Below are 54,896 nucleotides of genomic sequence, written 5' to 3'. Positions count from 1 at the left end.
AAGTGAAGAATTATTTATTCAAACATATCTGCCTTTTGCTGACGACCATACGAAAGCAATGTTCAAAAGCACTCTTGAAGTAGTCAAAAAGCAAAATGAAGTTATTCAGATCATGAAACCAAAGGCAGACTACTTTGATGATCTAGTTGAAAGAAACCTTCTTACGAATTTCAGGGATACGGCAAAGGAGCTAAAGGTAGGTCAAAACGCTTTTATAGACTGGTTGCTGGAAAAGAGATATGTCTACAGGGATGCCAGAGGTAAGCTTAAGCCTATTGCAGATTATACTCCATCGTTGTTTGAGCTAAAAGAATTTACCCGCAATGGCAAAGCAGATAATCAGACGCTGATAACTCCAAAGGGAAGAGAAACATTTAGACTGTTACTCATAAGGGATGGAAAGATAAAGAAGGCGGTATAGATGGCAAGATTTTTATGCGGAATAGTACAATCTTGAATCAACATAAAAATCTACAGAGAGGGGGAGTTTTGATGAAAAAACAAGGATACGTAGTTGAAGTAAATATACCTGATGAAGAAATATTTAGGGATAGGTTAGCAGATGCTGTAACAGATATCGTAATAAGTCGGATCAACAAACTCCCTGCAGAAGTGAGGATGCCTGTATACGAAGAGGTGCTTCGTAAGATACAAGATCACGAGAAAGGGAGGTGAGATCATGAGTAAGGATTTAACCCCTGCAGAACAAAGGCTAGAAGAACTCGTGCTTGAGCATATTAGCCTAGCCAAAGAATATATAGAAATTATTAATCAGCCCGACATGGATGAACGCAGGGAAGAAATTAAAATGCTTATCAACGAACTCAGAAATGAGAGAGATGTGCTGTTAAGGGAGGTAAAGGCATGAATTACTGGGGCATAGGTTTCATGTTTATTTGCACCGTTGGGCCCATTGCCGGAATGTATGCATTCAGAAAGGAGCTGGAATGATGTGAAAGATGGATTGCCTTTTGAGGTTCAAGTTATGGCTAACAATTTGGATGTATGTAGGATAATCGGTAGAAATCGACACGTAGCATCAATGGTTAAAAGAGAGGATGCAGAGTTTATTGTTAAAGCTTGTAACAGTTATTTTAGGTTAATCCAACAGCTTGCAGAAGTCAGGGAACTAATCAGTCAGGTTAACCTGATGTTCGTAGATTCAAATGAAAAAGCCCCTGCAGGACGGCAATCCGAGCAAGGGCCAGAAAAAAATATTGTTACCTGTAGTATATCAGAATAACACAGGATTATTCAAGGGGGAGAAGGCATGAATGAATTTATCGAAGCCCTAACCAATTGGGCTCAAGCAGAACAGGACTTTCAATATGCAGAGCCAGCGTATGTGGATATAGCGATACACAAGCTTAAGGCGGCAGAATTGCAGCTGTCATTAGTAATACGAGAGAGAAAATATGAGGAGGTAGCGTAGGATGAAACTAATCATGTTAACTTTAAGGAATTTCAAAGGAATCAAGCATTTTGTTTTAAATGCTTTCGGCGGAAATGTAAATGTATATGGCGATAATGCCACTGGAAAGACAACTGTATTCGATGGATTCAACTGGCTGCTCTTTGATAAGGATAGCCAAAACAAGAAGGACTTCGAGATCAAGACATTAGATCAGAATGGACAAGTTCTCCATAACCTAGAGCATGAGGTAGAGGGAGTCTTTGAGGTAAACGGATCAGAACTAGTACTTAAGAAGGTTTACAGTGAAAAATGGACAAAGAAGCGTGGCTCTGTAACCCAAGAATTTAGTGGGCACACGACAGATTATTACATCGATGGTGTACCGGTTAAAAAGAATGAGTACACCGACAAAGTATCTGCCATTGTAGATGAAAATATTTTCAAGCTGCTGACAAGCCCAGCTTACTTTAATGAGCAGATTCACTGGCAGGATCGAAGAAAAACGCTTCTGGAAATCTGCGGTGATATATCGGATGCAGAGGTCATTGAGGCCAATGAGAAACTTAAAAAGCTACCTGAAATATTGAAGGGTAGAAAGATTGAAGATCATCGAAAGGTTATCGCAGCTAGAAGAACAGAGATCAATAAGGAACTAGAGAGAATCCCGGTTCGAATTGATGAAGCTAATAGAAGTTTGCCTGATATATCGGACCTAGATGCAGAAACCATATCATCAGAGATCAAGAGGCTGAAAGAGGCAGTACAGGATAAGCAAAGTGAGATCATTCGTGTGAAAAACGGTGGACAAGTTATTGAAAAGCAAAACCTTCTACGTCAGCTGGAAGGTGAGCTACTACAGCTAAAAAATGAACTGCGTGGACAGATCGACCTACAGTTAAATGAAAAGCGGAGAGAGTTGAACAAGTCAAAGGAATCAGCTTTTGACATTCAAGGGAAAATATCTAACTGCAGAAAGACCATTGAGAAAAATAAGAATGCAATACAGTCTATAGAAAATGAATTGCCTGCCCTTAGATCTCAATGGGCAGAAATTGATGCTAAGAAATTTGAATACCACGATGATTGTAACTGCCCAACCTGCGGACAGTCTCTACCAGAATCAAAGATCGAAGAAGCCAGAGAAAAAGCCCTAGCAAAATTCAACCAAGATAAATCTGAGAAGCTAGAAAAAATCACTGCAACTGGTAAAACTAAAGCAGCTGAAATAGAGAAGCTTAAAGCAGAGAACATAGAGCTTGAAGAGAAGTTTTTTAGCCTTGGAACTCAGTTAGCAGATGAAGAAAAGGTATCTGTCAAGCTTCAGGATGAAATGAAAGACCTCCAGAAGCAAGTAGAAGAGGCTTCTAATAGTCCGGCAATCATTGCAAAAATCAAAGAAATCGAATCAGTAAAATCAGAGATCGAAACCTTGAAAGCTAACACCCTCGGAAGTGTCCAGGTTATAGAGGATGAGATCAGTGAACTGGAAGCCTATATTGATGAGTATGAAGCTAAAAAGGCAAGGCTTGAACAGTTTGATAGAACACAAAAGCGTATCGATGAACTGAAACAGCAGGAGAAGGAACTGGCAAAAGAATTTGAACGGTTAGAAAATGAGCTTTACCTGACAGAAGAATTCATCCGGGCAAAAGTTTCCATGCTGGAAGAGCGGATCAATTCAAAATTCCAATATGCGAGATTTAAGTTGTTTGATGTACAGATCAATGGCGGTGTCGTTGAATGCTGTGAAACCACGTACCAGGGTGTACCATACAGCAGCGGCCTTAACAATGCAGCAAGAATCAATGTAGGACTAGATATCATCAATACACTGTCAGAGTACTACGGATTTAGCGCCCCAATATTTATCGATAACCGTGAATCTGTTACAAAACTGATCGAAACTAAGGGCCAGCAGATCAGCCTGATTGTATCAGAGCAGGATAAAGAATTAAGAGTGGAGGTAGAGGGAGAATGGCAGATAAAAACAGCTTAGCGCTAATTAAAGAAGAGACCTTATCAAAGGTAGAGGCAATGATCAAAGAGTATCAAGGGGATGGATCCTTACACTTCCCAGAGAACTATTCCCCACAAAATGCAATGAAAGCAGCATGGTTGGTTCTTCAAGAGACAAAGGATAAGGATGGAAAGGTTGCCCTTGAAGTTTGCACAAGAAATTCTGTAGTCTATTCGCTTTTCGATATGGTGTGCCAAGGCTTATCCGTTGCTAAGAAACAGGGATATTTCATTGTACGGGGTAATAAACTCACCTTTATGCGATCCTATTTTGGTACAATGCACGCTACCAAAAGACTAAAAGAGGTAAAAGATGTTGTTGCTCAGGTTATTTATGAGGGAGATATCTTTGAATACACCATTGAGAATGGTATAAAGAAAATCCTAAAGCATGAACAAGCACTGGAAAATATAGATCCTGAAAAAATCAAAGGAGCCTATTGCACCATTATCAAAGAGGATGGAACGGTATTTACAGATATCATGAATAAATCTCAGATCATGAACTCATGGAGCAAAACTTCAATGAAAAATAATACGGTGCAAAAGGAGTTTCCAGATCAGATGGCCCTAAGAACTGTGATAAATAGGGCATGTAAATACTATGTAAATACTTCTGATGATAGTGATCTTATCATAAATGCATTCAATAATTCTGAAAGAGCTGAAAGAGAGTCACCAGAAGATGCAGTGGAGCAAGAGATCAAGCAAAATGCTAACAATGAAATGATTGATGTAGAGTATGAGGTTGTTGAAGACCATAAGGAAAATCAGGCTAAGGTTGAAAACTCTGAGCAAATGAGTTTCAGCGGAGGGCCTGGGTTTTGATAGAGATTAAGGTACTAGCATCCAGCAGCCGCGGGAACTGCTATCACATAACCGATGGCAGTACCCAACTCCTCCTGGAGTGCGGAATATCCTTCAAAGAGATTCATAAGGGCATCGATTTCAAAATATCAGATATAGCTGGGTGCTTAGTATCACATGAGCATAAAGACCACTGTAAGGCCATCAGGGAGGTTATGAAGACCGGAATAGATTGCTACATGAGTAAAGGCACTATGGATGCAATAGGGTGTGATGGACATAGAGCAATCGCTGTAGAACCTAAGAAACAATTCAGGATAGGCACATGGACCATACTACCTTTTGATACACAGCACGATGCTGCAGAGCCACTAGGATTCCTTCTGGCGAATAGAGATGGAGATAAACTGCTGTTCGCTACAGATACCTATTACATCAAGTATAAATTCGAAGGATTAACCCATATCATGGTTGAGTGCAACTATGCATCAGATATACTTGGGGGCAATGTGGAAGCAGGGAGAGTGCCAGAGGTAATGAAAAACAGACTACTTAAATCACACTTTAGTTTAGCAAACGTGAAAGAGTTTTTCAGATCAAACAATTTGGACAAGGTGCAAGAGATCTGGCTGATACATTTATCCGATGGCAACAGTGATGCTGTGAGGTTCAAACGAGAGATCATGGAGTTAACCGGGAAGGTTGTTTATATAGCAAATCAATAAGGGGGATTGAAAGATGGCTTTTAAAGCGTGTCCTATTCAGCGAGGGCCTATAACTCGCTTACTAAAAAAACAGCGTTTTCTAAATTGGGTCATATTTCTCCTAGTATTAGGATTAGCAGCTTCATTCATTCTTATACCTGTTCAGAAAATAATTCAGAAAAGAAAAATCGCTGATCTTAATAATCGGTGCATAGCAGTACTTGAACATAAGCAAGCAAGAATATCGGAATTAGAAGTGTTACTGGAAGATGTAGAGTAGACCCCCTTGGAGATAGGGGCGAAAGCTCCTTCTCCTTCTTTATACAAAGGTAGGTGATCAGATAGATGGCAAGTCCCCAAAAGGAGAATGGCTATACAGCTATAGCCAATGAGCTATTAGAGCAAATATACCAAGCTAATTTTAATGCAACGCAGCTAAAAATCATTCTTTTTATAATGAGATACACCTACGGATTTAATAGAAAGCAACATGAAATTTCTATCGGGTTTATTGTTAAGGGGACAAGCATCAGTAAAAGATATGTCTCCAGTGAGTTAAATAAACTTGTTGAGAAAAAAGTTGTGGTTGTAGTACAGGAGCATACAGATACTCAAAGTAGGGTTTTAAAGATTAATAAGAACTATGATGAGTGGGATATAGGAACAAAACTTCAACAGGTGAAGAATTGTTCTACAGATGAAGAAAAACAGGGCACAACAGATGAAGAACTGTTCACCACAACAGGTGAAGAATTGTTCTACCAAGAAAGCAAAAATAAAACAAATATTAAAGAAAGTACTATTACTACTAAGGAAATTGATGTGAAAGTCTATGAAGAAAATGGATTGGACTTGATTGAAAGATTTTACATGGAAAAAGTATTAGGATCTTCAAATATAGGCACCAAGGATATGCAGTTAATTTTAGAAGCATATCAAACATATCCAGCAGATTTTATAGTCAAATGCATGGGGCAAGCCTGTAATAGATACAGAGAAAAAAACGGAGAAATGAATATCAAATCTTTCAAGTACTTTGAATCAGTTTTCAAAGATGAATGGACAAAATTGAAGATCAGAGAACAGGCTGAGAGCGTGGTTCCAGAAGAACCAGTAATAGATTTTAGCAAACGCAATGTACAAAAGCAGCAGAAACAAATATCTGGAAAGCCTAATAGATTCCACAACTTCGAGCAGCGGACAGCAAAGTACTCTAAAGAAGAACTGGAAAAGATGGTAAAAGAAAAAGGGTAGATAGGGGTGGATTAGATGAAATCTGAGTACAATGCGAGCGTTAATCAAGAGCTAACTAAACGGGAAATTGAGGTTGTTCAACTCATAGCAGATGGGTTAACAAATACTCAAATGGCAGAAAGACTCTTTATTGCAGTAAGTACTTTGAAAAATCATATATCGAACATTTATAAAAAACTTGGATGCCATAATCAAGGGCATGCAGTGGCCTACTGCTTTAGAAAGGGGCTGATTAAGTAATGGGAGTGTTATTAGGGATAGTAGAACTAAAGATGAGGCGGGATCAGCTATTTGAAAAGTACCGCCAGCTCAGGGACAAGAAGGATAAGACCACGGAAGAAAAGATGCTGCAGGGGCGATTGGTGGTCAATATATCTGACATTGATGATCAGATTAGGGACATGGAGAAAGTTAAGTGATGAGGTGGACTAAGGAGCAGTATCAAGCGTATTTAGAAAAGCAGGAGAAAAAGAGTAAGTACGGGGCTAAGAAGACTGAAGTCGATGGAATTGTCTTTGACTCCCAGAGAGAGGCGAATTACTACTGCGAACTAAAGATGCTTAAGCAAGCGGGGGAGATCAGGGACTTCGCACTACAGCCAAAATATATTCTTCTTCCAAGAGATGACAAGAGCAGGGGAATCACTTATAAAGCTGACTTTATTATAACCCACAACGATGGCTCAAAAGAAATTATTGATGTAAAAGGCTTTGAAACAAAGGATTTTAAACTTAAGAAAAAGCTATTTGAGCACAATTATCCAGATTTAAAGCTCACAATAGTTAAATAAAAAGGAGGGAATAAGGTGAACAATGGAATCAATTTCAATGAATTTGCGGGAGGGGCACTAGCAGAGCAGCTTAATAGTGAACTTACAAGAGTATTGGAAAACATTGCTGATCCAAATACAGATGCTAGAGCAAAGAGAAAGGTAACTTTGACACTAACCTTTAAGCCGGATGAGGACAGGGAACTTTCGATTGTAGACATAAAGACGCAGGCAAATCTTGCGCCACCAAGACCACTCAGTACAAAGATGCTTATCGATAAGGACCTTAAAACCGGAAAGGTTGTAGGAGCAGAGTATAGGAAGCAGGTACCAGGACAGATTATTATGACCGTTGATACAGAAACTGGTGAGGTCCTGAAAGAAGAGCCAGCCAATAACAGTGCGGACTTAAAGATCATAAAAATTAGTAAATAAAAAACGGGGAGGAACAAGAAATGATAAAAGATGCATTGCAATATCTAATTGGATTAAAGGAAACTGAGGTTTTAGAGATTGATGGGCATACATATACGACTAAGCGACTTGAAATGGTGGACGAGCCATCGCCGGCACCACTAAAAACTAAAACGCTGACATCTTTAGTAGATTACTTGAAATCCCAAGTTGATGTAAAAGCAAGCAAGCACCTGATTATCCATATAGTAAGCCCAACCTGCGTATCTCTTCAATCAGAATTACGCAAGGACAAGGACAGAGAAAACTATATGTTATGCGAGGTGCTACTTCCATCAAACATAAACTATGGCAGATTCATGGAAGTGGAGCAGTTTAATATCATGCTGCAGTCTAGTTTTGTAGACACAGCTGATAGAAGGAAGCTACTAAAGGTAACTGGAACGATCACAGATAAGGCTGTAAAAGAAGTTGGTGACGATGGCGTGAGTCAGGCTGTAACAATCAAGACGGGGGTTGCCACAGTAAATGATGTATTAGTTCCAAACCCAGTGATACTGGCACCATACAGAACATTCCCTGAGATTGAGCAGCCAGAGAGTGCTTTCATCTTCCGCATGCAGAGTGGCCCAACTGCAGCATTGTTTGAAGCTGATGGTGGAGCCTGGAGGAACGAGGCAATGGCAAAGATTAAGAAGTATTTACAAGAAGAGCTTAAGACTATGAGTTTCATCAAGATAATCTCATAAGAAAATCTTAGGGTGCTAGGAGAACATTCCTAGCACCCTCAATAAAAGGATGTGGATACTGTGGATATTGGGGATAAAGTGTTCATATTTGACCTAGGTAGTGACCTGTACTGTAAGACAGGGGTCATTATCGCTATCGACGGAGAGACCGCAGTAGTGATGGTACAGCAGCGACAAAGAAGAGGTAAGGACTGCATAGTTGATCGGTTTAGGATGGACAAGTTGTACAGGAAGATGGCGTAGTAAAAGGGGGAGTAATATTTTGACTACAGTTATTGAAGCAGAATTTGAAAAAGCAAGACTTAAAATCTGGTTCCAGGGAATGAGCACCAGTAGAAACATTGAGAATGTTGTAATGATAAGGCATGCAGGAAACGTCATGACAATAAAAACATCTGAGGGAAAAGAGTTATTTGTAAACTTTGATTTTGAAATCGTCCAGAGGTTATTATTGCAGAAAACTTCTCACAGTGGAGGAACTTCAACTAGGAAAAAATGCGAACAACTAGGGTTTGATAGCTATGAAACAATTATCATTGGAGAAAGCGAGGATTAATAATGAGAATAGAAACAGTTACCAAAACTATTACTAAAGATGTATATATAGCTAATGATGGTACAGAGTTCAATAGCGAAGATGATTGTATTTATTATGAAGAAGAAAAGGAGCAAGAAAACCTTGAAAAAAGAGTTGAAAAAGAATTAGGTATTAAAACACAGGCAGATTTTCCTGCAATGCTTAATCTTAGACACAATCATGAGTATAAACTGTTTTTAATTAAAAATGAGCAGGATTTAGACTTGTTTATAAAAACATATGAGTATTGGTTTACAAAGTTAGAAACCTATTGGCAAGTAAATAAAGAAACCTTTGTTTATCCAGAGGTGCTTTGTATATTAGATTTTCCAAGAGGTGGAGATGAACATAGGCTATACAAAATATCGCAATTATGCAATCAATTTAATGCATTTGTAGGTGAAATTTCGATGAAAGCAGAAGAAATGTTAAAAGAGGTTTAAGACGCATTTTGGTGATTATGCGAAATAAGGAAGGGTGATTAAATGTTTATAATAGCTGAATATGGCAGTATAAATCATTTTGGAACAGATTATTTTATAGGAAAAATGTATACAGTTCGTGGCGAAAAATACCCATGTACTGCTTACTCTAAGGATAAAGCAAAAGTATATATGTCTAAAGCAAGGGCGGAAAGAGCTTGTGACAAATTAAACAGTAATACGGGAAGAAATTTTACAGTTATTGATGCTTAATTACACAACACAAGAATTATGCGACCATAATGCCGGGGTCAACAAATTGGGGGCATATTGTTGACTCTGACAAAATGATCATAGTGAATGGCCTGATAGAGGTAGAGTATGACAGTCATGGAGCAACATCTACAATCACACTGATGTTTCCTAAGAAAGATGCTCCAGTAGTAACAGTTGGATATAAGTTCTCAGCTTAAATTATGTTTTAGCGAGAAAGGAGAATGAGGATGAAAGTTTACAGAATGGATGATTATGATTGGGTAGCTGCTAATAGTGCTGAAGAAGCAAAAGAGTTTTACATCAAAGAAACAGGTGTCAGCGAAGAGGAGTTAGAGGTCGAAGAATGCAATTTAAAAAAAGAAGGAATGTATGTTGAAGTAGAGATAGATGATGCAAAGCTTATGTTAGATAAGATTGCTAGTGGTGAAAAAGTAAATGGTCGAAACGTTGTAAAATTCAGCCGTGGTGATTGCGGCTTATGTGTATGGATTACTTTTGAGGAAGTATTGAAAAAAGATGGAGAAAGCCAACCATACATAATTGCGTCTTCAGAGTGGTAATATCTTTAAATTTATTATATATAAGCTTATGCTGTTTGGGTAAAGGGGGGATGTCATGCACGAGTATGCTGAGATTGTTGGATATAGAGAAAATGAAGATAACACCAAGCTGGCAGTCATTATCCCTAAGAAAGACATTGGTGAATACCTGAAACGATTTGCAATGAATGGGAAGGTCCCGGCAGAGATCAGGATCGATGATGGACGGTCTATATCAGCAGATCAAAGGAAGAAGATTTATGCAACGATAAAAGATATCTCCCTCTATACCGGTTATATGCCAGAGGAAACAAAAGAAATTATGAAATATTATTACATAGCAGAAACTGGGGGAGATTACTTTTCTCTCTCCAGCTGCAGCATGACGACAGCAAGATTGTTCATCAATTACCTGATAGAGTTTTGCTTCGAGTGGGACATACCGCTCCTAGATCATGGACTCGATAGGACGGACGACATAGGAAAGTATCTGTGGCTGTGTCTCAAGTATAAACGGTGCGCCATCTGTGGGAAAGAAGCAGATCTACATCACGTCGATGCTATCGGCATTGGGAGAGATCGGACAAAGGTAGATGATTCAAACCATGAGAAAACGAGCCTATGCAGGGTTCACCATACTGAAGCACATACAATAGGGTGGACTGACTTTTCGCAGAAGTATCATGTGTACGGTATTATTTTTAATGATTAAGCAGCAAGGGGGGACGAGTGTTGAATTGTATAGAGAATTATAAGGACTTATGTACAGATATCGAGGTGCAGCAATGTATAGTTGATGACATAGAGAAAGAACTAAAACAGCTTGAGCAGCTCATGCTGAATGGTCCTAAAGATATCACCGGAATAGACTACTCCAGAGAGCCTGGTGGACAAGCAATATATATTTCTATGGATCGAATACTAGACAGGATTCAACGGATTGAGAGAAGGTTAAAGGTTGAAAGGGAGATCCTGGAACAAAAGAAACAAATTAAAGTCAGTATCGATGAAAAGATTCAGCAGCTCTCAGGATTAGATGCAAAGGTAGTGAGAATGCGAGATATAGATAAACTCACCTTAAGAGAGATAGCGGATATCCTGGGATACTCAGAAATATGGATTAAGAAAGTAAGCAGCAGGAACAAGAGTATACTTTGAGTATACTGACAAGCAAATAAAGCCATGATATTATGGTAGTGTGAAAAACTATAACGAAGCAGTCGGGGCTAACCTCCTTTTCCCGGCTGCTTTCATTTTAGGAGGTGCATCAGTATGGAGAAACATCGATGTAAAGTAAAATTCAAATTGGGTAAGATTGAATGCGCATCAGAGTTCTGTGCTGACTGCGCTGATAGAAAGACCTGTGAAGATATGGATGTATATCTTGATGATAAGTATGATGGTTCAAGGGCCTGTATGAGCCATGACAGCCATAAGAGGGAGAACAGAAGGGTGAAGCAGCAAAGATGGGAAAAATAGAAAAAGCAACTTTTCGCTGATATTATGTATTTATTGTGTATGCTATTCCTTTGGCTATCGAAAACGACAGCCTTAGAACAAGGAATTATCTTAGCAATATGATAAGTGCTAAGATAAGGTACCTATCGACATAGATTGCACAGGTACCATCTTTCCCAAACAGGAATAGCATAAAATCACGTCCTTATATATTTAATTTTCAGTATCAGTATATGCAGGAATATACGGTGATATTATGATTTTTTTATAAAAATATAAAAGGTAACTTATAGATTGAGATTTTGGCATTGTCGAAACTTGCTATCAAATTATGCAGGAAACCTCCTTTGTTTGGAGAATTATGGAGGTAAAAAGGAGGGATATCATGGGTCTATTTGGGAATAAAGAAACAATTAAAAGAAATGGGAAAGTTCATGGAGAAGTATCAACTTGAATCAAGATTAAATAAAAACATCGAAAAACTGACAAATAAATAATATATTGTGATGAAGAGCTGAAAAGCTCTTTTTTCTTTGGATTTTATCATAGGACTTTATCATATTTCAAATGAGGTGGTGATAGTGAGAAAACTTACACCAAAACAAGAAAAATTTGTACAAGAGTTGATTAAAGGAAAAAGCCAGAGAGAGGCTTATAAATTGGCCTATAACGCTTCTAACATGAGCGATAAAGTGATAGATGTAAGAGCTTGTGAATTGCTTAAAAATAGTAAGGTAGCGGTAAGGTATGACGAGCTTCGCAGTAAGCTTGTTCAGAAAGCAGAAGAGCAAGCTATTATGTCTGCTATTGAAGTGCTGAAAGAGATAGAAAGCATAGCCAAGGATAATATATCAAATTACATAGATTTTAGAACTGAAAAGACATTGGTCGGATATGATGAAGATGGAACTGCTATATTTGGATATCGGCCTATAGTCGATATGAAGGATAGCAGAACGATTAATACAAAAAATATATCTGAGGTATCTATTGGGGCAAATGGTCAGTTCAAATTCAAGATGTATTGCCGGGATACGGCACTGTACAAACTTGCTGAGCTGCTTGGTGCAGATGTAATTAAGAAAGCAAAACAGAAACTGGCAGAAGAACGATTTGCTCATGAAAAAGAGATTGATGGAAAGAGGTATTGGTAATGGACGTACTACATAGGTTCTATTGCCGGAAAGATTGGAGAGATTTAACTCATAGCTTGAAGATTGAACGAGGAGGGAAATGTAATCGTTGCAGTGAGATTATATTAGATTTTAGATATCTCATAGGACACCATACCATAGAGCTGACAGAGGACAATGTAGATGATCCTAACATATCTCTCAATCCTGAACTGATAGAGATAATATGCCTAGATTGTCATAACAAGGAGCACAGGCGCTTTGGGCATAAGCAGCAGGTATATATCGTGTGGGGCAGTCCGTTATCAGGAAAGACGACTACAGTAAGGCAGATGATGCAGTACGGAGATATTGTTCTTGATATAGATGCACTATGGCAGGCAGTAACATTCCAGCCTGAATATAGTAAGCCGAAGAATGTTAGATTTAATATATTTACTATACGAGACAATATCATAGATCAAATTAAGACCAGGTATGGGCAATGGTACGATGCCTATATTATTGGTGGATATCCTGAAAAGTATGAAAGGCAGAAGCTAGCCGAGTCACTTGGAGCAGAGTTGATCTATTGTGAAAGCACGAAGGAAGAATGCTTGAAAAGATTATATGATAGTGAAAAGCCTAAGGAATGGGAGAAATATATTCATGATTGGTGGGAGGTATATGATAGACAGAAAGACGTGGAAAGACTTTAGAGAGTCAGGATTATTATGGTGGATCAATATGATACTTCATACATTTGGATGGTCTATAGTTGTGAACGTAGACAGCACAGGCGAGATAACAGAAGCATTTCCTGCAAGAGTTAAATTCAGAGGATTCAGTGAAGATGATAATACTGATGGATATATAAAAGTGTCAAGATATATCAATAATAATGCAAAAATATTAGAGATAGAAGCTAAAGAATAGCCCCCCGGTGTCTAGACATATTTCCTAGCCGCCAGACTGGGAGTGCTTATTGGAGAGACATACACCAAAATTTTGACTTTTTGATTTTGGATTTTTGAGATAGAACGAAAGCAGGTGATAGTATGCAAAATCCTGAATTGTCAGCCGAGATCGAGAGGCTTAAAAAAGAATTTCCGGGTGCGGATGAAAATAAGATGCGGGCTCTTGAAGGATTGATTGAACAGGCAGCCTGTGAGAGAATCTATTTGAGAAGGCTAAATCAACAGGCGCTTATAAGCGGATTGGTAAAAATACATCCGGATAACCCACAAATTCAGCAAACTTTACCCGTCTCTGGGGAGATTGCTAAGCATTCTGCGGCACTTACCAACATAATGGATAAGCTCATGAAGCATTTGGCGGTAGACATGGATGACGAGGAGGATGGGTTAAGTGACTATGAATAAATTTTTAGGCAAACTTAAAGCCAAAGATAAAAAAAATAGCATAACTGTTAACATTGGAGCTAATATTACTATTTGCAAAGAATGCGAAAAGCTAAATAAAGGTGTAGAGATATACAACATGTTTATGCAAGGACCATATCATAACATTTTATTAAAATATGACAAAGAGAATCATGTTTTTCTGGTCAATGAAAATGCTTTGATGGGTATAATACAGTCTGTCAATCCACTACAAGAGCCTAGAAAAATACAAATAGTTAGCCAGAAAGAATGGATGAATTCCGGTGCATAGTTATCTCATTGAGTATTATGAAAAGTGCAAATCTGGAGAAATTCTCATAGGCAGAGAGCTCATGATGCAGCTGGAGATGCTTATGGAGGATATGAATAACCCAATCTACCGATTTGATACTGCGGAAGCCCATAAGCGGATCCAATTCATCGAAAAGGAATGCAAACATAGTATATCCCCATTTGCTGGGCATCCGTTTCTTTTGGAGCTGTGGCAAAAGGCTTACCTGGAAGCAAAATATAGCTTCTATATGATGATTGAAGGCAAGTGGCTAAGACGTTTTAATAGGACGTTGTTAGTCATTGGGAGAAAAAATGGAAAAACAACACTCTGTGCAGCAGATGGCCTGGCAGAGTTTTTTTGTGGAAACACAGGGACAAATATTCTTTGTGCATCCAACGATTATGAGCAGGCCGGTCTTGTATTTGATGAAATCAACAATATGAGAGAAGAGAGTCCGAAGCTGGCTAAAGTCACACGAAAAAATATCAAAGGTATTTTCATGGGGAACCCAAAACAGAAAAAGAAAAAGGGTAAATTCAGCTACCAAAACAAAGCTAAGATCAAGAAACTATCTGCCAAGACCGGAGCTAAAGAGGGAAAGAATGTAGACAAGGCAATAGTGGATGAAGTCCATGAAATGAAAGATAACAGCCTTGTCGCTCCTATTGTCCAATCCACTTCTACGAAGGACGAGGCCATGGTGGATGAGATCACCACAGAGGGTTTTACAGAGGATGGATATCTAGATGAGGAAATGAAGGAAGCAAGAAAGGTATTGAAAGGGGAGCTACATCGACCTAGACGATTATACTGGCTTTATACACAAGACTCAGAAACAGAAGTATGGCAGGACCGCAAGTCATGGGTAAAAAGTAATCCTAACTTGGGGGTTGCGAAGAAGTGGCATTACCTGGACGATCTGATCGAAGAAGCTAAGACCAATAGTGCAACCCGTGCATTTATGCTAGCAAAGGATTTTAATTTTAAACAGGGGAGTGCCAATGCATGGCTGCAGGATGCAGAGATCATTAATGCAGCCACATTTAACATCGAAGATTTCCGTGGAGCTTTTTATATTGCCGGAAATGATTTCATGGAGACTACAGATCTTTGTGCATCAAAGCTTCTTCTGATGAAGCCCGGAGACAAGACGGTCTATTTTTATTCGCATTATTGGATACCAGAAGCAAAATTAAAATTATCGCCTGATGATGTGGACTATCGGCAGTGGGAAAGAGATGGTTATCTCACGATCGTAGAAGGAAACAGCGTGGACAGTTCAGTAGTAGCCGACTGGCAATTTAAGCTGCTGGAAGAGTACGACCTAAAGCCTTTTAAAAGTGGTTATGATAACCGGTTTGCTAAGGACTATATTAATCGTTTTGAAGAAATATTCGGGAAGGATATACTACTTAATGTTCCACAGGATGCTAAGGTACTCAATAATCCTATGAGAAGATTGGAGGCAGACCTAAGGGATAAGCTGGTAAATTATAATAATTGTTATGGAGATATGTGGTGCTTTAAGAATACAGGTATTAAGTTGGATGCCTTAGGCAGAATGATGCCTTGCAAGATGCATACAACTAAACGGATTGACGGAACAGCAGCGGCAGTAGTAGCCTATGCTGTTTTTGATTGGCACAAATCAGAATTCCTACAACTGATAGGGGGGTGATAACTTGGGAGTAATGAGTTATATAAAAAACATTTTACCACATGGCCGGGAGCAAACCTATGCCAGATGGATCAAGGACAGCACACCGATATTCACATCCTTCGGAAAAGATATTTACTTTTCTGATTTTGTGAACAATGCCATTGACCGAGTGGCTTCTGAAATCAGCAAAATAGAGATCAAGAGTATTGTGCAGAGAAAAGACATACTACAAATACAGAATGACGATATCACAAGATTATTCAGATTCAAACCAAATCCACTGCAAACAACCAGTGACTTCTTGGCAAACGTGGAATGGTTGAGGCGAAAGAACTGTAATGCATTTATCTACCCCCAATATGAAATTGTAACTGTTCCGGATGGTAGGCAGTTTCGAAGATATACGGCTTTTTATCCGCTCAAGCCGCAGGCGGTATATATTGGTGTAAATGGCGGTCAAGTATGGGAGGTCAGAATGGACTTCGAGGATGGTAGCAGTTACACGATCCCCTATGCTGACTTAATCCATATAAAGTGGCGCAGAGGGGCCAATACTGTTGTGGGTGGTGGGGATGACTATGGGCAGACGAATGATACTGCAATATATAGAACGATTGATGCCTTGGACAAAACAATTCAGGGTCTTCCAAAGTCAATTGAAGCCAGCCTGCAAATTAAAGGGATGTATACTGCCAAGACACTCGCGGATTCGCATAAATTGAAAAATATTAGGGATGATTTTGAAAAACACATCGCGACAAGTGCATCAGGGATAATTGCTACTGATTTAGGTGGCGAATTCACCCCGGTGAATATCCGGGCTCCTGAAATATCGGACGCAGCATTGAAGTTTTTGAAATCTGTGATACAGGAAAGATATGGCATATCAGCGGCAATCTTATCTGGGGACTACAACGGGGAGCAGCACAGTGCATTCTACCAGACGGCAATAGAGGACTTCATCATACAATTTGAACAGGCTATGACGGCCTGTCTTTTTTCGCCCAGGGAGCAGGATGTAGGACACCGGGTTAAATGTTATTACTCTAAGGTCAATTATCTATCCACTGGGGATAAAATGCAACTTGCTAATCTTGCAAAAGAAACAGGCATCATGACACTGAACCAGATCAATGAAATGTTTGGTATTGAGCCATTTGAGTCAGGAAATAGGCGCCTACAGTCTCTTAACTATGTGAACATAGAAAATGTAGATGAGTACCAGAAAAGCAAAGCAGGAGTAAAGGATGGTGAGCAAAATGAGTAAGAAAAGCGAATATGAGCGCAGGCTCGTTGAAATTAGGGCCGTGGACAATCAGGAGAATAAAATGTCTATTGAAGGCTATGCAATCACTTTTGACAAGCCGGCTACCCATCAATATGGCAGCAGAAAATTTACGGAAACCATAAAAAGAGGTGCCTTAGATGGTTCCGATATGAAAGATGTGCCGCTGAGGTATAACCACAATGACAATGTCATGATCATGGCGAGAACTAGGAATAATTCGCTGCGGTTGATTGTGGATGATGTGGGGCTTAAAATACAAGCCGACCTCTTAGACACCCAAAGCAATAGGGATCTATATAAAGCTATCCAGGAAGGATTAATCGACAAAATGTCTTTTGCTTTCCGGGTTGCTGATGGTGGGGATACCTGGACTTTTGGTGATAAAGAAACCACAAGAGATGTAAATAAAATTGCTAAACTGTACGACGTAAGCGTGGTGGATACCCCGTTTTACGACAGTACATCTATATATGCTCGTAGTCTTGAATTGCTGGAGAGCGAGGAAAAGCGGCTGGATAGCTTAAACGAGATTGAATTACTCAAACAAAAAATTAAAGTGAAAGGAAAGATATAACATGAATAAGAAAAAATTATTAGCTTTGATCGCAAAGAAGAATGAGAGAAAGCAATCCCTTGTAAATCAAGGTAACACCTGTGAAGATGTGGCAACATTGAGGTCAATCAATGCGGAATTGGATACATTGAATGAAGAAATCAGAAACCTGCAGGAAATGGCTGACGCTATGCCAGACGATCCTGAAGGAGACGAGACAAACCTTAGAACTGCAGCTGTAAATGGAGATATTCCTGGAGTTGTAGTATCTGGGGCGCAATCTCAACAACAGCGAAAAGCTCAGGATGAAGAAGGTATAGAATACAGAAAAGCCTTCATGGAGTATGTATTAAGAGGAACACCAATCCCAGCAGAACTGAGAGTAGATGCAAACACATTGACTACTGATGTAGGCAGTGCAATCCCTACAGTGCTAGTAAACCGCATCATCGAAAAGATGGAAACTATAGGGATGATTCTTCCAAGAGTTACGCGTACCAACTATGCTGCAGGGGTAAATATTCCTACTTCAACTGTTAAGCCTGTTGCTACATGGGTAGCTGAAGGAGCAGGAAGTGATCGTCAAAAGAAAACTACTGGTGTAATCACTTTCTCAAAACACAAACTGCGCTGCGAAATCTCCATGTCTATGGAAGTCGGAACCATGGCAATCAGTGCATTTGAAGCAGCATTTGTTCGCCAGGTATCTGAGGCAATGGTGAAGGCCAAAGAGGAAGCAATCCTAACTGGAAATGGATCTACTCAGCCAAAAGGTATTTTAACTGAAACTCCAGTTGAAGGGCAAGCATTGACACCTGCAGCATTAAACTATCAAGCATTAGTCGATGCTGAGGCGGCGCTACCACAGGCTTATGAATCTGGAGCTGTATGGGCTATGAGCAAAAAGACCTTTATGGGGTTCGTGGGAATGGTTGACGACAATAAGCAGCCTATAGCTCGTGTCAATTACGGTATTAATGGAGCTCCAGAAAGAACATTACTGGGCCGCCAAGTTGTCTTGACAGGGGATTATCTGCCAAGCTATAGCGCTTCACTTGAAGCAGGTACCATATATGCATTCCTGTTTAACTTCTCAGATTATGTCCTTAACACCGTCTATGATATGGGCATCCAGAGAAAGCAGGATTGGGATACAGAGGACTTATTGACTAAAGCTGTTATGAGTGTTGACGGTAAGGTAGTCGATAAGAACTCCTTAGTCACTCTTGCGATTCCAACGCAGGGATAGGAGGCTAGAACATGGCACTCCTTGACGATGTAAAAAGGCGGCTTGGAGTGTTCTACTCTGATCCGCAAAAAGATAATGATATTCAAAGTATGATCGATGGAGCAACAGCATATTTCAAGGGTGCGGGGTGGGATATTTCCACCCCTGATCCTTTGGCCTTAGAGGCTGTTGTATTATACTGCAAAATGGCACAAAGCACTGACCCGGCACAATTAGTAAACCATCCTGTACTCATCTCATTCATTACACAGGGGAGGGCTTCAAATGTTGAAATTCAACCCGACAACACCGATTGAGTTTTGGTCTAAAGGTACCACATATATCCCGGGGCAGGGTCAGACGACTACATGGGCAAAAATTGAAACTGATGGACACAGCATTTTTTACGGCGAGTGGCGTGGAGGTTTTGGAGAAAGGGCAATATCTGCACAAGCCTTAGGCGTTAATGATATGGCAACGGTCAGAACCTTCTATAATCCGGTTATCTATAATAAGCTCAGGACAGTGCAGGTGGTCATTATCAAAAACGCTGACAGTACAGCCATTAAAGATGGAATACCGGATAAAAATAATCCAAACTGTTATGAATTATGGGGCGGGGTGGACAATGTATCTGATGAAAACCAATACATTGAATTCAGGGTAAGGAGGTATGAAAGGAAATGATTGATATTCGTGGCTTATTACAAACCTCCCTTGATACTGCCCTATATCCAGAAGGTATATTCTCATATTGGAACCGAAAAGCAGAGACAACGGGAGGGAATCCTGATGAATATATTGTTTATACTCTTGCTGGAGATTCTTCTGAGATTCATGCAGACGACAATCCTCTAGTGAAAGCTGCAAGTACCACTGTGAGGTACTACTACCGGGATACATTACTTGATACTCACACAGGACGGCAGCGTATTAAACAGCACGAGGATTTGATTACATCGGCACTAAAAGCAGCAGGCTTTAGCATACCAAATGGGTCATTTGATGCAGGTGACATAGAAAATAATGGCTTTGGTACGATTGTTTACGAATGTGAGTACTGGAGAGTGGTCTAATGACTGACATTAGTGTTAATGCAATACAAGATGAAATCATGAAAATTTTGCGTGAATATGGTGATGTCGTATATATTGCTACAGAAAAAGGCCTAGAAGTCGCAGAAAAAGGACTAATAAAAGAATTGAAATCTGAGAGTCCAAAAGCCTCAGGAGAATTTGCAAAGAATTGGAAGGGCAAGGGTAAGCGGTATTATCTCAGGAGATATGTTGGAAATACAACTACTGTCAAAGGGAAGAAAAGCGATACGATCCCCCTATCCAATATTTTAGAATATAGCACTGAATCTAAACATCAAGGCTTTATAAAGAGGACAGTTAATAACAGTGCGGATAAAATAGCTGCCGCAGTAGTTGCAGAGATCAAGAAGGAGGTATAAAGGATGAATAAAGTTAAATATGGGCTTAAAAATGTACATTATGCGATTATAACAGAAAATGCTGGTGCTATAACCTATGGGACCCCCGTAAGGCTTCCAGGTGGGGTTAATTTAGTGGCCAACCCGAAGGGCGAAAAGACAGAGTTTTTCGCCGACGATGTAGCATATTTTGTTGCAAATTCCAATCAGGGATATGAGGGAAGTCTTGAATTGTCGTTAGTCCCAGATCAGTTTAAGAAAGATGTGCTTGGCTGGAAGGAAGATTCAAACGGGGTACTCTTTGAAGACTCCCAGGCTATAGCGAAGAACATAGCATTGCTGTTTGAATTTTCTGGGGATGTGAAAGCTACAAGACATGTCCTATATAACGTAAATGTGGGTAGACCTAGCGTAGAAGGCACAACCAAAGGACAGAATATTGAAGTGAAGACAGAAACCATGGCTATGACTGCATCCCCGGCTCTTGATACCGGATATGTAAAAGCAAAAGCTGAAGCTGGTACTGCTCAATATACAAACTGGTTTAATGCAGTCTACACCTACACGGAGGCGTAATCTATGGAAAGAATATTAACGATTGACGGCAGACAGGTGAAATTTAAGTCTACAGGTGCATTTTTATTGAAGTACAAAGTTCAATTTAATAGAGATGCCATTAAGGATATTTTTAGGCTAGCAGCTGCTATCGACAAGGAGAATAATACGCTAACAGATATTGATGCTTTTGACCTGGAGCTATTCTACAATCTTGTATGGGTTTTGGCGAAAACTGCAGATCCGCAGCTCCCGCCACCTGTGGAATGGCTGGATTCTTTCTCAGAATTCCCGCTAATGGATATCATTCCGGAGATCTCTGACATGATTTTTAGTTGTTTAACCTCAACAGCACCCTTTAAAAAAAAGTGAAAAGTGAGTCCTCCTCCTTTGAGCTTACCACAGAATTATTGATGGTTAGAGCTTTGGAACGGGGACTCTCTTTACGTGATTTCGAAGAACTAACCGTAGGAATGATTATTGGCTATATCGTTACTTATAACAACTGTAATGTAGATGAAGAGGATATAGAAAGGGAAGCAACACAGGCTGACTTTGACAGCTTTTAAGGAGGTGAGACCATGGCAGGAAACATAAAAGGTATTACTATAGAAATCGGGGGCAATACACAAAAACTCCAGGACAGCTTGAAGGGTGTAAATTCAAAGTCCAGAGATTTGCAAAGCGAACTCAGAGAAGTGGATCGGCTGTTGAAGTTGGACCCGAAAAACACAGAACTCCTTGCTCAGAAGCAAAAGCTCTTAGCTGAGGCCGTTGGAAATACAAAAGAAAAGCTTGATACCCTAAAAGAGGCAGAAAAACAAGTCAAAGAACAATTTGAACAGGGAAAAGTAGGGGAAGAGCAATATCGTGCAATACAAAGAGAAGTTATCAAGGCTCAGGAAGAACTTAAAAAACTTGAAGGTAATCTAAATAGCCTAAATGATAAATGGAAAGACGCAGCTGAGAAGATTGGCAATTTTGGCTCCAAGGCAGAGGAATTAGGCAAGAAAGTAACCCCGGTTAGTGCTGCAGCTGGAGCTGTTGGGGCAGGGATGATTGCCATGGCTGTTAAGGCTGGAAAAGCAGCAGATGATATCAATACTCTGTCTAAACAGACTGGTCTTGCCACAGATACCATACAAAAATTTCAGTTGGCCACAGATTTGATCGACGTACCCCTTGAAACTATGACAGGAAGTTTATCGAAACTGACCAGGAATATGTATAGCGCATACAGCGGATCTGATAAGATGCAGGGTGCTTTTAACATACTAGGCGTTTCGATTACCGATGTAAATGGCGATCTTAGAAATAATGAAGAAGTATTTTATGATACCATAGAAGCCCTTGGAAGGCTGCAGAATGAAACTGAACGTGACGCTATTGCAATGCAAATCTTTGGGAAGTCAGCTCAGGATCTTAACCCTTTAATTCTAGGCGGTGCTGATGCGCTTAAGAAGATGGGGGCAGAAGCAGAAGCAGCCGGTTTAATACTATCTCAAGATGCATTAGATGCTGCCAATGCCTTTAATGATGAGATAGATAGCCTAAAGGCCACTGCTGGGGCAACCTTTATGCAGATGGGTGTGCAAATTGGTCAGGCGTTGCTTCCAGCTTTGCAATCACTGGTAGAAGGGGCAAAAAAAGTACTGGAATGGATGCGCGGCCTAGACCAAACTACATTAAAATGGATTATCACTATAGCCGGATTGGTAGCTGCAATAGCTCCAGCGCTCATCATTATTGGCCAAATGGCTACAGGGATTAGTGCTGTGATGAAAGTAGTAACACTTTTAACCCCGGCTATGTCTATATTTGGAACGACCACAGCAGCTGCAGGGGTAACAGCAGGGACTACGGCTGGTAGTGTAGGTGTGTTACAGGGTGCGCTTACTACCCTTACAGGGCCAATCGGAATAGTTATTGCTGCAGTGGCAGCTTTGATTGCCATATTCATATACCTTTGGAACACAAACGAGGATTTTAGAAATAAGGTAATAGAGCTATGGGAAGGATTAAAGAATTTCTTAGTAGCTACTTTGGATTTTATCAAAGAGTATTTTGGATTTGCATGGGAAGCCATATCAAAAGCTTTTAGTGCCTTTGGAAAGCTGTTCAAGGGTGATTTTAAAGGGTTTTTAAATGACATCTTTAATGCTGCTAAGATCTGGGTTACCGGATGGCTTGAAATAGGAAAGAACATAGTAACTGGCATCTGGGAGGGTATCCTAGCCATGAAAGATTGGCTTTTTGATAAAATAGGGGGCTTTTTCGGCGGCATACTGGATAAGGCCAAAGGAGTATTGGGCATCAGTTCTCCATCAAAAGTATTTGCTGAAGTCATAGGCAAAAATATGGCTTTAGGCGTTGGTGTTGGCTTTGAAGAAGCGATGGAAGATGTAAAGGGTGCAGTAGGAGAATCGCTTAGAAGTACCACACAAGAGGTATATAGTGACAATAGGATAACTAACAGCCAGGAAATCAAGGTGACACAGAATATTTACGCTCCTGTTAAGAGTGAAAGAGCTATGCAGAAAGAAAGCGTAAGAAACCTAAGAAAATTAATACCACAGGTATAGAGGAGGTGGCAACTTGAAAAGTACAGATAGATTGATATTTGTAAATGAACTGAAGCAAGAGATTGAGTTGTCATTCTTCTCAGTCTATTTTCTAAAGGACCTAAAAGAAGAGGTTGAGAATGAAATCGTTGATATGAAAGCTGTTGGAAAGGATGGTTATGCATATAACTCTTCTACATTATCAGGTCGGCAGCTCACTATCTCAGGTATGATAAAGATTGGCAGAAACATCGACATGTTAGAGCGGAGATTAAGAACGGTGTTTAATCCCAAGCTTTCTGGGAAGCTGATTTATAGAAGTATTGAAGATGAGAAGGTAATAGATGTAAGGGTAGAATCTGTTATTGAATTCAATAGATCCAAAGGGGTGTCCAGTTTTACCATTGAGCTGATAGCCCATAATCCTTTCTGGAGAGCGGTTGAGAAAACGGAATATTTAGCGCTGCTGAGTGGCAAGCTTACTTTTCCATTGGTTATTCCCCAAGGTACGGGTATCATGTTTGGGCTTAGACAGTCTATTCTGGAGACAGAAATCGAGAATATTGGAGACGTAGAGAGCGGTTTTAGGGTGGTTTTTAAGGCCAAAGGTATCGTAAGTAACCCTGAGATTGAGAACAAGCTCACAGGTGAGAAAATAAAAATCCTGGTGGATATGGAAAAAGGCGATATAGTAGAGGTTGTGAACCAGCCTTTTAAGAAAATGGTATATATTAATGGGGTAAAAGCCTTTAGAAACTTGGATCGCTTAAATTCGAGTTTTTTCAATTTAGAAGTAGGAAAAAACCTTATAGGATACCATGCTGAGGTAAATGCAATAAATCTTGATGTAGTCGTGTATTATGCTCCTTTATATTTAGGCAGGTGATTTGATGAGACTAGAGGTTTTTAAGGATTTTGAACTGGTGGATATGTTATATGAATTTGAAAGTTTTAGAGGTGTTAGGAAATATCGCGGGGCAGGAGATTTTGAATTGGTTCTTAATAACCTGGATTCCATGGACACCTTAGAAATCGGAAATTGTATATTGCTGCATAATGATTGTTATATCATTGAGGATTTTTCAAAGTATAAGAACATGGAAAATAAGCTGAAGCTTGAAATCTCTGGAAGGCATTTGAACAGCCTACTTGATAGAAGGGCTGTCTCACTAGTCACTGTAAATACTGCTCAGACCTATGAAGTGCAGATGTATAGTCTGGTTCAAAATAATTTTATCACTGCAGCAGATCCAAATCGAAGGATCAGCAATTTTGTTAATGCTAGTCTTAAAGGATATAGTCAGATTCCAACTACGCAATACGAGTTGAAAAATATGACTGTCTTAGAGGCATTAACGGAAATGGCCGCCAACGGAAATTTAGGTTTTATGGTTAATTATGATATAGAAAATCAACAATATATATTTGAAATCTATCAAGGGCAAGACAAGACAGAAGATGTATTTTTCAGTGAAGAATTTGGGAACATCTTGGATTCAGAAGTCTACAAAAGAACCAGTGACTCCAAGAACGTGGTGTATCTGAACAATGAAGGAACTCTTACTGCAGTCGGATCAGGCTCAGGCATAAACCGGAAAGAATCTATTATAACCGGCAACGACATAAGCTTTGCCAGAGAAGAACTATATAGAAGAGCTGAAGTGACTTCTGCGGATTGTCAAATAGCACTGACTGAGCAATTTATCTATAGAGAAGATTGGGATCTTGGGGATACTGTAAGCTTTATTGATAAGACTCTAGGGTTTATTGTTGAAAAGCCAATCCTTGAAATTACGGAATATTATACAGACAAACTTGATGTTGAGGTAGTCTTTGGCGATAGAATCCCAACAATGATTGAAAGATTGAAAGGTAGGTGGTAAATATGGCCGAAAAGAGCTTCCCCTTTGATGCAGTTGAGATAGAAGGTATACCGGATAGGGTGTTTTTTGCTGAGGACTTTGCTAGATATTTTCGACAGTTTGTAGGCAATGGAGTGTACCCTAATCCAAGCAGCAACCTTCAGGTGCAAACGCTGAATAACAATATGGTACTGACAGTGAAAAAAGGAGCTGCATTTATTAACGGCTACACTTATGTAAATACAGAGGACTTTGAGATAGCAATCAATACAGCCAATGGAAGTTATAACCGTAAAGATATCATCGTGGTTCAGCTTGATCTGGTGAATAGGGAGATCCTTGTGAAGTATAAAACAGGTGTGGCCAGTGCTAACCCCTTAGCTCCTGCGCTGGTAAGAACATCCGATACCTATGAACTGCAGCTGGCAGAGATATTGGTCAGATCAGGAACACAGGTGATCCTGGATACCGATATCACTGATACGAGGCTGAATGCTTCAAAGTGCGGAATTGTAGCAGGTTTAGTAGTACAGATAGATACAACGACAATTTTTAATTCCTATATGCAAGCCCTAGCCGATGCTCAGGCGGACATAGCTGAGTTTAAGGAAGAATGGATCACAGGAACAATCCAACAGTGGCAGAATTGGTTTGCATCTACAGGGTTAGAGTGGGAGACTTGGTTTACAAATACCAAGGCGCAAATATTCGATGCGGTATATTTTGACTTTGACAACTGGAGGTACAGAGCAGGCCAAACAAGGGGTACCGTGTTCAATCCTGACGGCAGTATTACAGAGACAATATCCAGCACAGTAGGTGGCGCTCTGGTGGCGTCCAAGGTAACAGTATTCAATGCCAACGGCAGCATCACAGAGACGCTGTACCACGCTGAGGAAAATGTGACCGTAACCAAGACAACCGTATTCAACCCAGACGGGACTATAAGCGAGGTGATCGTATAATGGGCTGGCCAGAAGTGAAAATATTAAAGGACCACATAGACAGTAAGATAGGATACGAAGAGTATTACAGCGATAAGCTGCAAATGATTCTGACAGATAAGTGCAAAATTGACGACAATGGTGACGTAATTCTAGGCCCTTCGATTCCTGGTTACACCGTCACGGCGTTCGCACACGACGTGACTACCAACGGTGTTGGACAACAACTATACGGCTCTGTAGTACTGATACAAAGACTCTTATCCACCTTTGATAAAAAAAATGGGATAAGAAAAGTAGAGCAGTATTTTGACACAGCTACTGGAACCCCACCAAGTACATCAGTAACATGTGAGATTTTTAACGTGACCAAGAACAAATCGATAGGTAAGGCGGTTGCGACAGTAGGGTCGACAGCAGGCTTTAAAACGTTTGACTTTTCAGCACAGATTATAGAATATGACCCAACGGATATAGTCGACGTAAGATTTTATATGACTACCGGGACTGGGGATTCTTCAAATTGTGTGAGGATTTATACCACTACAACAACAATATCAAATTCCATAAGACTTAATAGAATAGGGACAGACGACGTGTGGTATCAGCAAACGGCTTTTCACAGGATAAAAATAGAATTTGTAGACAGGACGGGCAAAGTGCTAAAAGGCTCTTTTATGGAGAAATTTGAAGTTGAGAAGGTACAGAAGTTTATAGACTATAAAAAGCAAGTATCTACCCCTTCGAATACGGAAATCAAATCACTGCTAGCTGTAAAAGATAAAATCCCACCTATTGTTCAAGATAGAGTAGTGGGGCAAACATCAGCTGGCATATACGACACTACTGGAAGGATTGCTAAAAGATTCTCTTTTACGGAGGCTAAATTACTAGAAAAAATAGACGTAGTATTGAATGGGCCATCTAACGCGGACTATGTACTAAATGTCGAAGTACAAAAGAGTGACGGGAACAACATCCCAGACGGTGTTCCAATAGGGACAACGGCCAGCTTTAACATGAACGGCCTAGGGTCTGGCTATAAGCTTTTAACATTCTTACTGAATGCTAAGCTAGAAGCTAACCAAGAATACTTTGTAGTGTTCTATCTGACCGATATCGGGGCTTCGATGACTTCATCGCACATAGTAAATTTTGGGTACATCACAGCTACAAGTTATACTGGATTCAGATATTACGGAGGAGCTTCATGGTCTACAATCAGTAATTCAGACTTAGCTTGTATTTTCCACACACAGACTGTTATAGCTGAAATGGCTAATGGCGAAATTGATTTATCAAGTTTAAGCCCTAGAGATAAAGACAGCCTCTATATTTTACATGAGCTAAAAAGAACTTCAGGCAGTGTTGAAAGTCCAAAGTTTCACTATGGCGTACTGGCTTATGTTGGGAAGTCTCAAGCGGCAAAAGCGCTAAATAAAATTCTAGAGCAATTAACACCATAAGAAAGGAGGCGACTAAATGTTTGCTAAAGAAGTGATGAAGATTCTTGAGGAACAAGATAAACAGATCAAAGAGCTGCAAGGTAAAGTGAATTTAATAGGCCAGGTAAATGCAGAGCAGCAAATGGCAATAGAATTGGTCAACCAGAAAATAGATACAATAGGCGGGGCAGTGGCAGAGATTCAGTTAAAACTTGAAATGATGGGAGGAATGTAAGATGAGTCCAAGATTTCCTACGATAAAGAAGTATTATGAATATGGCTGGGTAGATGAAGCTTATCTGACCAGGTGTGTACAGATCAGTTGGATCACTGAGGAAGAAAAAGCATTAATAATGAGTAGTTAATGCAAAGGCACCTGAAAGGGTGTTATTTTATTTGGACGGGAGTGTGATGCAATGCAGGATATACCAGTAAATCCTGAAACTGTAAGGGCTATATCAGAGGGATACCTAAGTTTAGGCATAGTTGGAGGTGCTATGCTTTTTGTTTTGATCATTACGGTTGTAGCTCTAATCATATTCGGGATGCAGATGAAATCAGTATTTACCACGATAGCCGATAAGCTGGAGGGTGTAGGAGCCAGTCTGCAGGAATTTACGAAAGCCCTAATATTGAATACATCTAAAAATGACAGTGATCAGGCAGAGACATTGAGAATGCTTAATCAAATCAATGATACTGCAAATGATATCCGGAAAAAGGTAGTGCGGATCGATGACAGGACTTATGCCTGTTTAGGAAATACCAAAAAAGAGGAGGGAACATCATGAATAAAATAAAAATCAGCGAGAACTTTTCATTACATGAATTTGAATGCAGGGATGGAAGTAACCTTGTAAAGCTGGATGAGGAACTGATAGACAAGCTGCAAAAGCTTAGGGTGTTGGTAGGTAAACCGATCATAGTAAATTCTGGTTATCGAACACCTGAGTATAATGCTAAGATTGGGGGTGCCCCAAAGAGCCAACACATGGAGGGAAAAGCGGCTGATATCAGAGTCACCGGAGTTACACCTGTACAGGTTGCAAAATTAGCCAAGCAAGTAGGTTTTAGAGGTGTCGGGATTTACGACACCTTTACTCATGTAGACGTGAGGGCAACTCCAACAGAGTGGGATTACCGCACAAAGAAATGAGGTGATGATGTGAAACACTATAAAGTCAGTTTGACTGATGTAGTAGAAGTAGATCCGCTATGCCTAAAAATATCTATCCAGGATAAGCCAGGGAATCAAATCAACCTGGCTAATTTTGTGACCAGCGGGTACCAGTATCAATATCCAGATGGGAAACTTGGACCCGTAGGCATCCTGGTCAGCGAAGGAAAAATCATCAGACCAGACGCACCTAGAGGGCCTAAGGGGACATTAATCGTCTACAAAGATGGTAGTGTCGATGTGAAATCAATCGAAGATATCCGAAAGGAAAAAGACGTATGGTTTGCGGTATCTGGCTGCAGCATCCTTCCTAAAATCATGATGAAAGAAGAAGGGTTTACCGGAGCCTTTGCCGACATCGGCAGGATAACAGATAGACCGGTCATTGGGTGGAATCCTGAGAAGAAAAAAATCATCATTGCAGTTAGGCCACAGTCTAATGCTGCAAGGGGACAGCAGACACTTAAAAATCTAGGTTGTACAAAAGGTATCACCCTGGATGCTGGGGGGTCTACGGTACTTAAAGTAGGGGGTAAACTGATCAAATCAACCACAAGACGGTTATACTCGGTTATTACATGGTAAATTGAGAGGAGAGTGTTTTATGGATTTTAGTACATTTATTTTTGATCAAGCGCTTATTTTAATTCCAGCGCTTTACGTGTTGGGAACGATCCTTAAGGAGTGGGATCAAATCAAAGATAACTGGATACCAGCTATATTGCTTATTTTTGGAGTGGCTGGTGCACTGGCTATGATGGGAGTTACCCCGAGATCTACACCTGAGGAAATCGTACAGGCCGTGGTGCAGGGTGTCCTTGTTACTGGGGCAGCTGTCTACACCAATCAGTTAATTAAGCAGCATCAAAAAACGATACCAGATGATGGCAAGGATGAGAATGCAGGGGCTTAGGCTCCTGTTTTTTTTATTTAGTTGTCAAAGTACAATCTATATAAAAGGGGCGCCATATTATCCCCTGTGGCGACGGGTATCCCGCGACTTCCCCGGAGCATTCTGGATCATTGGTTTCGACCTGTGCCCTCCAAGTCATCATCAGGCGGGTTATTTGCATTATCAACTTTACTTTTATATTCTTTTTCGTACCATTCCAAAAATTCTCCAAATAGCTTTTCTTCAGCGATTTTCCTAACTTTTTTTGCTTGCTCGATATCTGAGTATCTCCCAAGATTGTAATGCTTTTGCTTAAAGGTTATTTGAGCTACCCATTTTTTACGTGTCTTGTCCCAACATACACCTTTAACACCGCTTTTATTTACTTTGCTCAAACCGCTTTTTAAAACTGATACACAAGTCCCCTCTACAAATCCTGCTAACTCTTTAAGTTTTGGCCCAATATTTTTATCTAAATCTGCTTTTAAACATCCGCAACTCATCGTAGATCCATCTACCAGTGATGGTCTAATTACCTCTAACTCGTTGCCGCAATCACAAACGCATAGGTAATTAGAGTTTTTACCTTTGATACCTACTTTTTTTAGTACAGTGAGCCTGCCAAATCTTTGGCCAGTTAAATCGTTACTCATTTTTCTCTCCGTCTCTCATCTGATCAATCAAATCTTTAATCTGCTCGTACTCCTCATCTGTCACATAAATTTGTCGTCTTTTTCTTCCTGTTGCTGGCCTTCCAGCTCCTTCCCTGGAGCCACCCCAGGAATGGGTATCGACCACTGCCCAATACCCCAAATCTATAGCCTTATCGATAGCGGCTTTGATTGCTGAGAGTTTGTGGCCTACACCAATAACTATTTTGTCACTATCTTCGCTGTAAGGACTATCGGTGTTATACACATACTGTCTGCCAAGGTTGTCAGTATCAATGATGTAGCCTTTGTAAGTTGTTCTTTTCATGATATTACCTCCTATATATTTTTTATAATCATCATAGCCATTGCTCTTTTGCGGTCATCTGTTGCGTATAATCCGTCAACTACTGCCATTTGCAAAGCTGCCTTGTCGCTTGTGCACGCTGGTCTAATTGTTTCTGCTTTGGCAAGTATGTCAGATATAATTTGATTTACTTCTGTTTGCATCATTTGCACTTGCTCTGGTGTATAAGGTGCCATTAACTTATTTACCGCTGTCTCTAATAATTGTTTCATTTTCATTTCTCCTTTAGCTCGTTGTCTTATCGCAACCGCAGCTTTAATACCTTTATCTTGATTTAAGTATACCAAATTCAAATTTGATTGTCAACACACAAAATCAAAATATTTTAGAAAAATTGAAATTATTTTTCATACATTAATTCGTTTTACAAATGGCGCAATTTGTCGAGCGATAAGAAAAGGAATTTGTAAAAGTATGGCAAAATAGTAAATATAATAATTTTGGGGGGATTTTATGAGAAGGATTATAGCATTTTTAATCATTACTGCTATGCTTTTTAGTTTTCCGGCTTTCGCAGCGACTGATGAAACAAAGGTTACTGTAGATGGAAAGCAACTGCAATTTGATGTTCCGCCAGCGGTGGTTCAAGGGAGAACTCTGGTACCTTTAAGAGCAATATTTGAAGCACTTGGGGCAACCTTAGACTGGGACAATCCGACAAAGACCGTAACTGGTACAAAAGGAAGCACGACTATAGTACTTACAATTGGCAACAAAACAGCTACAATTAATGGGGCGAAAAAAGACCTTGATGTACCGGGAACGATTATTAATAGTAGGACTCTAGTTCCGGCCAGATTCATTGCCGAGGCTCTAGGTGCAAAGGTAGATTGGGATGCAGCCACAAAGACTGTTGTGATCAAGAGCGGTGCAGCTGCTACTACATATAAGGTCCTTAGAGTTGTTGATGGAGATACGCTAGAGATTGAGTACAATGGAGCAAAAGAAAAGGTAAGACTCATCGGTGTAGATACTCCGGAATCTGTCCATCCGGATGCAGCGAAAAATAACGAATTTGGCGAAATTGCTTCAATATTTACAAAGGGCTTACTGGAAGGTAAGGAAATAGAGCTAGAATTCGACGTGCAAGAGCGGGATAAGTACGGCAGACTTTTGGCCTATGTATGGATCAATGGAAAGATGTATAATAAGACGCTCCTGGAAGAAGGTTATGCAAAGGTAGCCACTTTTCCACCAAATGTGAAGTATGTGGAGGATTTCAAAGCTCTACAGACAGTTGCTAGAGACGGAAATAAGGGCCTATGGGCTTATGAAGAAAAGGCTACTGAGCCTACTGCACCAAGTCAGTCAACCCAGCCAACAGCCCCATCAACTAGCGAAACCGGAAACGTGCTAAAGGTGAAGGCAGGAGAAAATGCTACTGCAAGTATCCAGGGGACTCCTGGCAAAGAATATACTATATCTGTATATTACTCATCTGGAGCAAGCAAGGCATCGGGATTAGAACCTAAGAAAGCGGATGCAAATGGTAATGTATCTTGGACATGGAAAGTAGGGCCATCAACTAAGCCAGGACAGTATAAAGTTGTAATTGAAGGTGATAAAAAAATAGAGTTAACACTAGAGGTTGAATAAGGAATAATGAAGGGTGGAAGCTTAACAGTTTCCACCCTTTTGACGTCAAAAATCCGTCAAAATAAAATGTCTTTGTTTATACTTTTATGGAATGGTTGTGCTGGGTGAGTAATACTCAAGTTTTGGATTTTCAACATATTGCGCCCTTATGCAATTAAATCTCCTGTGTTTTGGTATTCTACCAAATAATACAGTATTCATTGCAATGTTTTTGCCCATGGTGAATATAGATAAAGTAAAGTACAGAAAGGGGGAAGTGACCATGGCTGCAAGAATGTTTTCCCTATCTATTCCCCCAGCCGAGGTTCTGCATACCTTGATGGGAGAGGTTGACGGGGATGTGCTTCATCATGAATATTATCCTTTGGCTGAAGATAGGGGTTTTGGATTTATTGTGTTTGAAAGATTTTACAGCAGAGGCAATCATCATATTGTATGGGTGCTGCATACTGAGAATATAAAGGGTAGTACCAATGCAACCCTGATTTGTACCGCCAATAATGGGGAATGGAATATACCGCTGGATGAGCAGGACGAAGGGGAATGCATGGATGCAATGATGGGAATATTAGATGAATATATTGTAGATGAGAAAGAAATCTAAAGGGCAGTCGAGAGACTGTCTAAGGTGAGTGAAAAACCCCTCCTAAGATCCTCTCGACTCCGTGACAAGGCCACTTTTTCTGAAATAGATCATTGAAAAAAGTGACCTCGTCAAAGTCCCTGTTCGGAAGCTTAGGAGGGGTTTATTTGTAAATATCACTGTGTCATTAGTCTAGGGCGGTCGAGGGACTGTCCTTTTTAGTGCTGTGGAAAAATTTGGACAGAAAAACGTTGTTTTTTCTAGTTCTTTGTGATTTTTCTCACAGAGTGTAAGAAAAGGTTTTGATATATTTATAACAAAAGATTTTATGTACTTATCTATATTACTTTAATTAGCAATGGTTCTATTAGAAAGGGCGGAGACAAATGTATATTGAAACAGTAAACAAAATCGCAGAAGGTGCTATAAACCGTGCAAACTTTGTGAAAAGAAGTGTTGCCAAATACATGATTTCATCCATCATGGCAGGGATATACGTAGGTTTTGGCGTGATGTTAGTATTTTCTATAGGAGCGCCTCTATCGGCGGCCAATTCTCCGGCAACAAAGGCAGTCATGGGAGCAACCTTCGGTGTTGCTTTAAGTTTGATTATCTTTGCAGGAGCAGAGCTTTTTACAGGAAACAACCTGTTTATGACCATGGGTAATCTAACTAGAAAAGTAACCCTTGCAGATACCATGAAGGTATGGGCATACAGCTATATCGGCAATCTCATTGGAGCACTGATCTTTGCCTACTTGATTGTACAATCAGGATTAGTCAGCAATGCACCTCAAGCAGACTTTATTACAAAGGTAGCAGAGGGTAAAATGAATGCCCCGTTTATGCAGCTGTTTATCCGGGGAATCTTCTGCAATATGCTGGTTTGCTTGGGAATATGGACTTCTAACCGTGCCAAAGATGATATGGCCAAGCTGATTATGATCTGGTGGTGTCTGTTTGCATTTGTAGGAGCTGGCTTTGAGCATAGTATTGCCAACATGTCCCTATTGGGAATGGCCTTGATGCTGCCCCATGATCCCTCAGTGGTATCTATAGCAGGCTATATAAAAAATATCGCAGCATCCACCGCGGGAAATATGGTGGGAGGAATTTTCTTTATTGGAATGATGTATTGGTATATTTCTAAGGAGTAAATCTGGGAAGTATGTGATTAGTAAACAGATTTCTTTATTTACAGCAAAAATTACCCAAAATGAAACTTCTATTTTTCGATACACGATACACGTTGCACGTTACTGGTTTTTCATGGTGTAACGAGTAAGGCGTAACGAGAATCAAACAAGACAGTTTAGCTAAAGGATATATCTATAAGTTAAAATCAACTGTCAATGAAGATATAACTAAGAAGGAGGGTCAACTAATGGCATTGCAGCTAAGCTATGAAGCATTTAACAAAGTCCTGCAGGAATTAAAAAATGAATATAAAATCTATGCCCCGATCCGTTTACAGGGCACGGGCAGATTTTCTGATACGGATGTTGTACGCTATGGGGAAATCAATCGGATAGAAGAAATGGTTATCGATGAAAAGGCTCATTTTTCACCAAAAGAAATATTGTTTCCCATCACCCAGACCCTGTTTTATTATACTTCAGAGGAGTACCAGGAGCCTAAGGAAGAGGATAAAAAGATCATCATATTCCTACGGCCTTGTGATATCCACGGGGTGATGAGGCTGGATCAAGTATTCCTAAAAAATGGAAGCCTTCAGGATGTGTACTATGAAAGACTGCGGGAGAAAGTAAAATTCTTTATGATTGAGTGTACAGAGGGCTTCGATAACTGCTTCTGTGTTTCCATGGGGACGAATCAGACCGAGAGCTATTCAGCAGCCATAAGATTTGGTGAGGAGCTGATAATAGACTTTAAGGATGAGGAACTTAGTCCAGCCTTTGAAGGTTTCGGAAAAACCGTGGATTTTTCACCAGAATTTATTCAGAAAAATAAGGTAGAGGTAAGACTGCCGGATACTGAAAATATAGATAACAGCCTATTTGAACAGGACATGTGGAAGGAGTACAGCCAGCGATGCATAGCCTGCGGCCGGTGCAATTTCGTGTGTATGACCTGCAGCTGTTGGACCATGCAGGATATCGCCTACGAAGACAATCCAAACAATGGGGAGCGGCGCAGGGTATGGGCAGGCTGCCATGTGGATGGCTTTACAGATATGGCGGGAGGACATGGATTTAGAAAAAATTATGGGGATCGTATGCGTTATAAGACTATGCACAAGATTTATGACTTTAAGAAACGCAATGGCTACCATATGTGCGTCGGATGCGGACGCTGTGACGACGCCTGTCCCGAATATATATCCTTTTCCAACTGTATTAATAAAGTGACACAAATTGTAGGGGAGGAGCAATAACCATGAAAAATCCCTATATTCCTAAAAAGTACGAAATCATAGATATACAGCATCAAACGAAGATAGATTATACCTATCGTTTGGCTTATGATATAACCCCTCAGAATGGACAGTTTGTAGAGGTTTCTATTCCAAAGATTGGGGAAGCACCGATCTCCATCAGTGATTTTGGACCGGGGTATATCGATATGACCATCCGAAGGGTAGGGAAAGTAACAGACTACCTTCATAACCTGAGGGTTGGGGACAGTATGTTTTTGAGAGGGCCTTACGGCAACGGCTTTTCCCTGGACCAATATAAGGGAAAGCACTTGATCATTACCGCAGGGGGAACCGGTTTAGCCCCAGTGAAAAGCATCATTAATCACTTTCACCGGAATCCCCAGGAAATCGAAAAACTGGACCTGCTGATTGGCTTTAAATCCTCTAAGGATATTCTGTTTGCTGAAGAAATAGAAGCTTGGAAGAAAAACGAGAAGTTCAATGTGATTCTGACCATTGACCGGGAGGAAGAAGGATGGAGCGGTAACGTAGGCCTGGTTACCCAGTATGTACCTGCCCTTCATATACCAGACACGGATAATCTTGAAATTATTATCGTAGGGCCGCCGATGATGATGAAATTCACAGGGTTAGAATACCTAAAACGAAATATTCGGGAAGATCAAATCTGGGTATCCTTTGAAAGAAAAATGAGCTGCGGCATTGGAAAATGCGGACACTGCAAAATTGATGAGATTTATGTATGCTTAGAGGGGCCGGTATTTAACTATGCTAAAGCAAAGCAGCTGATGGACTAGGGGGGATGATCAATGGATATCAATACAAAAAAAATCAAGAAGAATGCCTATCGTGTGACCAAAGAAAGAGGAAAGACAGCCTTACGAATTCGGGTTCCAGGAGGACATTTGGAAGTAAAGTATTTTGATATTATTAAAGAGATCGCCGAAAAATTTGGGGATGGCAGTGTTCATATTACAATCCGTCAGGGCTTTGAGGTACCTGGGATTGATTTCGATAAGATACCAAAGATCAATCGAATGATTGCTCCTATTATTCAAGGGTTGGAGTTGGATTATGGTGTAAACATTGAAGAAGTAGAGCAGGGCTATCCTGCAGCGGGTACCAGAAATGTATCTGCCTGTATCGGCAATAAGGTATGTCCCTTTGCAAATTACAATACAACAGATTTGGCTATAAAAATAGAAAAATCTATTTTCCCCAATGACCGCCACGTGAAAATTGCCTGTACAGGATGTCCCAATGACTGTATTAAGGCCCACATGCAGGATTTCGGCATTATTGGTCAGGTGGAACCGGTCTATGATGCATCCAGGTGTGTAGGATGTGAAGCCTGCGTAAAAAACTGCAAAAAGAGAGTTACCGGAGCCTTAAGGATGGAAAATTATAAGGTGAAGAGAGACGAGGATCGATGCTTGGGCTGTGGCGAATGTATCTTAAAATGCCCTACGGGCGCATGGTCTCGGAATCCGGAGAAATTCTTCCGCGTAGTCATCATGGGAAGAACTGGCAAGCGAAACCCAAGACTGGCAGAAACCTTCTTAGAATGGGTGGATGAGGCAACCGTCATTAAGATTATTCAAAACACCTATGATTTTATTGAGAGTTATATCGACAAGGAGGCTCCCGGCGGAAAAGAGCACATCGGTTATATTGTAGACCGGGCCGGATATTATACTTTTAAAGAATATGCTTTAAAAGATGTAACCTTAGGACCTAAGGCCAAGGTGGCTCAGTATATTGATTTTGGCGGATATAAATATGAACGTAATGTTTATTTTGATAAGAACAGCAAATAGTTTTAGCAAAAACATGATCCAAGAGGATCATGTTTTTTGCTTTACAGGTCGATACCTTTGTGGAGTTGATTTATCAATAGGATCTCATTATAATACAGGTATAAGCTATAGATGTGTGGTTGGGAAGTTTCATGTATCCATCATAGATCGTAGGGGCAGACCCATAGGCGTCAACTTAACCCATAATTTGTCATCCTGAGCGGAGTAAAACGGAGTCGAAGGATCTTTGAGCTAGATGATATATTCTGATAATCAAAAGTAATCTTGCTTATGTTCTATAAGATTCTTCGCTAACGCTCAGAATGACATGCTTCTAAGGTTTATTTGGAAATATTTAAATTAAGTTGACGCCTATGGGGGCAGACCTGCGTGTCTGCCCATCTTTCGGGACGACACATGGGTCGCCCCGTACTAAAGAACAGGAAACTAGAAGTTTAGAAATAAATATCTTAATCACAGATCTATGGGAGGAACAGAAATGAAGCAGTGGAAGCAGTATGGAGCTTTTATCCTTATATTGATTGCAGTTGATTTGATCCTGGCCCTTTTGATTGTGAATTTCTGGGGGGACGATTTGGTAGCCTATTTGGAGGGCAAAAGCATGCCTGCTCCTAAAGTAAATATACAACAGGAAAAAACTGCGGAAGAAAAGTTGCCAATAGAACAAGAAGAAAAGAAAGAAGAAAAGAAAGAAGAAAAGGCACCTCCGGCTGCTGTAGAAAAAACAGATCTGCCTCAGGAGAAAAAATCTCCTGTAGCAGTCATAGACCTGTGGGGAATCAAAAATATATTTTCCCGAATTAAAAACAGTCTGTTTGTGAGCAGCAAAGCGGATTCTCAAAAGCAGGATGGGGAAGAACTACAGAAAGAGAAAATTATAGAAATGACAAAGCTTTCGGAAAAAGCTGTGGATCAGATTCTTACATACAGTAAAAAAACAGAGGTGCCCATTAGTATGATTCTGGCGGTGATAGAGCAGGAGAGCGGCTTTGATAAAAATGCACTGGGAAAGGATGCAGACCGGGGACTGATGCAGATTATTCCTGTTACAGAAAAATGGCTTTGTGACAAGTATGGAGAAGCCTTTAACATTACATATGATCCCAATCAAATTTTTCATGAAGAATATAATATCGCTCTGGGCACTATATATCTGTGGCATTTAAGAAGAGCCTACCCAGAGGATTTGCATAGGATTTTTACAGAATACAACCGGGGATATTACAAATCAAAGGATTTATATGAGGAAAAGAAAAGCTATGAAACAAAATATTCACAAAGCATCATTCGTCGGATGGAAAAATATAAAGTTTTTGATAGCCAATAGAAAATAGATAGGAAATGAAATCTTTCAGAACGACGAAGGTGTCATTCCTACCATGGATCTTAGGTAGGGGCAGGTCTCTGTGCCTGTCCGTGGGTTTTTGAGACCTGAGGCCGTCAGAAAATAAAAACCAAGGAGGTGATCCAATATGGCATCTAAAAAAATTCTGGTAATAGAAGATGACTACAATATCTATGATCTCATCAGCATCTACTTAAAGAAAGAAGGGTACGATGTGCTGGGGGCCCAGGATGGGGAAAAGGGCCTGTCTGTTTTTAGAGAAGAAGCTCCAGACCTGGTAGTGCTGGATATTATGCTGCCTAAAATGGATGGATGGGATTTATGCCGGGAAATCAAGAAAATTAGCGATATACCGATTATTATGCTGACAGCTAAGGGGGAGACCTTTGATAAGGTACTGGGTTTAAAGCTGGGAGCCGATGACTATATGGTGAAGCCCTTTGATCCGAAAGAATTGATCGCCAGGATTGATGCAGTGCTCAGGAGATACCACAAAGGAGGCCAGTCTGCAAAACAGGTGGTGCTGCCCAATTTAACCGTTGATCTGGAAGGCTATACTGTCAGGATACAAAATGAAATCCTAGAGCTGCCGCCAAAGGAAATGGAGCTTTTATACTTTTTAGTAAAGAATCAGAATAGAGTGTTCACCAGAGAACAGCTTATTGAAAATATATGGGGATACGATTTCGAGGGAGAGCTACGTACCATTGATGTCCATATCAAACGACTGCGGGAAAAGCTAAGACCCCTTGAGGATCAATATAAAATCAAAACCCTTTGGGGTGTAGGCTATAAGTTTGAGGTGGGAAAACATGCTTAATTCGGTATTTAAAAAGCTTATGGCCGCATATGTGGCCATTATGATTATCAGTTTTTTGATATTAGGGCTGCTGTTTTCACAGCTGACCGGCAGCTACTTTTTTCAACGTCATGAGAGCCTGCTTTTGGAAGAGGGAAACAAGCTCAATGATATGGTCATTGCCCATTTAAACGGACGGATTTCTGCAGAAAGGTTGAACCTCGAATTGCAGGCGGTTGAACGATTTTTGAATACCCGTATCTGGGTACTGGACAGGCGGGGAATGATTTATGGTGTGTCCAGCAATGAAAAGCAGTGGATTGGCAGGCAGATCACGGAAAAAGAAATGCTTCAGGTATTGCAGGGAAGTGTTATTGTAAAAAAGGGTGTTTTTGATGCAGAATGGAAAGTGCCTATGCTTACCGTAGGAATGCCCATTATCATCAATGGTCGCGTAGAAAATGCACTGATCATGCATTCACCTCTCTATGAAATTACCGATGCTATTCAGGGTGTACACCGCATTATCTGGATTGCCATGGGCATTTCCTTCCTGGTGTCTACTCTGATCATTTATTTTGTATCCAAACGGATGGCATCTCCTCTTCGGGCAATGGGGGTCGCGGCAGAAAGACTGGCAGCGGGGGATTTCACCCAGCGGATTACCATTGATACAGAGGATGAAATCGGCCAGGTCACCAGAACCTTTAACGGAATGGCAGAAAAGCTTGAAGCCATTGAAGAAAATAGAAGAAGCTTTATTGCAGCAGTAGCCCACGAGCTGCGATCGCCCCTGACACTGATTAAGGGTTTTGTAGAGGGGATTTTAGATGGTACTGTTGAGGAAAAGGATCAGCGAAAATATCTTCAGGTGATTTCAAAGGAAGCAGGGAGGTTAAATAAACTGACCGCAAACTTGCTGGACCTGCAGAAAATGGAATCGGATCAATATCCTATCCGGATACAGGTCTTTGATATTAATGAACTGATCCGAAGGACCCTGTTGAAATATGATGAGGAAATCGAACGAAGAAATTTGGAGATATCCTTAGGGCTGGAAGGAGAAAAGCTAATGGTTACTGCTGACCGGGATGCTATGGAGCAGGTACTTACCAATCTCATAGACAATGCAATGAAATTTGTAGAGAACCGGGGAGCTATTGAATTAACCAGCAAGGCTCATATGCAGAGGGCGTGGATTACAGTCCGGGATAATGGGATGGGGATTCCACGAGAGGAGCAGCCATCTATCTGGGAAAGATTTTATAAAGTGGATAAGTCAAGAAACCGCAATAAAGAGGGAACCGGATTAGGATTATATATTGTGAAGAAAATCATAGACCGCCATGGAGAACAGATACGGGTAGAAAGCGAGGTAGGAAAGGGGACCGCCTTTACCTTTACACTGCCCCTTGCAGAGGTTAGGGAATAGGATTTTAGATAATGAAGATGATATAATTTGGCATTTCTATGGGATTACAGTAATAATAAATATTTGTAGAATGATACGACATAAGGAAACGTAGGGGTAGACGACCCTGTCCACCCGGGTAATAAGATTCCTGCATCAGTCGAACAGAGTCCTTCGACCCTACATGCAGGCAGAATAGAAGGGTTCTAATGTAGGGTTGGGTCTCTGCCCTCAACCGAATGGATAAAATCTTGATGGCGGGCATGGAAATCCACCACTACCCATGAATGGCATATTTCAATGGTAGGGAACCACGCCCCGTGATTCCGCCTAATGTCCCATTCTTTGCAAAACCCTCAATAAAAATAAAATAATACTTGTTCACAATTTGTTCATAAATTGTTCATAACCTCCTTTTATAATAAAGTTATCAACAGGAAAAAAGGAGGTTTTTTCATGGATTATTATGATAACAAAGAAAATATACAAGAAATACAGCTGCTGGGGGAACCGGAACAACCTAAATCATCCTCCTATTATGTACAGCAGCAGGAGCCAAAGCCTAAAAAAAGAAGGCTCCATGGAGGCTTAATCACTACGGCATTGATTTCTGCCTTAATCGGAGGGATGCTCTCCAGCTACATTTTTCCCGTCTATGTATTTGGCAAGCTGATGCCCTATCCTGACAACTATTTCGGAAAGGATGTAAAACAGGTGATCCAGGTAGAGCCTCAACAGACAGAGTTTCTGGTATCTGCTGTGGCGAAAAAAGCCATGCCCTCTGTGGTAGGGATCACTACTCAGACAGTCCGACAGGATTTCTTCTTTGGAGAAATACGGGACAGTGGTGTAGGAACAGGAGTCATCATTGACAGCAGAGGATATATTCTAACCAACGCCCACGTAGTTGACAATGGCAGCGCCTCGGCAGTAACCGTACTGTTCCACGATGGGTCAAAGAAAGAAGCAAAGGTGTTGTGGAGTGATCCAGCCCTCGATCTGGCAGTCATCAAGGTAGACGGGGTAAAGGTTATCCCTGCTGATCTGGGAGACTCGGAAAAGCTGGAGGTAGGAGAGATCGCTATTGCTATCGGCAATCCCCTGGGCCTGCAGTTTGAGAGAACAGTAACCTCCGGTATTATCAGCGGCCTTGGACGAAGAATTGATATCAGCAGAAATGAAACCATTGAAGACCTCATACAAACCGATGCATCCATAAATCCTGGCAACAGTGGAGGCCCTCTGTTAAACAGCAAGGGGGAGGTGATCGGTATCAATACTGCCAAGATTCAATCCGGTGAAGGCTTAGGCTTTGCCATTCCCATCAACATTGCAAAGCCTATCGTAGACCAATTCATTGAAAAAGGCACTTTTAGCAAGGTATATATGGGGATTAAGGGTGTAGATGTGGAAGTGTTTGAGCGTTCCATGGGAACGGAGCTTTCTGTGGATAAAGGGGTTTATGTGGTGGAGATTACCAAGGGTTCTCCGGCTGCCCGTGGTGGATTAAAAAGCGGAGATGTGATTGTGGCCTTGGAGGATAAGGAAATCACCACCATGAGTCAGTTGGTGCGGCAAATGTATCGATACCGGCCGGGTGAACAAATAGAAGTGAAAATTGTACGAGATGGGGAAAACAAAACCTTGAAGATTACATTAGAACAAGTGCCGAAAAATTAGTTAGAATATAAATTCATCTGCTGTGCTAGTTTATATTCTAGATCATCTTATCTAGTAGAATAGGTTAAATTTGTAAAAATAAGCTAACCCTATTTGAAGGTTGGCTTATTTTTATGCAAAATTTAGAAAATCTAAACTATTATTAAAAGCATGAGGGGAAAATTATCATGGGACTTTACGATAAGCTAAAAAACACTGGGCATAGGAGCATTACCACCACGATGAATATTCTTTCCCCTGTCACCCTTGCCTTTCTTTTTATACTGCTTCTGTTGCCATGGAGAAAGGTGGAGAAAGGCAGAGTTGGCTAATCTGCTGCCAGATCAGAGCCCAACTTTTTGAACGTCATATATATGAAGTAGCTGGGTTTAGATTCATCATTGATCCAGAAGAAAAAAACATTATCCTGCCTAGAAATTGACTATGAAAAAGACTGGTGGGGCGAGGACTTTATCGTTACTGCCGGGTTCTAAGGAGGTATGAAAAATGAAAATCGAAAATCGAAAAAATTGCTGAAAGAATTGTGTATCTAGACAGTACTTTTACGAAGAGGGTATTATTTAGTGAAGAAAAGGTTTCAAACTTTGTATTGAACACGCGGTCAGGACAGCAGATCCCACCTCATCAGCATGAGGATATCGATTTGATTTTGCATGTACTAAAGGGTGGTGCAGAACTAACCGTGGATGGGAAAACACAGGAGAACGCAGCCGGAGATGTGATCTATTGTAAGGGGCATGAGACCTTTAGCCTGAAAAATAACACCTGCAGTGATATGTCCTGCTTTGTGGTGCTGGCACCCCGCCCTGGGCCAAAAATCTATGTCGACGAAATCGGTAACCAGTAGAACTGTTAATTGGAAAAAGCGTTGGGATTAGTCAACGCTTTTTTCCAGTTCATCGATAAGTCTGATATATTTATCCTGCAGCTGTTTTTCATGGGCCAGGCTTTCGATTATCCTGCATTTTTCTTCTACCTCAGCCAAAGATTTCGGACTTAGCTTTTTTTGCGCAAAGGTATAAATGGCTGTGTCTTCCTTGTCAATATGACGGTGCAGAAGGTCTGTATATGCAATGGCATTGGCAATGATATCCACCCTTGCATCTTTATCCCCATCCTTAGATTTTTGAAGAGCGGTTTCTAAGTTGCTGATAAACAGCCTGCCCAGATCATGCTCAGCAAACATACCCATAATCGGGCCATGGGCCACCACATCACCAAGCTCTTCTGACATTCTTTTGAACAGGATATCTTCTTCCTTGCTGTGATGATGCTTGTCGGCATAATTTCGGACAAAATCGATAATCTTATAAAAGGCTTCATAGTTTACAGGTACTCCGTTTAAAATCTGAATGCAGGCTTTTCGTGTAATACCCAGTACTCTTTTAATATGCTTATGTTCTTCAATCATTAAAGTGATCGCGTCCATAAAATCCCTCCTCATTCTTTATTATTCACTTTTTAGCACAGAATCAAACAGCGGTTGATAAATATCACAAATTTATTCCCAGATTTGAAAGCTTTTGTCAGGGATAATGAAACTTAAAAGATACCATGCTAATAATGAATTCCAAAATAAAATGGGAGGGAATTTTTTGATGGAGATTCGAGAAGGTTTAATCCCAACAGTATTAGGAACAGCAGTTACTGCTACTGGAGCAATGATGAAGCGAAGAGATGTGGCACCCATGATTGCAGCGGGTATCGTAGGCTTTGGGCTTGCCCATGTTGTTTTAGGAGCCATTGATCTCGTACAACACATGGATGAACGAAAATAGTTATGGAAAAGTGAGGAATACCCTCACTTTTTCTATTGCAGTGGATAAGTGGAAAAATAGGATGCATAGGAAAAGATTTTGGGAAAACCGTAAAAAATATCGAATTACTATACAATTGAATTTTTTAACGTATACTCTGTAGACAGTCATATAAGGGGAAACTTCCATGGATAGTAAGAGGGGAAATAAAAAGATTGGTTATCAAAAAAACTTGCCTTTAAGATTACCCTAGCTTTTTTGATCAGTACACTACTGGGCTTATTTTTGCTTTTTTCTACGATGTATATACAAAATTATCGAATGCTCACAGGGTAACTCAGCCAACGGGCATTAAAGATTGCACAAAATGTGGCAGCAAATATTGATGTAGAGAAATTTGAAAAGATAAGGGATCTGATAGGTACAAACAGCGAAGCCTACCTTCAGATACAGCATCAGCTCAGTTAAATTTGAAAGATATCAGGAGCAAAATATCTGTATACGATGCGAAAAGCAGCAGAGGGAAAATTCTCCTATGCAGTAGATGGTTTAGACCCACGGGATGAACAGTTTTCTAGTATTGGAGATGAAGAAGAGGAAATTCTGGATGGGTTTGCGAAGGTGATGCGGGGAGAACCCTTTAGAGGCAAAAAAATAGAAGTCAGTGACTGGGGCATTATAGTATCTTCCTATTATCCCCTCAAAAATCCTTAGGGACAAACTGTGGGTTTTGTGGGGATTGATTATGATGTAGAACAGGAATATGCAGCTTTCCAACACTTTAAAATCACAGCCGTTGCATTGTCCTGTCTACTTGTTCCGAAAAGAGAAATTATCTAATGAAAACATTTGCCTTAAAGTAAATTAACGAAAATAAATACATAATTAAGTTATATTCACTAAAAAATATAAAAATTTGAGTAAAAATAACTTGTCAAATATTTTAATAGAATGTACAATAAAATTAGAAAATTATGGTAAGAAGGTGACCTATGGATTCCTTTGACAAAAAAATCATGGAAGAGCTGCAGAAAAATGGAAAAATAAGCATGGCTGAACTAGGCAGAATTATTGGCCTATCTACTTCCGCTACCAGTGAACGAGTCAAAAAAATGGAACAGGAAGGCATTATTAAGGGATATACTGTACTGATCGATGGGGAGAAGGTCGGCATGGATATTACTGCCTTTATTACTGTTCCCGTAGGAAATATGTCTATTGAAGCCATGGCAAAGATGATTAGCGACATTCCTCAAGTCCAGGAGTGTCATAAGGTCACCGGTAATACCTGCTTTATGGTAAAGGTGAAGGCCAGGAATACGAAAGAACTGGAACAGTTGATTGATCAAATCAATCATGTAGCACCCAACACCTATACATATCTGGCCCTATCTACCGCAAAAGAAACCACCTGGATCAATATTGAATGACAAAGGAGGATGAACATGTTTAACAGCCTGGAGGAATTAAAAGAATTTTGCAGGACCCAGGAAATCCAACTCATTGATTTTAAGGTAGTGGATTTGGCAGGAAGATGGCATCATTTAACGATTCCTATGGAAAGATTTACGGATAAAACCATGGAAACCGGCATTGGCTTTGACGGTTCCAGCTATGGGTTTTTATCCGTGGAAAAATCGGATATGGTATTCAAACCGGATATTTCCACCGCTTTTGTAGATCCCTTCACAGAAACCCCTACCTTAACCATGATCGGAGATATCTATACCTTAGGGAATGAAAGAGAGCGTTTTGAGGGAGACCCCCGGTATATTGCGGAAAAAACAGAGCGGTATATGAAGGAAACCGGGATTGCTGATTATAGCCTGTTAGGCCCTGAGTTTGAGTTTTACATACTGGATCATATATCCTTTAAAACTACACCCCATCACGTAGAGGTACTGATGGATGCCCATCAGGCAGAGTGGAATACAGATAAGAAAGACGTACAGAACCTAGGATACAAGGTGCTTCATCACAAAGGATATCATGCAGACTTACCCTACGACAGCAGCTTCCAACTGAGGAATAAAATGGTATTGGCCTTAGAGAAGAATGGTGTACCGGTGAAGTATCATCATTCTGAAAACGGAGGACCGGGACAGGTAGAGATAGAAGTCAGCTTTGGCCCCTTAAGAGAAATGGCTGACAGAACCATGATGTTAAAATACATCGTAAAAAATACAGCTATCGCCAATGGGAAAACGATTACCTTCATGCCAAAACCTTTCTATGGTGAGGCTGGCAGCGGCATGCATGTACATATGCAGCTGTTTAAAAATGGAGAACCTATTTTTTATGATGAAAAAGGATACTCAGGGTTAAGCGATACAGCCCTCTATGCCATTGGAGGCATTTTAAAACACTCCCCTGCCCTGATGGCTTTCACCAATCCAAGTACCAATTCCTATAAGCGGCTGGTGCCAGGCTACGAAGCTCCTGTAAGCATATGTTATGCAACCGCGAATCGAAGCTCAGTGATCCGTATTCCAGGCTATGCGACACAGCCGGAGGAAAAACGCTTTGAATTTAGACCTTCTGATGCAACCTGCAATCCCTATTTAGCCTATTCTGCATTGCTGATGGCTGCCTTTGACGGCATCAAAAACAAGATCGATCCTGAAAAGGAAGGCTTTGGACCCTATGATGTAAATGTCTATGCCTTATCCAAGGAAGAAAAGGAAAAGATCAAGGGACTGCCAAAATCCTTAGAGGAAGCCGCTGATGCCTTAGAACGGGATCATCAGTTCCTGCTGGAGGGCGGTGTATTCTCTAAAGGAATGATCTATGATCAACTGCGCCGTATCCGCTCCGATGCTGCTCAGATGAGCATCGTACCTCATCCGCTGGAGTATAAAATGTATTTTGACCTATAAAAAGGTCCCTTCGTGTATTTCGCGAAGGGACCTTTTTATAGGAAGAACAAACCGTTCCAGATAAGAAATACTTGTCATCCTTCGCTAAGCGAAGAATCTGACAAGTAGAGACACTCTCTGGCAAGATCCTTCACTGCCGTCCAGGATGACAGTATAGATGTGCCACTGAGAATCCTAACTTATTCCGGATCGACGGGGGCGTAGATCCCTACGTCTCTATTGAGGTTTACGTAGGGGACGGCCCCTGTGCTGTTTCGAAAAACGGGCAGACAAAAGGCCTGCCCCTACTGGATAACGGTTTGATACTCCATAGTTTAAAAACCCAAACAATGACTAATTCAATCCTAATTCTTTGCGTTTCTTTTCAATGTGATCTACATAGATCTGAACCGTCTTTTCTGCGTCCATCTCTACCACAACTTTTCCTAGGCCTAAGGTTTCTGTAGTTTCTGTCAAAGTCTTGACTACCACATCACTGCCGGTAATGGATGGCACAGGGGCCACATGTACCAGCCAGCCTAGTGCTACTGCGGTACAAGCATCGGCTACGGCTTTTTGCTCTAAGTATTCTGGAGCACCGATGACCAATGGCAGCTTATTGGTGTCTACGTCTAACGCATCGGCTAATTCTTTTGCTGTATGGGTCATCTTGCCGATATCTACACAAGCTCCATAGGTGAGCACCGGTGGAATACCCAGCTGTTTGCATACTGCCTTTAAGCCTTCGCCGCATTCTTCGGCAGCCTTAGGATTGGTAAGTCCGGTGTACTCCATGACACTAGAGGTACAGCCGCCGGAGAGCACCAGAATATTGTTTTCAATCAGGCCTTTCGTGATCTTAAAGATGTTGCTGCCGCCTTGCCCATATCTTGCAGTAGTACATCCCACGATGGTTGCGATACCGCGGATATTGCCATTTGCAATCTGCTCGATCAGTGGACCAAAGCTGCCGCCCAGAGCTTTCTTGACAGATTCTGTACTGAAGCCTACCATACAATCGGATACATGAGGCGGAATATAAGTTTTTCTATTTTCAGCTTTACGCTGTTTGAAGGACTCGATGGCCATATCCAGAGCCTTTGCAGCCTGCTCATTCATCTTCTCAGGAACAAAGTCCAGGGTATCGGTACCCTGCAGCTTGATGACAGGATGGGTACTTAAAAGCTTCGTGCCAAAACGCTTTGCAAAAAGAGGCATGGTGGGTACGGTACAGTTGTAGTCAAACATAAATAGGTCTACTACCCCGGTAGCCAGCAGGTACTCTTGAGATAACCACTCACCCTCCTGACCGCCATAGCCCTTCTGATTATGCATGCCTTCATAATTAATAAGCTGCTGTCCTTCGCAAACATGACCAAGGATCTGAATACCGTCGGCACCTGCAGCTTTTGCTTTCTGCTGCCACTCCTCAGTAGATGCCATGTCGATGGCTACATGAGCAAGAAGCGGCATATGACCGTTCGTGATTACATTGATCATGTTTTCCTTTAATAATCCCATATTTTGCTTCTTCATTGCAATTTCTTGGGTGCCCATAAGGATTTCTTGGATGATATCTAATAGGAATAAGCCCTGATACTCATTGGCAACGCCGAGCCGGACACTGTTTAACAAGAACTCTACAGGGTCAGAGGTGAAGTTGGTCATACACCGGGTTTGCGCGTAGGCTACCTCGCTGTAGCCGCCGCCGGGGAATAGGCCTAACTGCCTCCATAGCTCTTTCCGCTTAGTAGGTGCAAAGGCTTCAACGGCTTTAGATTCAACATGATAGGGCCCATGGATGTCATTCATTACCCAGTCTGCAAAATCTATTGCCAACTGATGGATGGGCTTATTGGAATCCAGACCCGCCATATCTGCGTATTTTTTCAGTTTTTCCGGATCTCTGATCTTCAGGCCGCTCTCGGGATGCTGACCTGCTGCCTTTAAGGTTCTGGCAGCCTGATGGCAGTGGAAAATATTCGCCGAAGTCCCGATGGTTACATGACGATAGACAAAGTTTCTGGATACCATGGTATGGGCATCTACCCCACAAACTCCTCTAGGTGCTTTTGAACTGATTCTGCAGGGCCCATTGGCACAAAGCTGACAGGATAGACCCTCGATACAAAATTTGCATTGGGTAGGCTGCTGCTGGCTGAAGCGGTCAAATACATTGGTCATACCTGCATCGTGTACTACCTGATACATCTCCCGCATGGCAGGGTCGATGATCACATTGAGGGGATAACCCTCTTTTGATTGGTCATCCTTTTTGATATGCTCTCTCTGCCATTTATGTACCTCTTCCATACCGGGCATTTTTTCGATTCGGTCATAGTCCACCTTTACCCGCTCATGTATATCCCCGTGGCGGGTAGGGTCATTATAATCTGCATCCGTCAAATCTGCTGCAAAGGTTTTATTATCTCCCCGCATTCTTTCTGCACTACGTTCATAGGACTTTTCAACATCTTTATCTGACACTAAAATTCCTCCCCTTCTTCTGCTATTCTAATATTCATGAAATATTTTTTACATCTGTAGGAAATAGTATGTATGAATTAAGTGATTTTCTAATAGAAAAAATGAAGATCGGAAAAGGTTTAAAAATAAAAAAAAAGGATATCTATTTAGCATAGATGTAGAAAAAAAGGAGGCTGACCCATGAAATTTTCAAAACTAATAGAAGATTTTAGAACTATTCGGGATTATAAGAAACAGGCTGTAGAGCATGAGAAGATCGAAGAATTGGTTCATGCAGGAAAAGAGGCCAGGGGAATCGCTAAAGGGAGAAATATATCTATACTCTTTGTAGACCAGGGACAGGAGATATATCAGCATTTATCCGGCAAAGCCGGATATTATGGAAAGATGGTAGAGGCTCCTCATTATTTGGTAATTACCTCAAAGGAATTTCCAGGATATTTGGAAAACAGCGGTTATATAATGGAGCTGCTTCGGTTAAAGGCTTGGGAATTAGGCTTGGGAACCTGCTGGCTGAGTATAGAGGATCAGAGTGCTATAAAAGAAGTACTTGGCATAGAAAGTGAAGATGTGGTAACAGCCTTTGCCGCAGTAGGATACCAATATAAAGGGATTTTTAAAAAAGACACTTCTCCTAAGGCCAGCCGCCTGGGAATTGAGGACTTAATCTTTTCAGGACGTTGGGGAAGGCTTTCGACCATAGAAGAACTGGAGAACAGAGCCTTGGTAAATATATTTTACTACGCACGATATGCACCCTCCTGGGGAAACAAACAACCCTGGAGATTTATTCTAGATAAGGATCAGGTGATTCTTACTCTCTTTTGCGAGGATGGGGAAAGCATGGAGCTGGATGCAGGGATCGTAATGCTGTACTTTGAGAAGGCTGCCCATGAAGAAGGCATTAGTGGTGTATGGGATGTTGAAGGAAGGGAAGATCTTCGTGCATTCTATGGAATACCCAAGGAATACAAAATTGTAGGAACCTTTAAGCTATAGATCGTAAATAGGACTCTCCATAGGGTTCTATTTTTTTTTGCACAAAAGAAAAAACTGTCCCGAGGACAGTATATTCCGATAGATCAATACCTAAATCCACCGAAATTAAAAAAGAAAATAACTAACAGCAGGAAGAAGAACAATAGTGAGGAGTCATCACCGAAACCACCGCTGAAAAGATCACCGCCGAAGAACACGACGAGCAGCAAGAAAAAGAATAATAGTGAAGAATCATCAGCAAAGCTGCCTAATAATCCTTTTTTAGATTCACTCATACATGTACCCTCCATTTTAAATTTATAAAAATTTACAGTATATTACATCATATGGAGTCACAAAAAAAGTGTGACTAAATTTCAAAGAATTTTATAAAATCAATAGTATAATTTCCTAATCAAGTGAAAAACTATAAGTTTTTGATAAAAATACAAACCATATTAAAAGAAAAATCTCAAAAACTAACAATGTGAGGTGAAACACAAAAGAGGATAGAAAGGAGAATGGCTTTGTTAAAAAAGATTAAGCTCATTTCCATGCTTTTGGCTTTTGTGCTTTTCGGATCACTAGGAATAATCGGTTGTAGACCGGCCCAACGGCCTTTACCGCAAAGAGACCGGACAGATATCGACCAGCAGCGGGCTGAAGATTTAGGAACAGAGGAGAGAAATCTGGCTGCTGATAGAACCACTCCGGATCAAAGATTGGTTCCCCAGGACGAAGTCGTAGGAGATAACCGTGAAAGCGATATTAACTACGATAATATGCCTATGGATACAGCGAGGGTTACTATAGAAACCAATATAGAGGCCATGGAAGGAATACGCAACGCTGTGGTTATTCTGGTTGAAGATACAGCCTATGTAGGCATAGAAACAGAAGAGAATATTGAGATCACTAACATGAAGGGACTGCAATCAGAAATTGCAGCCAGAATTAGACAAATCGCTCCCGATATAAACCGTGTCTATATGACCTCTGATGAAGATCGGGTAAGGCGTTTGAGAATCTATGCCGATGAATTCAATTATCAAAGAGCTCCAGAGCAGGTGCATCGAGAATTAGAAGTTTTTTTTTAAAGCAATTAGATAAAAAGTTAGAGGCTCTTCGATAGATTTCGAAAAGCCTCTAATCTTTATTTACACTTTACTAAACACTGCATAGCTTTCAACTTAGCAGCCTCTGCCTCATGAAGATGAGCTCTGTGTTTATGCATGTGCTCCATGTAACACAGTGTCCTCTCGTCCTCTGCTACTGGCAGCATGTCAGGAGTAGGCGGCTGTACAGAGTGGAGACAATCCATATGAGGCATCATTCCTGTAGCCGGAAGGGTTCCGGGCATTGGTGAGACTCCTGGAGGGATGCAGCCTGGCATAGGATACATCTTATCCATAGCAGGTAGCGTAGGATATATGTTATCCATAGCAGGCAGTGTAGGATATATGTTATCCATAGCAGGCAGTGTAGGATATACGTTATCCATGGCAGGCAGTGTAGGATATACGTTATCCATGACAGGCATTGTAGGATACATATTAGGCATCATGCTTGGCATTGTAGGATACATATTGGGCATCATACCTGGCATTGTAGGATACATATTGGGCATCATGCCGGGCATTATTCCAGGTGCAGGAGCTTGAATTGGTGATACAAAATCTGGTGCAGGTGCCATACCCGGTCGAGTACCTGGTGAGGGCATTTGCGGCGGTATCGGACCAGGTTGATCCACCCGAATATCCCTGTCTCTCATGGCTTCATTTTTTTCGTCCACTATAGTTCCCCCTTTATTCATTTTAAGAGTATCTTCTCTCAATTATAGGGTATGCAGATAGTGCCCAATATGGCACAAGAAAAAATTTTTTCAATAGTACCCAAATTTTCCCTAAATGGCGTAATCCTATAAAAAAGCAAGGAGGTAAAATTATGAAAAAAGCGATAAGTTTCTTGTTAATGTTTAGTTTGATTCTTTCCATAGCCCTTGTGCCTGGCTATGCATATACGGGCAAGGCTTCTACTCCCCCCGGATTAGAAAAGAAAGGCGGACTGCCTCCGGGAATCTTAAAATTCATAGATTTAAAAGAAGTAGAGTGGGCCAGCAATGCCATTGAGAAAATGGCTGAAAAAGGCATTCTTAAAGGAGTGACAGAGGATAAATTTGCCCCCAATAAACCGGTAACCAAAGTTGAAGCCTTGGCTATGATTCTTAGAGCTCTGGGACATGATCAAGAAGCTCAGCTGGAGTTAAAAGCTATTAAGGAAGGTAGGAAGAAAAGCAAGATAAAAGATACGGCACAAGAGTGGGCTTTAGGGTATATTGAAATTTCAAAAAACTGGAATATACTTGCCGATGATGAAGAGCTGACCTGGAAAAACCTTAACAAGCCTGCCCAGAGACAAGAAGTGGCAAAATATCTTGTGAGAGCTATGGGATTGGAAGGGGAGGCAGAGGCAAGGCAAGAGGAACCTTTGCCCTTTAAAGATGCAGCAGCAGTAAAAAAAGCCTTTAGAGGATATGTTTATGTAGCCTATGATCGGGGGATTATGCGGGGAGACAATAAAAACAATTTCCAGCCGAACAAATCTGTAACAAGGGCGGAGATGGCTGTACTGGTTGAAAAACTGGATGAATATAAGGATACATCCTCTGCAGTCAAAACTCTTGAGGGAATCCTAGTGGAAATAAGAAATAACAATAAAATTTTGGTATTGAACCTTCAGAATAGCATTAAGTACTATACAATTGATGACAATGTAAAAGTATATATCGACAATCAATTGAGTGCGTTAAGATATTTAGAGGAAGAGGAAAAAATAAAAATTTATGTCAAGAACGACAAGGTAATTGAAATCAGATGGAATAGCGATACAGTTGTAGAAGGAGATGTTTTTGAAGGCATCATTACTGCCATCGATAATATCAATAAAAAGATCAGTGTCACTAAAGGAAATACGGCAAGGCTGTTTACAATGAATAGTGATACTCAGATAAAGATCAATGGCAGCAGCGCAGTCTTTTCAGACTTAGCCATAGGCATGGATGTAAAAGTTACTATAAAGAACGATAAGGTGTTGTTGGTAGAAGGAATTGGGTCTGTGGTAAAATATATGAGTAAGATTACGGATATCAACCGGGACAGGAAGGAAATTTCCTTCAAGACGGGCAGTACTGTCAGAGTATATACGGTCGATGAAAAAACAATCATTCGTATCGATGGAAGTATTAGAGATTTTGAGAGGCTAGAGGTTGGTATGGAGGCAGATATAAAGGCGGTAGGAACTACACTGCAGGAAATACTAGCCAGAAATATAAGAGAAACCCTAAAGGGAACACTGATCGCCATTAACCGTTCTACCAAAGAAATCACCATAAAATCCGGAAATACGGAGAGAACACTGAAGGTCAATACGGATGCAGTGATCCGCCTCGATGGTCGAAGCGCTGCCCTCAATGATCTGATGCCGGAAATGGAAGTCGATGTAGCCGCCAATAATGACAAGGCAGACCGCATTGATGCCTATACTGTTGAGACCCAATATGGCGGAGAGTTGATAGAAAAGTATATGGGAAACCCCTATAAACTGGTATTAAAAAGCAATAGCAAGACCTATGCCTATAATGTAGATCGAGGAGTTATCATCCTGGAGGATGACGACGATGATGACGATTCTAAAAACTTTAAGGATCTAAAGCTTGGAAGTCAGATAGAGATTACTGTTTCAAAGGGAGTCGTCATCAAAATTCGCATTCTTGAAGATTAGCTTGCAGCAAATGCTCCACGGATCACAGCCTATTCTAAAAGAAGATATTCATAAAGCATAAAGGCAGAAGCAATATCTAAGACATAGCTTAGATATTGCTTCTCTTATTCTTTCTCCTCTTCATCATCCTTCTTTTTCAGCTTGCGAATTCTTCTTCGAGGAGGATTTGCCTCTGCAGGTTTATAGAGCCTATCATCATATTCATAGGGCTCGTAGGCCATGGGGACGCCACAACCCTTGGAAATCAGCTCGCTTAAAGATACTAAATCACTTTTATTTACATCCTTTAGATTCTTTTTTCCTAAGGCACGGATGCCTCTATCCAGCTCTTCTTTGCAGGATTTTAGATAGTTTGCCAAGGAAGCAGCCCCCATTTCCAGATCAAACTCATCGGTATGGTGTGCTCCATGCCAAACCAGCTGAGTAACCGGTTCATAGGGAATGGTCTTTAAGGCTTGGGTATGAGAGACGGTGAAAAGGGCAGCATTGCCTATATAGCAGGCATCTGCTCCTAGGGCACAGGCCTTGAGCATATCTCCGGGAACACGGATTTTTCCGGAGGCAAGCAAGGTAATATGATCTTTTAGATTGTACTTGTAGAGCCA

The 54,896-nt window shown here is 40.8% G+C and carries 76 protein-coding genes (2 of these 76 cut by a window edge); 68 read left to right on the top strand and 8 right to left on the bottom strand.

The annotated features are described in order from the left end of the window. The 49 genes from BUB56_RS02745 to BUB56_RS02505 all read left to right on the top strand — a co-directional run. Window positions 1-421: the 3' portion of a BRO family protein gene (locus BUB56_RS02745; RefSeq protein ID WP_110939852.1), read on the top strand. 320 nt of this gene lie to the left of the window's left edge; only the last 421 of its 741 coding nucleotides appear in the window; its start codon lies off the left edge, out of view; it ends in the stop codon at window positions 419-421. A 71-nt stretch (window positions 422-492) separates the two neighbouring features. Beyond that, the gene (locus BUB56_RS02740; protein WP_110939851.1) at window positions 493-675 is read left to right on the top strand and encodes a hypothetical protein; all 183 of its coding nucleotides are present in this window, start codon (window positions 493-495) and stop codon (window positions 673-675) included. A gap of 4 nt (window positions 676-679) precedes the next feature. Then, window positions 680-868: a hypothetical protein gene (locus BUB56_RS02735; protein ID WP_110939850.1), complete on the top strand. Its 189-nt coding sequence runs from the start codon at window positions 680-682 to the stop codon at window positions 866-868. Between the two features lie 117 nt (window positions 869-985). Continuing rightward, a complete protein-coding gene (locus BUB56_RS02730) occupies window positions 986-1,243 on the top strand; it encodes a hypothetical protein (protein WP_190014110.1) in 258 nt (85 codons plus the stop codon). A 27-nt stretch (window positions 1,244-1,270) separates the two neighbouring features. Next, the gene (locus BUB56_RS19290) at window positions 1,271-1,432 is read left to right on the top strand and encodes a hypothetical protein (RefSeq protein ID WP_190014108.1); all 162 of its coding nucleotides are present in this window, start codon (window positions 1,271-1,273) and stop codon (window positions 1,430-1,432) included. 1 nt (window position 1,433) lies between these two features. Further along, window positions 1,434-3,410: an AAA family ATPase gene (locus BUB56_RS02725; protein ID WP_110939848.1), complete on the top strand. Its 1,977-nt coding sequence runs from the start codon at window positions 1,434-1,436 to the stop codon at window positions 3,408-3,410. Next, window positions 3,389-4,258 carry a recombinase RecT gene (locus BUB56_RS02720; RefSeq protein ID WP_110939847.1) on the top strand — a complete coding sequence of 290 codons (870 nt, stop codon included), beginning with the start codon at window positions 3,389-3,391 and terminating at the stop codon, window positions 4,256-4,258. Before BUB56_RS02725 ends, BUB56_RS02720 begins: the two co-directional genes overlap by 22 nt. After that, complete coding sequence (locus BUB56_RS02715; RefSeq protein ID WP_110939846.1) at window positions 4,255-4,962, top strand: MBL fold metallo-hydrolase; 708 nt, start codon at window positions 4,255-4,257, stop codon at window positions 4,960-4,962. Before BUB56_RS02720 ends, BUB56_RS02715 begins: the two co-directional genes overlap by 4 nt. 13 nt (window positions 4,963-4,975) lie before the next feature. After that, window positions 4,976-5,221, top strand: coding sequence for a hypothetical protein (locus BUB56_RS02710; RefSeq protein WP_110939845.1), 246 nt, complete (start codon window positions 4,976-4,978; stop codon window positions 5,219-5,221). Between the two features lie 65 nt (window positions 5,222-5,286). Continuing rightward, a complete protein-coding gene (locus BUB56_RS02705) occupies window positions 5,287-6,195 on the top strand; it encodes a replication protein (protein ID WP_110939844.1) in 909 nt (302 codons plus the stop codon). Between the two features lie 15 nt (window positions 6,196-6,210). Next, the gene (locus BUB56_RS02700) at window positions 6,211-6,435 is read left to right on the top strand and encodes a response regulator transcription factor (RefSeq protein ID WP_110939843.1); all 225 of its coding nucleotides are present in this window, start codon (window positions 6,211-6,213) and stop codon (window positions 6,433-6,435) included. Further along, window positions 6,435-6,614, top strand: a complete 180-nt coding sequence (locus BUB56_RS02695; RefSeq protein ID WP_110939842.1) for a hypothetical protein — start codon at window positions 6,435-6,437, stop codon at window positions 6,612-6,614. Before BUB56_RS02700 ends, BUB56_RS02695 begins: the two co-directional genes overlap by 1 nt. Then, complete coding sequence (locus tag BUB56_RS02690) at window positions 6,614-6,985, top strand: DUF1064 domain-containing protein (protein ID WP_110939841.1); 372 nt, start codon at window positions 6,614-6,616, stop codon at window positions 6,983-6,985. Before BUB56_RS02695 ends, BUB56_RS02690 begins: the two co-directional genes overlap by 1 nt. Window positions 6,986-7,000: 15 nt before the next feature. After that, the gene (locus tag BUB56_RS02685; RefSeq protein ID WP_110939840.1) at window positions 7,001-7,399 is read left to right on the top strand and encodes a replication terminator protein; all 399 of its coding nucleotides are present in this window, start codon (window positions 7,001-7,003) and stop codon (window positions 7,397-7,399) included. 20 nt (window positions 7,400-7,419) lie between these two features. After that, complete coding sequence (locus BUB56_RS02680) at window positions 7,420-8,127, top strand: hypothetical protein (protein ID WP_110939839.1); 708 nt, start codon at window positions 7,420-7,422, stop codon at window positions 8,125-8,127. Window positions 8,128-8,389: 262 nt separating this feature from the next. After that, on the top strand, window positions 8,390-8,683 hold the full coding sequence (locus BUB56_RS02670) for a hypothetical protein (protein WP_110939837.1): 294 nt from the start codon (window positions 8,390-8,392) through the stop codon (window positions 8,681-8,683). A gap of 2 nt (window positions 8,684-8,685) precedes the next feature. Beyond that, window positions 8,686-9,147 (top strand): hypothetical protein, encoded by a 462-nt coding sequence (locus BUB56_RS02665; protein WP_110939836.1) that lies wholly within the window; start codon window positions 8,686-8,688, stop codon window positions 9,145-9,147. 42 nt (window positions 9,148-9,189) lie between these two features. Continuing rightward, window positions 9,190-9,399, top strand: a complete 210-nt coding sequence (locus BUB56_RS02660; protein WP_110939835.1) for a hypothetical protein — start codon at window positions 9,190-9,192, stop codon at window positions 9,397-9,399. A 230-nt stretch (window positions 9,400-9,629) separates the two neighbouring features. After that, on the top strand, window positions 9,630-9,962 hold the full coding sequence (locus BUB56_RS02655) for a hypothetical protein (protein ID WP_110939834.1): 333 nt from the start codon (window positions 9,630-9,632) through the stop codon (window positions 9,960-9,962). A 55-nt stretch (window positions 9,963-10,017) separates the two neighbouring features. Then, on the top strand, window positions 10,018-10,653 hold the full coding sequence (locus BUB56_RS02650; protein WP_110939833.1) for a putative HNHc nuclease: 636 nt from the start codon (window positions 10,018-10,020) through the stop codon (window positions 10,651-10,653). Between the two features lie 20 nt (window positions 10,654-10,673). Beyond that, the gene (locus BUB56_RS02645; RefSeq protein WP_110939832.1) at window positions 10,674-11,099 is read left to right on the top strand and encodes a sigma factor-like helix-turn-helix DNA-binding protein; all 426 of its coding nucleotides are present in this window, start codon (window positions 10,674-10,676) and stop codon (window positions 11,097-11,099) included. A gap of 114 nt (window positions 11,100-11,213) precedes the next feature. Then, on the top strand, window positions 11,214-11,420 hold the full coding sequence (locus BUB56_RS02640) for a hypothetical protein (protein WP_110939831.1): 207 nt from the start codon (window positions 11,214-11,216) through the stop codon (window positions 11,418-11,420). Between the two features lie 560 nt (window positions 11,421-11,980). Continuing rightward, window positions 11,981-12,553 (top strand): terminase small subunit, encoded by a 573-nt coding sequence (locus BUB56_RS02635; protein ID WP_190014107.1) that lies wholly within the window; start codon window positions 11,981-11,983, stop codon window positions 12,551-12,553. After that, window positions 12,553-13,230, top strand: a complete 678-nt coding sequence (locus BUB56_RS02630) for an HNH endonuclease family protein (RefSeq protein ID WP_110939829.1) — start codon at window positions 12,553-12,555, stop codon at window positions 13,228-13,230. The genes BUB56_RS02635 and BUB56_RS02630 overlap by 1 nt, the downstream gene beginning before the upstream one ends. Next, window positions 13,199-13,447, top strand: a complete 249-nt coding sequence (locus tag BUB56_RS02625; RefSeq protein ID WP_110939828.1) for a hypothetical protein — start codon at window positions 13,199-13,201, stop codon at window positions 13,445-13,447. The genes BUB56_RS02630 and BUB56_RS02625 overlap by 32 nt, the downstream gene beginning before the upstream one ends. Before the next feature lie 122 nt (window positions 13,448-13,569). Next, window positions 13,570-13,893, top strand: a complete 324-nt coding sequence (locus BUB56_RS02620; RefSeq protein ID WP_110939827.1) for a hypothetical protein — start codon at window positions 13,570-13,572, stop codon at window positions 13,891-13,893. Then, window positions 13,880-14,185 (top strand): hypothetical protein, encoded by a 306-nt coding sequence (locus BUB56_RS02615; RefSeq protein ID WP_110939826.1) that lies wholly within the window; start codon window positions 13,880-13,882, stop codon window positions 14,183-14,185. Before BUB56_RS02620 ends, BUB56_RS02615 begins: the two co-directional genes overlap by 14 nt. Then, a complete protein-coding gene (locus tag BUB56_RS02610) occupies window positions 14,178-15,866 on the top strand; it encodes a terminase large subunit (RefSeq protein WP_242946200.1) in 1,689 nt (562 codons plus the stop codon). Before BUB56_RS02615 ends, BUB56_RS02610 begins: the two co-directional genes overlap by 8 nt. A gap of 13 nt (window positions 15,867-15,879) precedes the next feature. After that, window positions 15,880-17,115, top strand: coding sequence for a phage portal protein (locus BUB56_RS02605; protein WP_242946203.1), 1,236 nt, complete (start codon window positions 15,880-15,882; stop codon window positions 17,113-17,115). After that, on the top strand, window positions 17,108-17,710 hold the full coding sequence (locus BUB56_RS02600) for an HK97 family phage prohead protease (RefSeq protein ID WP_110939860.1): 603 nt from the start codon (window positions 17,108-17,110) through the stop codon (window positions 17,708-17,710). The genes BUB56_RS02605 and BUB56_RS02600 overlap by 8 nt, the downstream gene beginning before the upstream one ends. 1 nt (window position 17,711) lies before the next feature. Then, window positions 17,712-18,938 (top strand): phage major capsid protein, encoded by a 1,227-nt coding sequence (locus BUB56_RS02595; RefSeq protein ID WP_110939824.1) that lies wholly within the window; start codon window positions 17,712-17,714, stop codon window positions 18,936-18,938. A gap of 11 nt (window positions 18,939-18,949) precedes the next feature. Continuing rightward, entirely contained in the window at window positions 18,950-19,234 is a 285-nt protein-coding gene (locus tag BUB56_RS02590; RefSeq protein WP_110939823.1) for a head-tail connector protein, read from the top strand. After that, window positions 19,203-19,604: a hypothetical protein gene (locus tag BUB56_RS02585; RefSeq protein WP_110939822.1), complete on the top strand. Its 402-nt coding sequence runs from the start codon at window positions 19,203-19,205 to the stop codon at window positions 19,602-19,604. Before BUB56_RS02590 ends, BUB56_RS02585 begins: the two co-directional genes overlap by 32 nt. Beyond that, a complete protein-coding gene (locus BUB56_RS02580) occupies window positions 19,601-19,993 on the top strand; it encodes a hypothetical protein (RefSeq protein ID WP_110939821.1) in 393 nt (130 codons plus the stop codon). Before BUB56_RS02585 ends, BUB56_RS02580 begins: the two co-directional genes overlap by 4 nt. Further along, the gene (locus BUB56_RS02575) at window positions 19,993-20,373 is read left to right on the top strand and encodes a hypothetical protein (RefSeq protein WP_110939820.1); all 381 of its coding nucleotides are present in this window, start codon (window positions 19,993-19,995) and stop codon (window positions 20,371-20,373) included. The genes BUB56_RS02580 and BUB56_RS02575 overlap by 1 nt, the downstream gene beginning before the upstream one ends. A 3-nt stretch (window positions 20,374-20,376) precedes the next feature. Continuing rightward, window positions 20,377-20,928, top strand: a complete 552-nt coding sequence (locus BUB56_RS02570; protein ID WP_110939819.1) for a major tail protein — start codon at window positions 20,377-20,379, stop codon at window positions 20,926-20,928. A 3-nt stretch (window positions 20,929-20,931) separates the two neighbouring features. Then, complete coding sequence (locus BUB56_RS02565; RefSeq protein ID WP_110939818.1) at window positions 20,932-21,279, top strand: hypothetical protein; 348 nt, start codon at window positions 20,932-20,934, stop codon at window positions 21,277-21,279. Between the two features lie 41 nt (window positions 21,280-21,320). Next, window positions 21,321-21,476 (top strand): hypothetical protein, encoded by a 156-nt coding sequence (locus BUB56_RS02560; protein ID WP_190014105.1) that lies wholly within the window; start codon window positions 21,321-21,323, stop codon window positions 21,474-21,476. A gap of 12 nt (window positions 21,477-21,488) precedes the next feature. Then, complete coding sequence (locus BUB56_RS02555) at window positions 21,489-23,489, top strand: phage tail tape measure protein (RefSeq protein ID WP_110939816.1); 2,001 nt, start codon at window positions 21,489-21,491, stop codon at window positions 23,487-23,489. Window positions 23,490-23,502: 13 nt separating this feature from the next. Beyond that, window positions 23,503-24,354: a phage distal tail protein gene (locus tag BUB56_RS02550; protein ID WP_110939815.1), complete on the top strand. Its 852-nt coding sequence runs from the start codon at window positions 23,503-23,505 to the stop codon at window positions 24,352-24,354. Between the two features lie 4 nt (window positions 24,355-24,358). Further along, window positions 24,359-25,351, top strand: a complete 993-nt coding sequence (locus BUB56_RS02545) for a siphovirus ReqiPepy6 Gp37-like family protein (protein ID WP_110939814.1) — start codon at window positions 24,359-24,361, stop codon at window positions 25,349-25,351. A gap of 2 nt (window positions 25,352-25,353) precedes the next feature. Next, window positions 25,354-26,295 carry a hypothetical protein gene (locus tag BUB56_RS02540; RefSeq protein WP_110939813.1) on the top strand — a complete coding sequence of 314 codons (942 nt, stop codon included), beginning with the start codon at window positions 25,354-25,356 and terminating at the stop codon, window positions 26,293-26,295. Next, window positions 26,295-27,740, top strand: a complete 1,446-nt coding sequence (locus BUB56_RS02535) for a hypothetical protein (RefSeq protein WP_110939812.1) — start codon at window positions 26,295-26,297, stop codon at window positions 27,738-27,740. Before BUB56_RS02540 ends, BUB56_RS02535 begins: the two co-directional genes overlap by 1 nt. A 16-nt stretch (window positions 27,741-27,756) precedes the next feature. Beyond that, window positions 27,757-27,954: a hypothetical protein gene (locus tag BUB56_RS02530; RefSeq protein ID WP_110939811.1), complete on the top strand. Its 198-nt coding sequence runs from the start codon at window positions 27,757-27,759 to the stop codon at window positions 27,952-27,954. A 1-nt stretch (window position 27,955) separates the two neighbouring features. Then, on the top strand, window positions 27,956-28,084 hold the full coding sequence (locus BUB56_RS02525; protein WP_110939810.1) for an XkdX family protein: 129 nt from the start codon (window positions 27,956-27,958) through the stop codon (window positions 28,082-28,084). 51 nt (window positions 28,085-28,135) lie between these two features. Then, entirely contained in the window at window positions 28,136-28,510 is a 375-nt protein-coding gene (locus tag BUB56_RS02520) for a hypothetical protein (RefSeq protein ID WP_110939809.1), read from the top strand. After that, on the top strand, window positions 28,507-28,875 hold the full coding sequence (locus BUB56_RS02515) for a YcbK family protein (RefSeq protein ID WP_110939808.1): 369 nt from the start codon (window positions 28,507-28,509) through the stop codon (window positions 28,873-28,875). Before BUB56_RS02520 ends, BUB56_RS02515 begins: the two co-directional genes overlap by 4 nt. A 9-nt stretch (window positions 28,876-28,884) precedes the next feature. After that, the gene (locus BUB56_RS02510; RefSeq protein ID WP_110939807.1) at window positions 28,885-29,481 is read left to right on the top strand and encodes a phosphodiester glycosidase family protein; all 597 of its coding nucleotides are present in this window, start codon (window positions 28,885-28,887) and stop codon (window positions 29,479-29,481) included. A 19-nt stretch (window positions 29,482-29,500) separates the two neighbouring features. Continuing rightward, window positions 29,501-29,809, top strand: coding sequence for a phage holin family protein (locus BUB56_RS02505; protein ID WP_110939806.1), 309 nt, complete (start codon window positions 29,501-29,503; stop codon window positions 29,807-29,809). Between the two features lie 107 nt (window positions 29,810-29,916). Here BUB56_RS02505 and BUB56_RS02500 read toward each other — a convergent pair whose 3' ends face one another. From BUB56_RS02500 to BUB56_RS02490, 3 genes are read right to left on the bottom strand one after another with little or no spacing between them, the layout of a single operon-like run. Then, window positions 29,917-30,441, bottom strand: coding sequence for an AP2/ERF family transcription factor (locus BUB56_RS02500; protein WP_110939805.1), 525 nt, complete (start codon window positions 30,439-30,441; stop codon window positions 29,917-29,919). Further along, window positions 30,434-30,766 (bottom strand): hypothetical protein, encoded by a 333-nt coding sequence (locus BUB56_RS02495; protein ID WP_110939804.1) that lies wholly within the window; start codon window positions 30,764-30,766, stop codon window positions 30,434-30,436. Before BUB56_RS02495 ends, BUB56_RS02500 begins: the two co-directional genes overlap by 8 nt. 11 nt (window positions 30,767-30,777) lie before the next feature. Further along, window positions 30,778-31,017 (bottom strand): hypothetical protein, encoded by a 240-nt coding sequence (locus BUB56_RS02490; RefSeq protein ID WP_110939803.1) that lies wholly within the window; start codon window positions 31,015-31,017, stop codon window positions 30,778-30,780. Between the two features lie 241 nt (window positions 31,018-31,258). On the opposite strand from BUB56_RS02490, the gene BUB56_RS02485 reads away from it, so the two are divergent. From BUB56_RS02485 to BUB56_RS02435, 12 genes are all read left to right on the top strand, one after another. Continuing rightward, on the top strand, window positions 31,259-32,401 hold the full coding sequence (locus tag BUB56_RS02485; protein ID WP_110939802.1) for a stalk domain-containing protein: 1,143 nt from the start codon (window positions 31,259-31,261) through the stop codon (window positions 32,399-32,401). A gap of 262 nt (window positions 32,402-32,663) precedes the next feature. Further along, entirely contained in the window at window positions 32,664-33,005 is a 342-nt protein-coding gene (locus BUB56_RS02480) for a hypothetical protein (RefSeq protein WP_110939801.1), read from the top strand. Window positions 33,006-33,370: 365 nt separating this feature from the next. Further along, a complete protein-coding gene (locus BUB56_RS02475) occupies window positions 33,371-34,141 on the top strand; it encodes a formate/nitrite transporter family protein (RefSeq protein ID WP_110939800.1) in 771 nt (256 codons plus the stop codon). Window positions 34,142-34,368: 227 nt separating this feature from the next. Beyond that, window positions 34,369-35,379 (top strand): anaerobic sulfite reductase subunit AsrA, encoded by a 1,011-nt coding sequence (asrA, locus tag BUB56_RS02470; RefSeq protein WP_110939799.1) that lies wholly within the window; start codon window positions 34,369-34,371, stop codon window positions 35,377-35,379. Window positions 35,380-35,381: 2 nt separating this feature from the next. Next, complete coding sequence (gene asrB / locus BUB56_RS02465) at window positions 35,382-36,179, top strand: anaerobic sulfite reductase subunit AsrB (RefSeq protein ID WP_110939798.1); 798 nt, start codon at window positions 35,382-35,384, stop codon at window positions 36,177-36,179. A gap of 12 nt (window positions 36,180-36,191) precedes the next feature. Then, complete coding sequence (asrC, locus tag BUB56_RS02460; protein WP_110939797.1) at window positions 36,192-37,199, top strand: sulfite reductase subunit C; 1,008 nt, start codon at window positions 36,192-36,194, stop codon at window positions 37,197-37,199. Between the two features lie 478 nt (window positions 37,200-37,677). Continuing rightward, entirely contained in the window at window positions 37,678-38,526 is an 849-nt protein-coding gene (locus BUB56_RS02455) for a transglycosylase SLT domain-containing protein (RefSeq protein ID WP_190014103.1), read from the top strand. 145 nt (window positions 38,527-38,671) lie between these two features. Next, entirely contained in the window at window positions 38,672-39,364 is a 693-nt protein-coding gene (locus tag BUB56_RS02450; RefSeq protein WP_110939795.1) for a response regulator transcription factor, read from the top strand. Next, window positions 39,357-40,775 carry a sensor histidine kinase gene (locus BUB56_RS02445; protein ID WP_110939794.1) on the top strand — a complete coding sequence of 473 codons (1,419 nt, stop codon included), beginning with the start codon at window positions 39,357-39,359 and terminating at the stop codon, window positions 40,773-40,775. Before BUB56_RS02450 ends, BUB56_RS02445 begins: the two co-directional genes overlap by 8 nt. 435 nt (window positions 40,776-41,210) lie before the next feature. Further along, the gene (htrA, locus tag BUB56_RS02440; protein WP_110939793.1) at window positions 41,211-42,434 is read left to right on the top strand and encodes a serine protease HtrA; all 1,224 of its coding nucleotides are present in this window, start codon (window positions 41,211-41,213) and stop codon (window positions 42,432-42,434) included. 167 nt (window positions 42,435-42,601) lie between these two features. Further along, window positions 42,602-42,745: a hypothetical protein gene (locus BUB56_RS19285; RefSeq protein ID WP_190014101.1), complete on the top strand. Its 144-nt coding sequence runs from the start codon at window positions 42,602-42,604 to the stop codon at window positions 42,743-42,745. Window positions 42,746-42,957: 212 nt separating this feature from the next. Next, window positions 42,958-43,281 carry a cupin domain-containing protein gene (locus BUB56_RS02435; RefSeq protein ID WP_242946199.1) on the top strand — a complete coding sequence of 108 codons (324 nt, stop codon included), beginning with the start codon at window positions 42,958-42,960 and terminating at the stop codon, window positions 43,279-43,281. A 27-nt stretch (window positions 43,282-43,308) separates the two neighbouring features. On the opposite strand, the gene BUB56_RS02430 is transcribed toward BUB56_RS02435, so the two are convergent. Beyond that, window positions 43,309-43,863, bottom strand: a complete 555-nt coding sequence (locus BUB56_RS02430) for a hemerythrin domain-containing protein (protein ID WP_110939791.1) — start codon at window positions 43,861-43,863, stop codon at window positions 43,309-43,311. A gap of 169 nt (window positions 43,864-44,032) precedes the next feature. Here BUB56_RS02430 and BUB56_RS02425 point away from each other — a divergent pair, with 169 nt between their 5' ends. The 4 genes from BUB56_RS02425 (at window position 44,033) to glnA (ending at window position 47,067) form a co-directional block, all read left to right on the top strand. After that, window positions 44,033-44,212, top strand: coding sequence for an asparagine synthase (locus BUB56_RS02425; RefSeq protein WP_190014099.1), 180 nt, complete (start codon window positions 44,033-44,035; stop codon window positions 44,210-44,212). 483 nt (window positions 44,213-44,695) lie between these two features. Beyond that, entirely contained in the window at window positions 44,696-44,905 is a 210-nt protein-coding gene (locus BUB56_RS02420; protein WP_110939790.1) for a hypothetical protein, read from the top strand. 278 nt (window positions 44,906-45,183) lie between these two features. Then, on the top strand, window positions 45,184-45,621 hold the full coding sequence (locus BUB56_RS02415; protein ID WP_110939789.1) for an Lrp/AsnC family transcriptional regulator: 438 nt from the start codon (window positions 45,184-45,186) through the stop codon (window positions 45,619-45,621). 15 nt (window positions 45,622-45,636) lie between these two features. Next, a complete protein-coding gene (glnA, locus tag BUB56_RS02410) occupies window positions 45,637-47,067 on the top strand; it encodes a type I glutamate--ammonia ligase (RefSeq protein ID WP_110939788.1) in 1,431 nt (476 codons plus the stop codon). A gap of 333 nt (window positions 47,068-47,400) precedes the next feature. Here the strand turns inward: glnA and cooS are convergent, their stop codons facing one another. Further along, window positions 47,401-49,533 (bottom strand): anaerobic carbon-monoxide dehydrogenase catalytic subunit, encoded by a 2,133-nt coding sequence (gene cooS, locus BUB56_RS02405; protein ID WP_110939787.1) that lies wholly within the window; start codon window positions 49,531-49,533, stop codon window positions 47,401-47,403. 180 nt (window positions 49,534-49,713) lie between these two features. On the opposite strand from cooS, the gene BUB56_RS02400 reads away from it, so the two are divergent. Next, the gene (locus tag BUB56_RS02400) at window positions 49,714-50,532 is read left to right on the top strand and encodes a nitroreductase family protein (protein WP_110939786.1); all 819 of its coding nucleotides are present in this window, start codon (window positions 49,714-49,716) and stop codon (window positions 50,530-50,532) included. An 83-nt stretch (window positions 50,533-50,615) separates the two neighbouring features. Here BUB56_RS02400 and BUB56_RS02395 read toward each other — a convergent pair whose 3' ends face one another. Beyond that, entirely contained in the window at window positions 50,616-50,807 is a 192-nt protein-coding gene (locus tag BUB56_RS02395) for a hypothetical protein (protein ID WP_110939785.1), read from the bottom strand. Window positions 50,808-51,038: 231 nt separating this feature from the next. Between BUB56_RS02395 and BUB56_RS02390 the strand changes: the two genes are divergently transcribed. After that, a complete protein-coding gene (locus tag BUB56_RS02390) occupies window positions 51,039-51,608 on the top strand; it encodes a YhcN/YlaJ family sporulation lipoprotein (protein WP_190014097.1) in 570 nt (189 codons plus the stop codon). 56 nt (window positions 51,609-51,664) lie between these two features. Here BUB56_RS02390 and BUB56_RS02385 read toward each other — a convergent pair whose 3' ends face one another. Further along, complete coding sequence (locus tag BUB56_RS02385) at window positions 51,665-52,303, bottom strand: hypothetical protein (RefSeq protein ID WP_110939783.1); 639 nt, start codon at window positions 52,301-52,303, stop codon at window positions 51,665-51,667. A gap of 152 nt (window positions 52,304-52,455) precedes the next feature. Between BUB56_RS02385 and BUB56_RS02380 the strand changes: the two genes are divergently transcribed. After that, window positions 52,456-54,291 (top strand): S-layer homology domain-containing protein, encoded by a 1,836-nt coding sequence (locus BUB56_RS02380; protein WP_110939782.1) that lies wholly within the window; start codon window positions 52,456-52,458, stop codon window positions 54,289-54,291. Between the two features lie 104 nt (window positions 54,292-54,395). Here BUB56_RS02380 and BUB56_RS02375 read toward each other — a convergent pair whose 3' ends face one another. Then, window positions 54,396-54,896, bottom strand: partial view of an FMN-binding glutamate synthase family protein gene (locus BUB56_RS02375; RefSeq protein WP_110939781.1) — the 3' end only. 969 nt of this gene lie beyond the right edge of the window; the window shows 501 of its 1,470 coding nt (coding positions 970-1,470); its start codon lies beyond the right edge, outside the window; its stop codon occupies window positions 54,396-54,398.

This window comes from Geosporobacter subterraneus DSM 17957 (assembly GCF_900142145.1).
Classification (GTDB): Bacteria; Bacillota; Clostridia; order Peptostreptococcales; family Thermotaleaceae; genus Geosporobacter; species Geosporobacter subterraneus.
This window is presented reverse-complemented; position numbering and strand designations above follow the sequence as displayed.

Excerpts from the sequence above, each read along its gene's own strand:
- BUB56_RS02740 (WP_110939851.1), top strand. The coding sequence starts at position 493 with ATGAAAAAACAAGGATACGTAGTTGAAGTAAATATACCTGATGAAGAA.
- BUB56_RS02735 (WP_110939850.1), top strand. The coding sequence starts at position 680 with ATGAGTAAGGATTTAACCCCTGCAGAACAAAGGCTAGAAGAACTCGTG.
- BUB56_RS02730 (WP_190014110.1), top strand. The coding sequence starts at position 986 with ATGGCTAACAATTTGGATGTATGTAGGATAATCGGTAGAAATCGACAC.
- BUB56_RS19290 (WP_190014108.1), top strand. The coding sequence starts at position 1,271 with ATGAATGAATTTATCGAAGCCCTAACCAATTGGGCTCAAGCAGAACAG.
- BUB56_RS02725 (WP_110939848.1), top strand. The coding sequence starts at position 1,434 with ATGAAACTAATCATGTTAACTTTAAGGAATTTCAAAGGAATCAAGCAT.
- BUB56_RS02720 (WP_110939847.1), top strand. The coding sequence starts at position 3,389 with ATGGCAGATAAAAACAGCTTAGCGCTAATTAAAGAAGAGACCTTATCA.
- BUB56_RS02710 (WP_110939845.1), top strand. The coding sequence starts at position 4,976 with ATGGCTTTTAAAGCGTGTCCTATTCAGCGAGGGCCTATAACTCGCTTA.
- BUB56_RS02705 (WP_110939844.1), top strand. The coding sequence starts at position 5,287 with ATGGCAAGTCCCCAAAAGGAGAATGGCTATACAGCTATAGCCAATGAG.
- BUB56_RS02700 (WP_110939843.1), top strand. The coding sequence starts at position 6,211 with ATGAAATCTGAGTACAATGCGAGCGTTAATCAAGAGCTAACTAAACGG.
- BUB56_RS02695 (WP_110939842.1), top strand. The coding sequence starts at position 6,435 with ATGGGAGTGTTATTAGGGATAGTAGAACTAAAGATGAGGCGGGATCAG.
- BUB56_RS02690 (WP_110939841.1), top strand. The coding sequence starts at position 6,614 with ATGAGGTGGACTAAGGAGCAGTATCAAGCGTATTTAGAAAAGCAGGAG.
- BUB56_RS02680 (WP_110939839.1), top strand. The coding sequence starts at position 7,420 with ATGATAAAAGATGCATTGCAATATCTAATTGGATTAAAGGAAACTGAG.
- BUB56_RS02665 (WP_110939836.1), top strand. The coding sequence starts at position 8,686 with ATGAGAATAGAAACAGTTACCAAAACTATTACTAAAGATGTATATATA.
- BUB56_RS02660 (WP_110939835.1), top strand. The coding sequence starts at position 9,190 with ATGTTTATAATAGCTGAATATGGCAGTATAAATCATTTTGGAACAGAT.
- BUB56_RS02655 (WP_110939834.1), top strand. The coding sequence starts at position 9,630 with ATGAAAGTTTACAGAATGGATGATTATGATTGGGTAGCTGCTAATAGT.
- BUB56_RS02650 (WP_110939833.1), top strand. The coding sequence starts at position 10,018 with ATGCACGAGTATGCTGAGATTGTTGGATATAGAGAAAATGAAGATAAC.
- BUB56_RS02640 (WP_110939831.1), top strand. The coding sequence starts at position 11,214 with ATGGAGAAACATCGATGTAAAGTAAAATTCAAATTGGGTAAGATTGAA.
- BUB56_RS02630 (WP_110939829.1), top strand. The coding sequence starts at position 12,553 with ATGGACGTACTACATAGGTTCTATTGCCGGAAAGATTGGAGAGATTTA.
- BUB56_RS02625 (WP_110939828.1), top strand. The coding sequence starts at position 13,199 with ATGATAGACAGAAAGACGTGGAAAGACTTTAGAGAGTCAGGATTATTA.
- BUB56_RS02620 (WP_110939827.1), top strand. The coding sequence starts at position 13,570 with ATGCAAAATCCTGAATTGTCAGCCGAGATCGAGAGGCTTAAAAAAGAA.
- BUB56_RS02605 (WP_242946203.1), top strand. The coding sequence starts at position 15,880 with ATGAGTTATATAAAAAACATTTTACCACATGGCCGGGAGCAAACCTAT.
- BUB56_RS02600 (WP_110939860.1), top strand. The coding sequence starts at position 17,108 with ATGAGTAAGAAAAGCGAATATGAGCGCAGGCTCGTTGAAATTAGGGCC.
- BUB56_RS02595 (WP_110939824.1), top strand. The coding sequence starts at position 17,712 with ATGAATAAGAAAAAATTATTAGCTTTGATCGCAAAGAAGAATGAGAGA.
- BUB56_RS02590 (WP_110939823.1), top strand. The coding sequence starts at position 18,950 with ATGGCACTCCTTGACGATGTAAAAAGGCGGCTTGGAGTGTTCTACTCT.
- BUB56_RS02585 (WP_110939822.1), top strand. The coding sequence starts at position 19,203 with ATGTTGAAATTCAACCCGACAACACCGATTGAGTTTTGGTCTAAAGGT.
- BUB56_RS02580 (WP_110939821.1), top strand. The coding sequence starts at position 19,601 with ATGATTGATATTCGTGGCTTATTACAAACCTCCCTTGATACTGCCCTA.
- BUB56_RS02575 (WP_110939820.1), top strand. The coding sequence starts at position 19,993 with ATGACTGACATTAGTGTTAATGCAATACAAGATGAAATCATGAAAATT.
- BUB56_RS02570 (WP_110939819.1), top strand. The coding sequence starts at position 20,377 with ATGAATAAAGTTAAATATGGGCTTAAAAATGTACATTATGCGATTATA.
- BUB56_RS02565 (WP_110939818.1), top strand. The coding sequence starts at position 20,932 with ATGGAAAGAATATTAACGATTGACGGCAGACAGGTGAAATTTAAGTCT.
- BUB56_RS02560 (WP_190014105.1), top strand. The coding sequence starts at position 21,321 with ATGGTTAGAGCTTTGGAACGGGGACTCTCTTTACGTGATTTCGAAGAA.
- BUB56_RS02555 (WP_110939816.1), top strand. The coding sequence starts at position 21,489 with ATGGCAGGAAACATAAAAGGTATTACTATAGAAATCGGGGGCAATACA.
- BUB56_RS02545 (WP_110939814.1), top strand. The coding sequence starts at position 24,359 with ATGAGACTAGAGGTTTTTAAGGATTTTGAACTGGTGGATATGTTATAT.
- BUB56_RS02540 (WP_110939813.1), top strand. The coding sequence starts at position 25,354 with ATGGCCGAAAAGAGCTTCCCCTTTGATGCAGTTGAGATAGAAGGTATA.
- BUB56_RS02535 (WP_110939812.1), top strand. The coding sequence starts at position 26,295 with ATGGGCTGGCCAGAAGTGAAAATATTAAAGGACCACATAGACAGTAAG.
- BUB56_RS02530 (WP_110939811.1), top strand. The coding sequence starts at position 27,757 with ATGTTTGCTAAAGAAGTGATGAAGATTCTTGAGGAACAAGATAAACAG.
- BUB56_RS02525 (WP_110939810.1), top strand. The coding sequence starts at position 27,956 with ATGAGTCCAAGATTTCCTACGATAAAGAAGTATTATGAATATGGCTGG.
- BUB56_RS02520 (WP_110939809.1), top strand. The coding sequence starts at position 28,136 with ATGCAGGATATACCAGTAAATCCTGAAACTGTAAGGGCTATATCAGAG.
- BUB56_RS02515 (WP_110939808.1), top strand. The coding sequence starts at position 28,507 with ATGAATAAAATAAAAATCAGCGAGAACTTTTCATTACATGAATTTGAA.
- BUB56_RS02505 (WP_110939806.1), top strand. The coding sequence starts at position 29,501 with ATGGATTTTAGTACATTTATTTTTGATCAAGCGCTTATTTTAATTCCA.
- BUB56_RS02500 (WP_110939805.1), bottom strand. The coding sequence starts at position 30,441 with ATGAGTAACGATTTAACTGGCCAAAGATTTGGCAGGCTCACTGTACTA.
- BUB56_RS02495 (WP_110939804.1), bottom strand. The coding sequence starts at position 30,766 with ATGAAAAGAACAACTTACAAAGGCTACATCATTGATACTGACAACCTT.
- BUB56_RS02490 (WP_110939803.1), bottom strand. The coding sequence starts at position 31,017 with ATGAAACAATTATTAGAGACAGCGGTAAATAAGTTAATGGCACCTTAT.
- BUB56_RS02485 (WP_110939802.1), top strand. The coding sequence starts at position 31,259 with ATGAGAAGGATTATAGCATTTTTAATCATTACTGCTATGCTTTTTAGT.
- BUB56_RS02480 (WP_110939801.1), top strand. The coding sequence starts at position 32,664 with ATGGCTGCAAGAATGTTTTCCCTATCTATTCCCCCAGCCGAGGTTCTG.
- BUB56_RS02475 (WP_110939800.1), top strand. The coding sequence starts at position 33,371 with ATGTATATTGAAACAGTAAACAAAATCGCAGAAGGTGCTATAAACCGT.
- asrA (WP_110939799.1), top strand. The coding sequence starts at position 34,369 with ATGGCATTGCAGCTAAGCTATGAAGCATTTAACAAAGTCCTGCAGGAA.
- asrB (WP_110939798.1), top strand. The coding sequence starts at position 35,382 with ATGAAAAATCCCTATATTCCTAAAAAGTACGAAATCATAGATATACAG.
- asrC (WP_110939797.1), top strand. The coding sequence starts at position 36,192 with ATGGATATCAATACAAAAAAAATCAAGAAGAATGCCTATCGTGTGACC.
- BUB56_RS02455 (WP_190014103.1), top strand. The coding sequence starts at position 37,678 with ATGAAGCAGTGGAAGCAGTATGGAGCTTTTATCCTTATATTGATTGCA.
- BUB56_RS02450 (WP_110939795.1), top strand. The coding sequence starts at position 38,672 with ATGGCATCTAAAAAAATTCTGGTAATAGAAGATGACTACAATATCTAT.
- BUB56_RS02445 (WP_110939794.1), top strand. The coding sequence starts at position 39,357 with ATGCTTAATTCGGTATTTAAAAAGCTTATGGCCGCATATGTGGCCATT.
- htrA (WP_110939793.1), top strand. The coding sequence starts at position 41,211 with ATGGATTATTATGATAACAAAGAAAATATACAAGAAATACAGCTGCTG.
- BUB56_RS19285 (WP_190014101.1), top strand. The coding sequence starts at position 42,602 with ATGGGACTTTACGATAAGCTAAAAAACACTGGGCATAGGAGCATTACC.
- BUB56_RS02430 (WP_110939791.1), bottom strand. The coding sequence starts at position 43,863 with ATGGACGCGATCACTTTAATGATTGAAGAACATAAGCATATTAAAAGA.
- BUB56_RS02425 (WP_190014099.1), top strand. The coding sequence starts at position 44,033 with ATGGAGATTCGAGAAGGTTTAATCCCAACAGTATTAGGAACAGCAGTT.
- BUB56_RS02420 (WP_110939790.1), top strand. The coding sequence starts at position 44,696 with ATGCGAAAAGCAGCAGAGGGAAAATTCTCCTATGCAGTAGATGGTTTA.
- BUB56_RS02415 (WP_110939789.1), top strand. The coding sequence starts at position 45,184 with ATGGATTCCTTTGACAAAAAAATCATGGAAGAGCTGCAGAAAAATGGA.
- glnA (WP_110939788.1), top strand. The coding sequence starts at position 45,637 with ATGTTTAACAGCCTGGAGGAATTAAAAGAATTTTGCAGGACCCAGGAA.
- BUB56_RS02400 (WP_110939786.1), top strand. The coding sequence starts at position 49,714 with ATGAAATTTTCAAAACTAATAGAAGATTTTAGAACTATTCGGGATTAT.
- BUB56_RS02395 (WP_110939785.1), bottom strand. The coding sequence starts at position 50,807 with ATGAGTGAATCTAAAAAAGGATTATTAGGCAGCTTTGCTGATGATTCT.
- BUB56_RS02380 (WP_110939782.1), top strand. The coding sequence starts at position 52,456 with ATGAAAAAAGCGATAAGTTTCTTGTTAATGTTTAGTTTGATTCTTTCC.